Source organism: Arthrobacter sp. AIWTK1, from assembly GCF_056680535.1.
On record NZ_CM155287.1, the window covers coordinates 4031352 to 4089022 of the forward strand.

The following is a 57671-nucleotide window of genomic DNA, read 5'->3' on the forward strand; positions in this document are numbered from 1 at the left end:
GCTGTTCGGCGCGGCGCCGGGCGAGTTCCTCCGCAATCACGTCCAGGAAGAGTTCGGCCAGCAGCAGCCGGGCCGAATCGCGGAAGCGTCCGCGGCCGTCGACGTACAGCTGGACCGTGGGCGCGGCGGTGTTGATGATGACCTTGCGTTCGTCCTCGCTGTAGACAGCGCGGTCCGCGGTGTTGTGCAGGCTGCGGAATTCGTAGCCGGTGAAGAGGTCGACGCCGTGGTCCCGGGTCGGGCGGTGCGCCTCCCGGTGGGCTTCCCGCTGTGTTGACTGTGTTCCCGGCTGCGCCGCCGTCTCCGGTGCCGCTTCCGTGGCGATGGCGTGGTGCGGGGGCTGGTCGGCGCTGCGGCGGGAGGCGTGCTCGGCAATGACGATTTCACAGAGTGCCCAGTAGTCGCCGGCGCGGACGGTGATCTCGCCCCGGTCGCCCGGCTGATCCCCGGTCACGGTCCACTCCAACCGCTGCGTCTCCCCCAGCGCGCCGACGGCTATCGGGGCCGGTTCGGGGTCGATCCGCATCGAGCCGGGCAGGTCCACCTCGAAGGTGAGTATCCCGCCGTCAGGCAGCTGGGCCGGATCCAGTATCAACGCCACATGGAACGGATGCCCGGGCGGGCGGTAATAGAAAGGCGTGGTGAACCGCAGGGCAGCGGGCGCTGGCACAGATGCCGGCGAGCCGTCCCCGTTGCGGAGCGGCGGCGCCGTCTCCAGCCCCAGGTCGACGACGGCCGCCTCGCTCATGTGCTGCAACAGGTGCTCGATCATCTCGGCGGTGCGCCCGGAGGTGGTGGCGCGTTCCAGGTGCGTGAGTTTTTCCTTCTCTGCCTGCACGGCGTCGGCGATCATCCGGCTGACGGCGCGGGAGAACGCCGCGACGAAGGGGTCCTTGAGGTTCAGCCCCTCCCGCTCGTCGCTGATGATCGCCTTGCCCCGGCCCAGCATCTCGGTCAGCGCCGGACACCGCACCGTGCCGAAGAGGTATTCCGTGCCCACCTGGTTCTCGAACTCGAACAGCTGGCAGTCGAGCACGGCCATGCCGGATTCCACCACCAAGCCGGCGGTGCGTTCGTCGCCCTTGAGCGTCAGCTCCACGTCCCGGGCACGCTTCAGCGTGAGTGTGAACGGCCACTCCTCCCCGTCAAGGCTGAAACTGCCGGGCCGGTCCGGGCCCAGAAGCAGGGTGGCCGGGGGCTCCTGGAAGCGGATGCTTTCGATGCCAAAGTCCTCGGCGCCGGGGTGTCCGTGCACCAGCTCCACCTCGCGGCGGTCCAGCACGTCGCGCAGGTAGATGTTGTCCGAGAGCAACTGCAGCAACGTGGCGTGCTGGGTGATGGTGACGTGCGGATTGTCGACGACGATCGTCACCCGGGTGCCGTTGCCGGCGGTAGTTCCGGTGCTGGGAACGGGGGTGCCGTCCGCCGCGTCGCCAGCGGGGATCCCGAGCCGGGCGTAGTCGGCGGGGAAGGCGCGGCGGTCCGAGCCGTCATCGTCGTACAGGTAGCCGCCGTTCTCGCCGCGGAAGACGTCGATGCGGGTGAACCGGCCGTTCTGGATGGTCTCGATCCAGCCGTGGCCCAGGCCGAAGATGGCCTGCTTGAGCCCCCGGCCGAAGTACCCGCGGCCGGTGCCTTCGCCGCGGGAGAGCGGGCTGTGCGCGCCGCCGTAGCTGAGGATGCGCCCGGCCTGCTCGAAGGACATGCCTTCCGCCTGGTCGCTTACTGAGAGCACGGCTCCGGCGTGGTGGCGCTCGTAGCCGACGTGGATCCGGCCGGTGACCTGGGCGCCGGCTTTTTCGAGCCGGGCATAGCTGTCGTCGCTGTTGGTGATCAGCTCCACCAGCGCCTTCTCCACCGAGGCGAAGCGCCGCGAGTCGATCCCGATCACGCGCTGGTCCACTTGGATTTCGGCAACCGTCATGCTGATTCCCTCGCTCACAACTCCGGTGTCGCTGGCTATTTTTCCGACCCGTGCGTGACTCGACGGGGCGATACGTGGAGCGTAGCAGTGACAGGGCTAACGTCATACAACGCGACGGCCTCCGGATCCGGACAAGCAACGCCCTACCCTTGACATGTGACTTTGACTAAGATCCGCACCGCCGCCGCGAGCTCCCTCGCCGCCGCAGGTCTCCTGTTTGCCCTCGCCGCCTGTTCCACGCCGGCCGCCACCCAGCCAACCACCTCTGCACCGGCTTCCCCGGCAACGGCTTCATCCAGCGCCCCCGCCGGGGCCTGCGCCGGCGTGAAGGTCATCGTCGATTCGGGCGCCCTGAAGCAGGATGCCGCTGATACGTCCGTTTGCGTGCCCGCGGACGCACCGACCCTCGCTTCCAAGGTGCTCGAAGAGGCAAAGGTGAAGACCGAGGGCACCGCCCAATATCCCAAGGAACTGGCGTGCCGTGTTAACGGTGTGCCCGCGGCAGACTTCGATATCGCCCACAAGGGCGGCACGTACCGGGAAGACTGCAGCAAGATGCCCGCCGCTTTTGCGTACTGGGCTCTCTGGGTTAAGCCGGCTTCGGGTGACTGGGCCTACGCCCAGGAGGGACTCGCCACCCTGAAGGTGAGCCCCGGAGAGAGCCTGGAACTGCTCTTCACGGTCGACGGCGAACCGGCCGCCCCCGCGGCATGACCTTCCGACCCGCGCCGCTACGTGCAGGGGCGGCCCTCGCCGCCGTCTTCATCGCGGCGCGGGTCATCTACCGCGTCCTTTTCAACGGTGCGGCCATTGGGGGGCCGGTTCTGCTCGACCTGCCGGCGGTGCCGCTGCCTGCCCCGTACGCTCATGTGGTCCTCCTCGGTCCGGTAACGGCGCCCGGGCTGTGGGAGGCGGTCCTGTCCGCGCTGCCTATTGCCGGGATGATCCTCGGTTTCGGCCTGCTCAACGCCTGGGTGGACGTGGCCCGCGGCTTCGTGCTCCTGGCCCGCCGCGGCCCCGTCCAGGGTGTGGCCCGGACGCTTGTGGTGGCCTGGGCGGCGCTGCCGGCGCTTTCCGACGCCGTGACCTCCGTGCGCCTGGCGTTCCGGTTGCGGGGCGAACGCTTCGGCCCCCGCGCCCTGGTTCCCGTGCTCGAGCGCACCCTTGAGCACGCGGCCCGGGTTGCGGCGGCCCTGGAGCTGCGCGGCTTCGGGAGCAAGGCGGCACTCCAGCCCGGCCAGGGCAGCGAGGCACCGGTTCTGGTCCGGGACACCCGGTTCCGCATTGGTGACGCGCAGGTGCGCGCCGCGGAATTCACGCCGTCGAGCGGGTCCATAACGGTGATTACCGGGGCCACGGGCTCCGGCAAGTCCACCATCCTGCGAGGTATCGCCGGCCTCCTCTCACACGTTGACGCTGGAGAAATTGCCGGCACCGTGCGCGTCGCCGGAACGGACCGTGCCACCACGCCGCCGCGCGATACCGCCCGCCTCGTCGGCGTCGTACTGCAGAATCCCCGCGCAGCCTTCGCTACCACCCGGGTCCGGGACGAAATCTCCCTGGCACTTGAGCTGCGCGGCATGGCATCCGGTACCGCCAAGGCCCGGGTCCTGGAGGTCGCGGAGGGCATCGGGGTGTCGGCGCTACTGGACCGGAATGTCAGCACCCTCTCCGCGGGGGAGGCGACGCTCGTAGCCATCGCCGCCGCAGTGGTGGAGCAGCCGGACCTGCTCCTGATCGATGAGCCCCTGGCAGACCTTGACACCGCAGCACGCGCACACGTCATCGCCGTGCTTGACGCCCTCGCCCGCGACGCCGGCGTCTGCGTCATCGTGGCGGAGCACCGGGCGGAAGCGCTCGTCCCCGTTGCCGACTCGTGGTGGACCATCGACGACGGCTCATTGATCCCAACAGCAGGGGTGCCGGGTCCCGCGCCATCCGCGCCTTCGCACCCCATCGATGCCCGTCCAGCGCCGGCACCGCCGACGGAGCACGCACCCGTGCTGACGGCGACAAAGCTCGCGGTGCACCGCAAGGGCACGCCGCTGGTGCGCGACGCATCCCTGACCCTGCACCGCGGTGAAGTGGTGGCCCTGGTGGGGCCGAACGGTGCCGGAAAGTCGTCCCTCCTGGTAGCGCTCGCCCTCCGTGAAGGAACGGTCGACGGCGGCACGGTGGACGGCGGCCGGGTCGCCCTGGTGCCGGACGCCTCGGACGACCTCTTCACCAGGGATACCGTCGCCGGGGAGCTCCGCGCGGCCGAACGGCGCCTTACGCGCCGAAAGAACGGCGGACAGGCCACGCCGGGCACCGCTGCGTCGCGCCTTGCCCGTCTGCGGGGAGACGTCCGGATTCCCATTGGGCACGAGCATCCCCGGGACCTCTCCGCAGGAGAGCGCAGGGTCCTTGCCATCGCGCTCCAGACCATGGACGATCCCCAGGTGCTCCTGATCGATGAGCCGACGCGCGGACTCGATCCTGCGGCGCGCGCAGCAGTCTCGGCGGCGCTGCGGGCCGCAGCGGACTCAGGCGCGGCGGTCCTGATCGCCACGCACGACTTCGACTTTGCCCACGGCCTCGGCGCCCGGATCCTCCCGATGCGTGACGGCGTCGCGCCTTCCTCTGCGCCGGCCAATGCGCCGGAACCGCGCCTCCCGCTTCCCCGGCTAGCGAGGGCCGGACTGCAACCAAGGGTCGTCGACGAACAAGACTCGCAGGCCCCGGAACAACGGCGCCGCATCCGGATGCCGCGGGGCGTCGAGCTCGCAATCCTTGCAGCGGCGAACCTCCTGGCCCTCGCAGCATTCTGCTGGCCATTGCTGGCCGCGGCCCTCCCCCAGGACGCCACCGCGGCCCTCCCCTACGCGGCACTGGCGATCGCACCCGTGGCGGCAGTCGCCGTCGTGGTGTCCCTGGACGGTTCGGTCCGTTCGGCACATACCGTGGCGTTGCTCGGCGTCCTGGCCGCCGTAGGTTCGGCGGTGCGGGTAGCGAGCACCGGCGTCGGGGGCGTGGAGGCGGTCTTTATCCTGCTGATCCTAGCCGGACGGGCCTTCGGTGCCCGTTTCGGCATGCTCCTCGGCGCCGCCACCATCGGCCTTTCAAGCGCCTTGTGGGGCGGCATCGGGCCGTGGACACCGTTCCAGATCTTCGCCTGTGCGTGGGTGGGCGCGGGGGCCGGCCTGCTCCCCCGCCGGGTGCGGGGCAAAGCCGAGCTGTGGATGCTGTGCGGCTACGGCATCCTGGCGTCCTACCTGTTCGGCCTGCTGACCAACCTGTGGTTCTGGCCCTTCGCAGTCGGTGCCGGCACCGGCATCTCCTACGTGCCCGGCGCGCCGCTGGGCACCAACCTCAGCAGTTTCCTGCTGTACTCGCTGTTGACGTCGACGGCGGGCTGGGACACCCTGCGTGCCATCACCACGATCGTCGGAATCGCCGTGGTGGGGCGGGCCATTCTCGCCGCACTCCGGCGGGTGAAGCCCGTCTCCGGAGCGGGTGGAGGCGCCGGCGGGCACGCCGCGCGGGCTCAACCTGCCCAGGCTCAATCCGCCCGGGCCAAGGACCGGCTCCAGCTCAGGGTCTGAGGACACCGCTGGGAGGCCCAAGCCGCATCCAGCACTTCATCACCGCAGCCCAGCCCGACAAGACGACAGCCGGCACCCGCTGAGGGGTGCCGGCTGTCGTCTTGTTGGCCCGGGGATGCCGGGCCGCGGGGCTCCGAGAGTGCGGTGTAGCTTAGGCCGGATCCGCGGGGCACGCCACCTCGGGCTGGGGATCCGAGAGGGTCTTCGGGACCGTGTCCTCGAACTGGGGGAGGCGGTTCAGGTAATCCACCACCGAATCCGTGGACTCCACGTCACCGAACTTGTTGTCGATGTCGTAGAGGTTCCACTGCACGACGCCCGGGACGCGGTCGCCGATGGTCTCCCTGGGGATGATCGGGCGGAAGCCCTTCGCGATCGCGTCCTCGACGGTATGGCGCACGCACCCGGCCGCGGTCGCACCGGTCACGATCAGGGTGTCGATGCGGTTGGAGGTCAGGAAGAGCTCGAGGTTCGTCCCCGGGAACGCCGAGGCGCGATTCTTCTCGATTACGACCTCGCCTTCCGCGGGAGCAATGCGGCTGTCGATCTGCGCCCAGTAGGAATCCGCCGGAAGGGTCTCCGTGGGGATCTTCGAGTACCACAGACCCATGTCGTTCGTGCCGGAGGTGGCGTCGCGGTTACGGTACACGTTCGTGGTGTAAAAGACCGGGACGCCCTTGGCGCGCGCGGCCTCGTTGATCCGCTGGACGTTCGGGATGATGGTCTCCATGCCCGGGCAGCTGAACGGGTGGCCCGGACGGGTCCAGGCGTTCGCGAGGTCGATGTGGATGACGGCGGGGCGGTTGCCGAAGCCGATCCGACGCTTGAAACCGCGCTCGTTGTAGATGCTGGTTCCGGCTTCGAACGCCTCCTCCAGCACTGCTGCAAGACGGGCTTCGATGTCGTTGAACGTCTCTGTCTCTGTTGTCATGGTTCTCTCCACTCTTTCGCCTTTTGTGTTTCTAAGGTAGCAACGAGGTTGCTGTAGTGGATACTGTAGCGCACGAACCGGCACAGCACCAGAGGTACCCAGAGTCTGCATCTCCACCGGACCAACTGCCCGTTAGGGCGAGCATCGGCGAGTGCGTTGCTCCTTTTGTGACGATGTTGCCAATAATGCAGCCGATCCCTTCGGGACAAGGCAAAGGCAGGGAAGCCTGCCGTAGCTCGGATGTAGTCTGAGCGAAACACTTTGAAGGACCGCCAAGGCGGGCCTTCTGTTCGGTAATCTCTCGTCCGAAATATGGAAGGGACCCCCCTCAGTGAGGCGGGTACAGATTGCGGCATATGATGGCTCGAAAGAGTGGGAGGGATAGTCACGTAGCGCGAAAGGATGAAGGTGGCAGGCAGGCCGAGGCAGGATAACGGGCAGGTCCAAGGGGCTGCGGCGTCGCTGTTGAACGGCCTTGCTGTACTGGAAGCCTTCTCGGTGCAGAATCCGGTTCTTGGTGTGACTGAGGTTGCCCAGCGCGTTGGCCTCCACAAGAGCACGGTCTCCCGCATTCTTGGCGGCCTGGCAGAAGCTGGATATGTCCAGCGGGATGAGGAGTCGGGGCGGTATCGGCTCGGCCTGAGTCTCCTTGCGCTGTCCGGCCCTTTACTGGCGGACCTGGATGTCCGGCGTGCCGCGCTTCCCTATTTGGAGCAGTTAACCGAAAGCACTCAAGAGACCAGCGCAATCTCGGTCTGGAATGGTCACGAAGCCATTGTCGTGGAGCAGGTTGCCAGCCCGAATCAGGTTAAACACACTGCCACCATCGGAACCCGGTACAACAAATTCGAGAGCTCTTCGGTGCGGGTTTTCCTAGCGGAACTGGCGCCGGCTCTCGCGACGGAACTGATCGGATCCGGGCAGATCCTACGCACGGCAGAAGATGGTTTACCGTTGGACCACACCGCCCACCTGCAGGAAGTAGCCCGCCAGGCATACGCAGTTAACGACGGCTCGACTACGGAGGAGGAGTTTGGGGTCTCCGCTCCGGTTTGGGATTACCGGGGCAAGGTGGTGGGGTGCATCACTCTATCCGCCCCCCGTTCCCGTGTGCACAAGCACGACACCAAGGATGCTCTGGTTCAAGCCGTACAAAAGGCTGCCTCGGAAGTATCCACCCGTTTGGGCTGGTCAGCCTCGCTTCCGGGGTGATTCGTCCACGCAGCCAGGCGAACGTCAGCCAGCAGCCGCCAATTTCGAAGGCGTGGCCCTGCTTGAGGTTCCGGCGGTCCTCGCTCTGGCAAACCAACGAGGATTACGGTTCGCAGGCCCATCCACTCCTGCCCGGATCAGCCAAAAGCGCCGTCAGCGACCTGGGTCTGTTCCCCTCGGAAGGCTGCCCAACCGTGTGGACACCCGCGCCGCGGCCTCTAGCACGGCGTCGCGCAGGATCGACTGACTATGCAGGTGCTGCACTCGGGATCGGGGCGCGCTGGCTGTGATGCAGCCGACGACTTCGCCCCTGTAGTCCCGCACAGGAGCGGACACGCCGTATTCCTCGTAAGTGGTCTCGCCGTCGTTGACGGCGAAGCCGTCGTCACGTACGCCGACGAGCTCTTCGTGGGCCGGGTCTTCGAGACCGAGGTAGCCCTCCCGCAGGATCGTCCGGTCGGCAAGCAGACGGTCGGTCTCCTCGGACGGTAATTCGGCGAGGAACACGCGAACTGAGGAGCTGGCGAACTTGTTGTAGCGCGTGCCGATCGCCGCGCTGTGCTTGACCTGGTGGGTGGAGGCCGTCTGTTCCACGACAATCGCATTGCTGCCGTTCCAAACTGCGATCGCGGCCGTCTCACCGGTGGCCTGGGTGAGTTCTTCGAGGTGCGGCAAGGCGGCACGGCGGACGCTGAGCTCGGCCAACAGTGGTCCGGCCAGACCGATCATCCCCAGCCCGAGGCGGTATCGCCCTGTATCCTCATCGCGCTGCACGTAGCCTGCTTCGTCCAGGCCGCTCAGCATCCGGGAGACCGTGCTCTTGTGCAGGCCAACGAGCTCGGAGATCTCCGTGACGCCTAGGAGGGAACGCTTGGCGACGGAGAATGCTTCGAGAACCGTAAGACCGTTAAGCAGCGATGCTGCCGCCCCTTGCGGTTTGTCAGTGGTTGTTTGTGGGTCAAGCATGGGTTCTCCCTCTCCAGGCGCTACGCGCAGTCACCGTAGCAGCCATCGTACGGCGTACGGTGTGCCCATCCGACCTCTCGTCGGAAGACAAGACACACCTGCCCGGCACGCCGCAGCGCGGCCCAGGAAATCCGGAGCCACTCTGTGGCCTTGAGGGTCAGATCAGGCGACGACAGTCTCGGCAGTCCGAAATCGACTATGCACACTATCCACCTTGCTTGGCAGAGGCCTTGCCGGATCCTTGCGCAAGATGCGCTCCAGCACTTGGGGAGGCTGACGCAAAAGGGAAGTCCCAAGAAATGAACGCCAAAAGCATTGCGTGTTGTTCATAAGGGAACTAAATTGCTTTCTAAGCAACGATGTGAGCTACCGCACATCGGATTGCGGGACCGGACCCCCGGCCCAACGGACTAGCTCCAACCCCGGGTGAATCTGGCCCGGCCGAGAGGCCCCCGGTTTTTCCTTCAACCCAGTCCTGAACCAAACTTTCGAAAGGACCACCTTATGAAGCGCATCGGAGTAGACGTCGGCGGCACATTCACCGACCTGTATTTCTCGGACGACGATCAGCGCATCGCCGTTGTGGAGAAGGTTCCCTCCACCCCGCACGACCCGTCCGAAGCCGTTATCTCGGGCATCAAGAAGCTCTGTGAGAAGGCCGGGGTGTCGCTTTCGGAGATCGACCAGCTGGTGCACGGGACCACGGTCGCCACGAACACCGCGCTGACTCACACCGGTGCAGAGGTCGGGATGATCACTACCGAGGGCTTCCGGGACATCCTGCACATCGCCCGTCACAAGAAGCCGTACAACTTCTCCCTCCAGCAGGATCTGCCCTGGCAGACCAAACCCCTGATCAAGCGCCGCCACCGTCTCACCGTCAAGGAGCGCATCACCGCACCCAACGGAGACGTCCTGGTTCCCCTGGACGAGGACGAGGTCCGTGAGCGCGTACTCGAGCTGAAGGCGGCCGGAGTCCAAGCCATCGCCGTCTGCCTGCTGCACTCCTACCTGAACCCCGCCCACGAGCAGCGGATCGGGGAAATCGTCGCGGAGGAGTTCCCCGAGGCCTACCTGTCCCTTTCCAGCGAGATCGTGCCCCTGTACCGGGAATACGAACGGTTCTCCACCACCGCACTGAATGCCTATGTCGGGCCCCGGGTCTCGCGTTACCTCTACCGCCTGCAGGAGCAGGCCGAAGGATTGGGTTACAAGCGGGAGATCCTGCTGATGCAGTCCTCCGGCGGCATGGTCCCCATCAAGGAAGCCGCCAAGCGGCCCGTCACACTGATGATGTCCGGGCCGGTGGGCGGTCTGATCGGCGGCATGTGGGCCGGGCGCCAGTCCGGCTTCGAAAACGTGGTCACCCTGGACATCGGCGGTACCTCCGCGGACATAGGTGTTGCCTACCAGGGTGAACTGCGCATGCGTCACCTCCTGGACACCAAGATCGGCGACCACCAGGCAATGGTTCCGATGGTGGACATCGACACCATCGGCGCGGGCGGCGGCTCCATCGCCTACGTCGACGCCGGCGGGGTCTTCCGTGTCGGCCCCCAGTCTGCCGGCGCCGTCCCGGGCCCGGTCTGCTATGGCCGCGGCGGTACGGAGCCGACATCAACCGACGCCCAAGTGTTGCTGGGCCGGATGCGTCCTGATCGCGTCCTGGCAGGTTCAGGTATGGATATGGATCTCGAGGGCGCCCGAAAGGCCATGGAAGGTCTGGCGGAAAAACTCAACATGTCAGTGGACCAGGCTGCCCTCGGTGCCTTGCAGATCCAGAAGTTCGGCATGACCCAGGCAATCGAGCAGAACTCCGTACGCCGCGGCTACGACCCACGTGACTTCACCCTCGTGGCGGCAGGCGGTGCCGGCGCACTGTTCGCCTGCGAGATCGCCGCGGAGCTGGAGGTCCCGAAGGTACTGATCCCGGCCCACCCCGGCATCATGGCCGCAACCGGCCTGCTGGCCACCGACGAGAAGTACGAGTTCGTCGCCACCAGACGGTTCACGTTCTCCAGCGCGGACCCCGCCGCCATCCAGGACTCCTATGAACAGCTGGAGCGCGACGCCAACGCCCAACTCGATGCCGAGGACGTCCCAGCCGGCCGCCGCAAGCTCGAATGGCTCGCGGACGCGCGCTATGAGGGACAGGGCTACGAGATCCGCTTCACCGCCCCCGAAGGGCCGGTCAACCAGGCCTGGCTGGAAAAGGCCGAGGCAGCCTTCCACGACGCCCACTTCGAGGAGTACGGCCACCGCTTCAAGAACGGCACCGTGGAAGTTATCAACATCCGTGTCGAGGCCAGCGCCGTGATGGATGACCTGCCCACGCCGGAAGCGATCAAGTCCGGTTCCCTCGATGACGCCCTGGTGGAAACCCGCCCGGTGACCTTCGAACAGGATGGCAAGCCGGTCACCCTGGACACCCGCTTCTACGACCGCGACAGGATGGGCGTGGGAATCACCTTCACCGGCCCCGCCATCATCGAGCAGTACGATTCCACCACAGTTATTCCTCCGGGATTCTCCGGAGCGGTGGACGCAGCCGGCAACCTCGTCATCGACTGCCCGGCCGCTACCCAGAGCGCCGAGAAACTGGCCACCCCGATCCTGATGCGCGTGATCGGCGGCGCCCTGAACTCCGCAGCCAAGGAAATGGCCTCGGTGCTGTTCCGCATGGCCTACTCCTCGATCATCCGCGAGTCCGAGGACCTCGGGGCAGGGCTGTTCGATAAGGACGGCAACGTGCTGGCCGAGTCCGACTCCACGCCAATGTTCATGGGCTCCATGCCCAAGATCGTCAAGGGCGTGATCTCGGTCCTCGGCGACGACATCCACGACGGTGACATCATCCTGCACAACGATCCGTATCTGGGCGCCACCCACTCCCCCGACGTGGCGATCATCGAACCGATCTTCCACGACGGGCAACTCGTCGGCTTCGCCGGCGCCTCGGGCCAGCTGATCGACAACGGCGGTGCGTACTCCGGACTGATGGTGGACATCCAGGACATCCAGTCCGAAGGCACCATCTTCCGGGCGGTGAAGATCTCCGAGAAGGGCGTCCGCCAGGAATCGCTGATCCGGCACATCCTCAACAACACCCGGACACCCACCTCCAACGAGGGCGATTTCCAGGCGATGATCGCGGCCTGCGAGCTGGCCAAGTCCCGCTACATCGCCCTCATCGAGCGGTACGGCTTCGGCGCGGTCCGCGAAGCCGGCCAGAGCTGGATCGACTACTCGGAGCGGATGCTGCGCCAGGAGATCGCCAAGATCCCGGACGGCGTCTACGAGACCGAGGTCGGCTACCTGGACGATGACGGCCGCAACTACGGCAAGAAGCTGCCGATCGTCGTGAAGGTGATCGTCGAGGGTGACGAGATCACCTATGACCTCACCGGATCCTCCGAACAAGTGCCCACCGCATACAACTGCGCCTTCGAGGGCACCACGGTCTCGGCGTTCACGTTCATCACCCGGATGATATTCCTGGATGAGGTTGCCTTCCCAGTGTTCGTGCCCCAGAACGAGGGCATGCTCAAGCCGCTGAAGGTCATCGCCCCGGAGGGCACCATCTTCAACCCGACATACCCGGCCGCGACCTTCTCGCGGTTCTCCCAGGTGCAGCGGGCCGTCGACCTGGCCCTGCGGGCCCTCGCCCCGGTCATCCCCGAGCGCGTCACCGCCGGCAACTCCGCCCACATCCACTTCATCTCCTACTCAGGATGGGACGAGAAACAGGGCGAGTACTGGGTCTACCTCGAGGTCAACGAGGGCTCTTACGGCGCCCGCGCTACCAGCGACGGCCCGGATTCCGTGGACAACCTCATTGCCAACACCCGCAACAACCCGATCGAGGAGCTCGAGTGGCGGTTCCCGATGCGCACCGACCGCTACGAACTGCGTTCCGAGCCCGCAGCGGCCGGCGAGTTCCGCGGCGGGATCGGCATCGTCCGGGAAAACACGTTCCTGACGGACACCGCGATCACCTGCGAGGGTGAACGCCACGAATCGGACGTACCGTGGGGCGCATTCGAGGGCCATGACGGCCTCAACGGATCGCTCGTGAAAAACCCCGGTCGGGCGGGCGAGGAGTCCTGGCCGTCCAAGGTCACCGGTCGTCAGCTGCTGGCCGGCGACTCCCTCCAGATCACCGTGCCCAGCGGTGGCGGTTTCGGTGACCCGCACAAGCGGGACCCGCTGAAAGTTCTCGAAGATGTGCTGGACGGCTTCACGACCGCCGAGGCTGCCGCCCGTGACTACGGCGTGGTCCTCAAGGAAGTCAACGGCCAGCTCACGGTTGATCTGAAATCAACCGCCGAACGCCGCGGGGTTTTGGTCGCCGAGCTCAGTTCGGCAACCTGAGCCAAGCGCAGCAGTAAAAGGGGCGGTCTGGAGCCAGTTGGTGACGCTGGTCTCCAGACCGCCCCCTTCGTTCCGTACTGATCACATCCCCACCCATCCCCGTGAATTAGGAACCGTTATGACCACTGCCCCAACGTTTCAATTTGTCGAGTCTGATGTCACGCCCAAGGACGTCCGGCTGGCCACCTGGATTTGCTTCTTCGCCTGGACCTTCGCTGTCTATGACTTCGTCTTGTTCGGCAACCTCCTGCCGATGCTGGCCTCAGACCTCGGCTGGAGCGCGGCCCAGTCCACCGGGATCAATACCTGGGTGACTGCAGGAACTGCACTCGTGGCTTTCGGGATCGGCCCGATCGTTGACCGGATCGGCCGACGCAAGGGCATCCTGATCGCCGTCATCGGTGCCGCTGTCGCCTCACTGCTGACGGCCACTGTCGGCTGGGTTGTGGGCATCGCGGCCGGCCTTGGACTCGTCTTCCTCGTCCTCGTGCGTTCACTGGCCGGCCTCGGCTACGCCGAACAGGCCATTAACGCTGCGTACCTCAACGAGATGTTTGCCCACAACAGCGATCCCGCCAAGGCCCGCCGCCGCGGTCTCATCTACTCACTCGTCCAGTCCGGCTGGCCGGTCGGCTCCGTCCTGGCCGCCGGGTCCGTCTACCTGCTGTTCCCCATCGGCGGGTGGGCGCTCTGCTTTGCCGTGGCCGCCATCCCCGCAGTCTTCATCGTCATCGCCGGACGCTGGCTCAAGGAGAGCCCCCAATTCGGCCACCGTCACCAGATCGACAAGATGATCAAGGATGGCCGGGTGGAAGAGGCGCAGCAGCTCGGGGAGAAGTTCGGAATCGACGTCTCGGAGAAGGCCAGCCCACTCGTCTCGGTCTTCCGCGGGGAATCGCTGCGGTCCACCCTGACGATCGGCGGAGCCTTCCTCCTGAACTGGCTGGGCGTCCTTGCATTCGCGATCCTCGGCACGTCGCTGCTCACGGCACCGGACGGCAAAAACATCGAGTTCGACAACGCCCTGCTGGTCCTCATCATCTCGAATGCCACGGCCTTCGCCGGCTATCTGTTCCATGGCTGGCTCGGTGACCGGATCGGGCGCCGCAACGCGATCGGGATCGGCTGGATCCTGTGCGCCGTCTCCTTCTTCACCATGCTCCAGGCACCGAACGGGAACTTCCCGCTCATCATTGGGCTGTACAGCGCCGGGCTGTTCTTCCTCATCGGCCCCTTCTCCGCCCTGCTGTTCTTCACCGGCGAGAGCTTCCCCGTCCACACCCGGGCAACGGGCAGCTCCATCATCAACGCCTCCGGCCAGGTCGGAGCGATCATCGGCGGCCTGCTGATCACCGCCGCCCTCGCCGCCGGTGCCGGCTGGATCAACGCCACCCTCTGGTGGGGCGTCCTCCCCATCCTGGCCTCCGGCCTGCTCATCTTTGCCGCCCGGAACGTCGACCCCAGCACGGTCCGCACAGACTGACAGGGACGAACCCGCACCACAAACAACCATCGACACGGCGGGAACTCCCTGAACACCAGAGAGCTCCCGCCGTGCCGATGACTTTAACATGGCAGGTTCCTCTATCGAGTGGACCGCGACGGCAGGGTCCAATTGCTGCGGCACCGTTTCCCAGCCGGGGTGAGCAGAAGGTGCCATGCCGGGGTTGCCAAGAGGCTGCAGGGCCTGCCCGTCCCGCTAAGGCTCTTTGCGCAGCTGGGCCTGTTCCACCAGTTCGGTCATCCACGGCCGGTGCCCGCGGTGCAGCGCCATGCCCCTGGGCAGCCCTTGGACGGAGACTGTGGAACCTGAGATATCGATGGTAATCCGGCCGCCGGCCATGGGCGCATTGGCGATGTGCAGGTCGCCGTAGGACTCCGGCAGTACCGGGTCCAGCCACATACCACCCCGGGAGACATGTGCGTCGTAGCGCATCAGGCTTGTCACCAGCAGAATCGGCGCGGTCGCGGCCCAGGCCTGCGGGGAACACGCCGTCGGGTACGGCACGGGCTGGGTGAACCGTTCCCGGTCGAAGCCGCAGAAGAGCTCGGGCAACCGGCCGTCCGAGTACTGGGCGGCCTCAAGCAGCGCCGTAGCGATCTGCTGCGCTTCTTCCACGAAACCATAGCGAACCAGGCCAGCCGCAATAATGGCGTTGTCGTGCGGCCAGACCGAGCCGTTGTGGTAGCTCGCCGGATTGTAAGCCCCCATGTCGGAAGCCAGGGTGCGAACGCCCCAGCCGGAGAACATCTCCGGGGACATCAGTTTCTCGGCCACCAGCGGCGCCTTGTCCTCATCCACCAGACCGAACCAGAGGCAGTGGCCCATATTAGACGCGCAGGCATCCACCGGGCGCTTGTCCTTATCCAGCGCGATCGCGTAGTACCCGTGATCGGGCAACCAGAATTGTTCGTTGAACCGTTTTTTTAGCTGCGCCGCCCGGTCGGTGAGCTCGTCACCCATCGGCGCGTCGCCGACGTCGTAGGCCATCCAAGCACGCGCCATGTACGCCGAGTAGACGTAGGCTTGGACCTCGCACAGGGCGATCGGCGGTTCCGCCAAGGTGCCGTCCGCGAAGTTGATCCCGTCCCAGGAATCCTTCCAGCCCTGGTTGATCAACCCCCGATCATTCAGGCGTTCATATTCGACGAAGCCGTCACCGTCGCGGTCCCCGTAGTCCCGGATCCAGTCCATGGCCCGGTCCGCGTTGGGCAAGAGGGCGGCAATGGTCTCCTTGGCAAAGCCCCAGCGGCTGACGGCCCCGAGCACGCTCACAAACAGCGGGGTCGCATCGACGCTGCCATAATATTCCGGCTTACCGCCCAAGGACAGGCCGCTGGAGACACCGAGCCGGACCTCGTGGAGGATCTTGCCCGGTTCCTCCTCGCTCATCGGGTCCACCACCCGGCCCTGGCGGTCGGCCAGCGTCTGCAGCGTGCCCAGGGCCAGAGATGGGTCCACCGGCAGAGCCATCTCCGAGGCCCAGAGCGAGTCGCGGCCGAACAGGGTCATGAACCAGGGCGCCCCGGCGGCGACCACCACCCGGTCCGTATGGTCGGGGTCTTCGATCCTTAGCGCGCCCAGATCGTCGTAGCTGCGCTGCAAGGTGCGTTCGATGGAACGGTTGCCCATCTGCAGCACCGGAATCCTCGCCACCCACTCCATCCGGCGCCGGTCCCGTGGAGAAATATCGCCCGGTGCGGGGTGAACAAACGGTGCTATGCCGGTTCCGTCCACGGCAGGCACCACGCTCAGCACGGTGCTCCAGTGGCCGTGCGGCGGGATAACTGTGCGATATGTCAAGGCTTCCGCACCAACGTGGTCGGCGCCGTCGGCGTTGATGACGATCCCCTTGCGGGCATCCTGCCAAGTGCCCCTGATCGTCAGCGAACCTGCATCCGGCTGCCGGGTTTGGTCCCAGTGCCGCTGGATGCGCGCCTCCTTGACCTCGAACAGATCGGCGAAGTCCGCTTCGACGGTGAGGGAGACCACGCATTCGACCGGATCCAGCGAGTAGTTCCGTACCGTAAGCTCCTCCGTGATGCCGGCACCCACCTCGCGCAGACGCTCCACAAGCAGCGGGCTGTCCGCATACCCGTCCGAGCGGGCAACACGTCCAGCAAACAGCGCCCGGTACGGTTCCTTGGTTTCCGCCGCCAACGGCTCCAGCACCTGGCCGTTGACGGCCAGGCTCCAGCGGGACAGGATTCGCGTGTCCTGGAAGAAGACCCCGTGCGGGAGTTCGGGTTGGATGTCCCCGTTCGGCAGGGAGATGCAGAAGGATGAGCCTTCCACCAATGTGATGGTCCCGGCGCCCAGTGGTCCGGCCGCCGTATCGGCATTCCATCCAGCCATTTCCGGCTCCTCGAACGGATTGGCACCATACGGCCAGCGCGCCGGTCCTTAGTCAGGCTGCGGCCACCGCCGTCGTTCAATTCGAACGCTACGCCCGTCGGTTCACGGTTGCCAGAGCAGGGCCTCTAATGGTCACGAAGGAGTTTGAATATGGCGGCAATGAGTAGGCCAGGTTTACGCAAACCGTCCCTTCGTCCACCAGCGGACTGTGTCGTCGGGATCGGCCCCGGCAAGGCCAGCCGCTGCCTGGACCTACCAGGTCCGGACAGCGGCTGGCCTTTTACGTGCCATGGGACGTTAGGCGCGGGGCAACAATTGCGAGGCTGCGGTGCTCGCATGTCCTGCCGGCGCGGGGTCGTCGTGGTACCGGCGCAGAGGCCGTCCTGCCGTCTCAGGTATGAGGAAGGTGGCGACGAGGAATGATGCGACGGCAATCACTGCGACGTAGATGGCGGGGGCGAGCGAGTATCCCGTTCCCGCGACAAGCCACGTTGCCAGGAAGGGTGCGGTACCGCCGAACACCGCGTACGTGATGTTGTAGCAGGTGCCCGATGCCGCGAAGCGCACATCGGTGGAGAACATTTCCGACATCAGGACCGAGGTCACCACGTTAGCGGTCACGGCACCGAGTCCTATGAGCAGTTGGCTGACAACGGCGGTTGCGAACGTTCCCTGCTCGGCGATCATGTACGCCGGAATGGTGAGAATGGCCAACAGACCGGCGGCGGTCTGCATGGTGCGGCGGCGCCCTATGCGATCCGAGACACGGCCCATGACGGGGGCCAGCGCCGTCGCGAGGGTCAGCGAGATCAAGCTCGAGAACAGCGCGAGGTCCTGGGGCAGGCCGACCACCTTGATCAGGAAGGTCGACATGTAGGTGGAGTAGATGTAGAAGGAGAGGGCCGTGAGCATCACAAACCCGCCCAGGCGCAGCATCGCTGGCCACTGGGTGCGGAAGACAGCTCCCAGGGATGGGGCGGGCCGGGAGGCAGAATCATCGATCATCGCTTGGAACTCAGGGGACTCGTGGAGTTTGGCGCGAATGTAGAAGGCGATCAGTCCCATCGGCACAGAGAGGAGGAAGAGGATGCGCCAGCCCCAATCACCCATGGCCTCGGCGGGCAGGAGGAAGCTAAGCAGCGCTCCGAGTCCGGCAGCGAAGGCGAACGAGGAGAACGTCGCCGCGGACATGGCGGACGAGTAGCGCGCCCGGTGGTTGTCGGGGCTGTGCTCGACGACATAGATGGTGGCACCCGCATATTCGCCGCCGGCAGAAAAGCCCTGCATACAGCGGGCCAAGACCAGGAGGACAGCGGCCCAGATGCCGATCGTCTCGTGGCTTGGGATGAGCCCGATTGCGGCCGTAGATCCGGACATGAGCAGGACGGTCAGCACCAGGATCTTTTTACGTCCAAGACGGTCGCCCAGGCGTCCGAAGAAGATCCCGCCCAAGGGCCGCAGCGCGAAGGCTACCGCGAACACGGCGAACGTCTCCAGCAGACCCGTGACCGGATCCTTGGATGCGAAGAAGGTCGCGGCAATGTGGGTGGCCATGTAGCCGTAGATGGCGAAGTCAAACCACTCCACCACGGTCCCCGCAAAAGAGGCCCGCACTACCTTACGTAGGCGCTCCGGGCTCACCTTCTCCAGTGAATTGTCTGCAAGATCGCGTTCCATGTTGTCTCCATTCAGGGGATGGCGCCAAGACCGCGAGGTATTTCACTTTCAGCCCAGCCACCGGGGCAATGCGGCGCACATATGATCCAGATCACCGTTGGTCATACAACAACTTATTTCCTTGGTTAGCAACAAGTCAAGGATGAGGCCATGACTCTTCCTGTCACACGAGGAGACCTACGGGTCGGCATTTAGGTCAGCAATGCCGCCAGTGTGTCTGCCGCATAGTCGTCTTCCGCGCCTTGCGAGGCCCAGCCCACCCCGGCCGGGACCGGCTCCAACTCACACCTTGAAGTACTTCGCCTCCGGGTGGTGGAACACGAACGCGTCGGTGGACTGTTCGGGATGCAGCATCAGCTCATCGCTCAGGACCACGCCCATCCGCTCGGGACGCAGCAGCTCCGTCACCTTGCGGCGGTCCTCCATGTCGGGGCACGCAGGGTACCCGAGCGAGAACCGCGCACCGCGGTAATCGAGCTTGAAGTACCCGGCCTTGTCCTTGGGCTCCTCGGCCGCGAAGCCCAGCTCGGAGCGGATGCGCGCGTGCCAGAATTCCGCGAGTGCCTCGGTGAGCTGCATGACCAGGCCGTTGAGCTCGTAGTAGTCGCGGTAGTGGTTCCCCCTGAACAGCTCGGACGTGACCTCGTCGATCTTGGACCCGGCGGTGACCAGCTGCAGGGGCAGGACGTCCACCTGCCCCGATTCGCGCGAACGTACGAAGTCGGCGAGGCACAGGTGCCGGTCCCGGCGCTGGCGCGGGAAGTCGAAACGCAGCCGCTCGGTGCCGATCGGACCGCCTGAGCCGCCGTCGGGGGCGAGCAGGCCCGGGGTGCCGAGCACGCCGTCGTGATCCTCCCCGTGGTGCAGCACCACCACCTGTTCCCCCTCGGAGACCACCGGGAAATAGCCGTACGCGACGGACGCGTCGAGCATTCCCTCGGCGAGGATGCGGTCCAGCCAGTATCGCAGGCGCGGCCGGCCCTCGAGTTCCACCAGTTCCTCGTAGGAGGCGCCGTCATCGCCGCGGCCGGGCTTGAGCCCCCACTGCCCCATGAATGTGGCGCGCTCGTCGAGCAACGCCGCGTAGTCGTGGAGTGCCACGCCGCGCACAATGCGGGTGCCCCAGAACGGCGGCGCAGGCACGGGGTTGTCGGCGGCGACGTCGGAACGGCCGGGCATGGCCTCCGGCTCGGTCACCGTGAACTTCGGGCCACCCTTATGGATCCGCTTCTTCAGCGGCGGAAGGCCGACGGCGTCCGGGTCGGCGCCGCGGGCCACCTGGACCAGGGGTTCCATGAGTGCCAAGCCCTCGAAGGCGTCCTTGGCGTACCTGACGGTTCCCTCAAACTGCTCGGCAAGGTCCTGCTCCACGTAGGCGCGGGTCAGGGCTGCGCCGCCGAGGATGATGGGCCACTTCTTCGCGAGGCCCCGGGACTGCAGTTCCGCGAGGTTCTCCTTCATCACCACGGTGGACTTCACCAGCAGCCCGGACATGCCGATCACGTCGGCGTTGTGCTCCTCAGCTGCGGCCATGATCTCGGCGATTCCCTGTTTGATGCCGATGTTGATGACTTTGTAGCCGTTGTTGGTGAGGATGATGTCCACCAGGTTCTTGCCGATGTCGTGCACGTCGCCGCGCACAGTGGCGATCACCATGGTGCCCTTGCCCGAGGAATCGGACTTCTCCATGTGCGGCTCGAGCAGGGCCACCGCGTTCTTCATGACCTCGGCGGACTGCAGCACGAACGGCAGCTGCATCTCGCCGGCGCCGAAGCGCTCACCCACAACCTTCATGCCCTCGAGCAGCTGGTCGTTGATGATGCCGAGCGGGGTCATGCCCTCGGAGCGGGCGAGGTCCAGGTCCGCTTCCAGGCCCTTGCCTTCGCCGTCGATGATGCGCCGCTGCAGGCGTTCGCCCGTGGGAAGGGCGGCGAGTTCGGCGGCACGCTGGTCCTTGAGCGCTGCGGTGTCGACGCCGGCGAAGAGGTCCAGCATGATGGCCAGGGGATCGTACGTGACGTTGCCGTCGGCGTCGTATTCGCGGCGGTCATAGACGAGGTCCAGGGCCACTTTGCGCTGGTCCTCCGGCAATGAGGCGAGCGGCACGATCTTGGCGGCGTCGATGATGCCGCTGGACAGGCCGGCCTGGACGGCTTCGTGCAGGAACACGGAGTTCAGCACCACGCGCGCTGCCGGGTTGAGGCCGAAGGAGACGTTGGAGACGCCGAGGGTGGTGTTGATGCCGGGGTACTTGGTGGTGATCTGGCGGATGGCCTCGATGGTTTCGATGCCGTCGCGGCGGGTTTCTTCCTGGCCGGTGGCGACGGGGAAGGTCAGGGCGTCGACGATGATGTCCTCGACGCGCATGCCCCATTCGCCCACCAGGGCGTCGACGAGGCGGGAGGCGATGGCCACTTTGCCCTCGGTGGTGCGGGCCTGGCCCTGTTCGTCGATGGTCAGGGCGATCACGGCGGTACCGTGTTCCTTCACCAGCGGCATGATGCGCGCGAAGCGGCTGGTCGGGCCGTCGCCGTCCTCATAGTTGACGGAGTTGACCACGGGGCGGCCGCCGATGAGTTCGAGCCCGGCCTGCAGCACGGGCGGTTCAGTGGAGTCGATGACCAGAGGGAGGGTGGAGGCCGACGCGAAACGCGACACGATCTCCTTGATGTCGGCCACGCCGTCGCGCCCTACATAGTCGATGCAGACATCGAGCAGGTGCGCACCGACGCGGACCTGTTCGCGGGCGATATCGACGCAGTCGTCCCAGCGCTCTTCCAGCATCGCCTGGCGGAACGCCTTCGAACCGTTCGCGTTGGTGCGCTCACCGATGGCGAGGTAGGCGGATTCCTGGTCAAACGGCACGTGGTGGTAGAGGGACGCGATTCCGGCTTCACGCTCGGTGGGGACCCGGCCGCCGTCGGCTCCCCTCCCGCCGCCGGTGACGGCGGCGCTCGTGCGGAAGGGTGCAAGGCGTTCGACGACGGCGGCCATGTGTTCCGGCGTCGTACCGCAACAGCCGCCCACCAGGCCCAGGCCGAATTCCCGCACGAACTGTTCGTGCGCGGTGGCGAGTTCGCTGGGTGACAGCGGGTAGTGCGCACCGTTGGGGCCAAGCACCGGGAGGCCGGCGTTGGGCATGCAGGCGATGGCCACGGAGGACTGCTTGGAGAGGTGGCGGAGGTGTTCGCTCATCTCGTCCGGGCCGGTGGCGCAGTTGAGGCCGATGGCGTCGACGCCGAGCGGCTCGAGCGCGGTGAGCGCCGCGCCGATCTCGGATCCCATCAGCATGGTTCCGGTGGTTTCGACGGTCACCTCGACGAAGATGGGAAGCCGGACGCCGCGGGTGACGATGGCCTGCTTGCAGCCGTTGACCGCGGCTTTAGTCTGCAGGAGGTCCTGGCTGGTTTCGATGAGGAAGGCATCCGCGCCGCCGTCGATGAGGCCCTCGGCCTGCAGGGCGAAGGTCTGCTTGAGGTAGTCGTAGCTGGTGTGGCCCAGGCTGGGGAGCTTGGTGCCCGGCCCCATCGAGCCCAGGACCCAGCGCATCCGTCCGTCTGTTTTCTCGGCCGCTTCGGCGCGTTCGCGGGCGATCGCTGCGCCCTTGCGTGCGAGCTCTTCGATCCGGTCGTCGATGCCGTAGTCGGAGAGGTTGGACCAGTTGGCGCCGAAGGTGTTGGTTTCGACGGCGTCGATGCCTGTGGCGAAGTAGGCGTCATGGATGTCCGCGAGGACGTCCGGGCGGGTGTCGTTGAGGATCTCGTTGCAGCCCTCGAGCCCCAGGAAGTCGGCCTCGAGCGACAGTTCCCGCCCCTGCAGCATGGTGCCCATGGCCCCATCGGCAATGACGACCCGGTGGTTCACCGCGTCCAGCAGCGCCTGGGCGCGGGCGGGACGGGGCACGGACTCAATATCAAGCGCAAAACGAGGCATCTAAACAGATTACGTGCGGGGGCTGGAACGTTGCGCTGTGTGTCCGTGTGCTACGACGGGGGGGTGGGGGCCGTCGTGGTGCGTTCGGACGGTCCACCGGCGGATGATTGCCGCCGGAATTCCGGGCTGAAATTTGGTAACGGCGCGCCCTGCAGGCAAGGGTGCAAATAATTGGCGCTATTGCAGCGGCAAGCTGCGCGAGTTCGGGGATGATGCCCTGCATGAGCGGGCGAGCTCTTCCGCTGTTAACTGGGATCCTGAGTTGAGCACGACAGTCATGGCGGCGCGTAGGCTCACCGCGTTGACGCGAAGACCCCTGCGCCCATAGTCACGGCCGCGGTCTGGGTGCCTGGTTTGAGTCGCCATGACCCAACTCCAGGAAACATTGACAACCGTCGTACCCACTGCCGCGTAGCAGCGACGACTTCCAGTACGATTCGAAGCGGTACCACTACAGTGCGAGTTTAAGGGGAAGATTTGTCGACCAGCGTAAGCGAGGAACTTGAAAGCATTGCTCGCAGAGCAGAAGCAGTTGACTGGCAGGTGGAATGGTCGGAGATAGAGAACCCAAGCACCGGGAAGCCTGTTAAACGACTCTCTGTCGGCATTCCGAATGGACACAAACCACGCACCACGAGCGTCAGCGGCATTCGAGCCGAAAGACTCGCCAAAATTGCGTTTGAGAAGTTTCGCTTCTTGGGTGACTTCTTAGCCATCAATGACAGCGGTGCTGATTATATAGAGGTTTTGGTCCGCAGTGACCGTTGGACCGGTCGCTCAATTCACGACCTTCCAGGTGTCGAAGTGATCGGAAAGTCAGACGAGAATGAAGATCTTTTTGCTGACCTCGATCTTGACATGGCAGCACCAAACGATACCCCTCGGGAGAGGCAGAGAGTCGGACCCGACGATGATTGGCGTCTCATTATCAATGATGACCGCAGATCGTGGAGCGTGGAGTTCTCACCAGCAAGTGATGAATTTATAGCACTGGTTCAGGACCCCCTGCTCCAGAGGCACCTGAACCCGCCGTCGTCAAGTAACTCCATGCGCCCAACATCGCTAAAGGTTAGAGGCCTGAAGGCTCCTAGGCATGATGATGCGCTTCGCCTGATGGTGACCCACTGCAGGGCTCTTCTCTACGAGCTGGAGGTGAAATATGCAGTTCCTCTTGAGCTTATGAACCGCCGTCCGGAACGCGCCGCCTTGGAAGGTGCTGTAATAAAGAGGCAAGCTTCACCGCCCACGCTCCCTCGCGTTCAGTACGCCAGCGAAGCGCTTGCCCTCTATAACTACGCTAGGTCCGCGATCGGACTTCCCCTGCTCCAGTTCTTGGCTTATTACCAAGTGCTGGAATTCTTCTTCCCACAATATTCGCGGCAAAGTGCCATCAAAAAACTCCGGCAAGAATTATTGGATCCCCAATTCGACGCCACAAGCGAAGGCGACCTTGCCAGATTACTTTCCATTGGATCTGCTGCAGGCGGTTCTTTCGGCAAGGAAAGCGAGCAACTGCAGGCCACCTTGGAAGGCATAACAGATAGTGAAAAGATCAGAGATTTTATGATTGAAGATGAAGCTATTGAATCTTCACTCAAGGATAAGAAATCTGTCAAGGATGTTCCTACAGTAAACATCGAAAATAAAGGGCAAAGCCTTGTCGATCAAGTGGCCGCGCGTGTCTACGCCGTGCGATGCAGAATTGTGCATACAAAATCAGAACATCAAAGTTCCCGTTTATTGTTGCCTGGCTCTCAAGAGGCGAATGCATTAGGGCCAGATGTTCGGCTGGTGCGCTTTCTGGCTCAAAAGGCTATTGTCGCAGGAGCAACCAAGCTGTGAGCAGCACGTGCGGGATCAAAGCCAGCGGCCGCTGAGGGCTCCGTACCTAAATACTTGAACTATGAGCCTTCTTCGTTCTTCCCTCGTCAAGTTGGGCGTCTAAATTTAGGGAGAGCATTCGCGACACGGTCCGAGGACAGAAATTAGCTGTTCCATGATCGTGGCGGACAAAACTTTCTGATAGCTGACGCAACCCTGTCCGCACTTCGCTGGCTGACTTCCGCTGCACAAACTTCGGTGCGACGGAGGCTTAGGTGACCTACAGGGCGAACCTTGGGCCCGGCGCCACGCCACCGGGCTACTGGATAGCGAATTCCGCTTTGTTTTCCCATGCCATAAAGGCACAAGCACAGCAACAGCTGGTGCCGCATGCAGCCCAAACCGCGCTGGCGAAGGGCGCGTAGGGTACGCGGCTATAACAGCCGTGCCCTAAAATCAGTGGATGCATAAGTTTATTTGGCTGGGGAGCCCGGAGAGGTTTGTCCGCCCCAGCCGGCCAAGCATTTGAACCGGGTTCGCCTCCGAACAAGCGCCCACGAGTTCATCGACCAATTGGCTCAGCTGGGTTGGTGGCTACACTTCACTCGCTGGTGCATTGGTGCTGCCATTACACTCGCTGCCGGCGCGGCACTAGGGCAGTGGGTCGATGACAAGAACTGGGGCTTCCTAAATGATGCTGCCATCAGCCCTTGGTTCGTTGCCACTGTTGTGGCGGCCGTTGCCTGGGCGCTGCTATCCGTGACTAAACCGTCGTGGCACCCTGAGGCCGTCGTCAGCTCGAAGGACGAACAGATGCTCCTGACTCAACTAGCCAGCTCATCGCGCTCGATTGCTGACTCGCATGGCAGGCCTATGAACACAAAACGGCAATTCGTTCGCGGTGAGTTGGCACTGCACATGGTCAACGCTCTGACGCGTGTGTACTCACGAATCCCCGACGTCAGAACCATCGTGTATGAGCTGAACCATGCTCAGAACGAGATGGAACCCATACAGCATGCCGGGGAACGAAAGCCCTCCGGGAGCTTCACACTCGACGACGAAAGAGGCCAGCAAGCAATTCAGTTTGTTTTGAACGATGGCGGGGCTCATCTGGAGCCAGACGTAAAAAAGAAGGGCAACCCGGCTTGGAAGGGGCAGGGCAACGGATATCGGACATACATCGCTGCGCCTGTGGTCAGCAGGAATGGTTTTCATGGAATGATTACGATTGATGCTCCAAAACCTGGAGACCTAACGCAGCACGATAAGCGCGTCATCGACCTCGCGGCCAACATATTGAGTGTGGGCTTCGCCCACATAAAGAAATGACAGCCCCGAAGGGTATGCTAACCATCACGGCGGAAGGTGGAGGAATGACGAAACAGTCTTCGACCCAAGTAACCCCAGCGACTCGACGAAAGCAACCTCAGGCCAAGAAGTTGCCAGATCTACGCAACGAGAGAACGTACCAAAGGCTTCTGAAGATTGCGGATCACGAAGTTCGCGAGTCCCGTAGGCTGCGTCTTGCCCGCGTACTCAGACTTCTGAGTAGCTAAGCAACTCATGCTCCCAGAAGTTTGCCTCACTCGTCACGGCCGCCTCGACGCCCCTAGACCTCCGCCACAGGAGCCGCGAACTGCGCCTCGTACAGCCGCGCATAAGCCCCACCCGCAGCCAACAGCGAAGCGTGCGTGCCCTGCTCCACGATCTGCCCGGCCTCCATCACCAGGATGAGGTCGGCGTCGCGGATAGTGGATAACCGGTGGGCAATGACAAAAGAAGTACGGTCAGAACGCAAAGCACTCATCGCCTTCTGCACCAGCACCTCGGTCCGCGTATCGACGGAAGAGGTCGCCTCATCCAAAATCAAAACAGAAGGCCGCGCCAGGAACGCCCGCGCAATCGTCAGCAGCTGCTTCTCGCCGGCGGACACGTTGCCGCCCTCGTCCTCCAGCACGGTGTCGTAGCCCTCCGGCAGGGAGTGCACGAACCGGTCCACGTACGTCGCCGTCGCCGCCTCCAGGATCTCCTCCTCGGTGGCGTCGGGCCGTCCATACGCAATGTTGTCCCGGATCGTCCCGCCGAACAGCCACGTATCCTGCAGCACCATGCCCATCCGCGAGCGCAGCTCGCGCCGGGAGACAGAGGTGATGTCCACGCCGTCGAGCGTTATCCGCCCCGCGTCAATCTCGTAGAACCGCATCATCAGGTTCACCAGCGTCGTCTTCCCGGCCCCGGTGGGGCCGACGATCGCCACGGTCTGCCCGGGTTCGGCAACGAGACTAAGAGAAGAGATCAGCGGCTTGTCCGGTGAATAGGAGAACGAGACGTTCTCGAACACCAGCCGCCCCCGCCCGCCGTCGGGAGCAGAACCAGCAGCCTCAGGCGACTGCTCCTCCTCATCCAGCAGCTCGAACACCCGCTCCGCCGAAGCCACCCCGGACTGCAGCAGGTTGGCCATGGACCCCAGCTGGGCCAGCGGCTGGGTGAACTGACGCGAGTACTGGATGAACGCCTGCACATCGCCCAGCTGCATCGCACCGGACGCCACCTGCAGGCCCCCCACCACGGCGATCCCCACGTACACCAGGTTCCCGATGAACGTCATGGCCGGCATAATCAGGCCGGAGATGAACTGCGCGCCGAAGCTCGCCTCATACAGCTCCGCGTTCTTCTGCCGGAACCGCTCCCCCACCTCCTGCTGCCGGCCGAACACCTTCACCAGCGCATGCCCGGTGTACGTCTCCTCGATCTGCCCGTTCAGCTCGCCCGTATGCTTCCACTGCGCCACGAACAGCTTCTGCGAGCGCTTGGCGATCATCGCCGTCGTCACCAGCGTCAGCGGAATGGTCACCAGCGCAATCAGCGCCAGCGTGGGCGAGAGCAGGAACATCATCACCAGCACACCCAGCACGGTCAGCAGCGACGTGACCGCCTGGCTGATGGACTGCTGCAGGCTCTGGGAAATGTTGTCGACGTCGTTCGTCACCCGGCTGAGCAGCTCACCGCGCTGGATCGAATCGAAATACCGCAGCGGCAGCCGGTTGATCTTCGCCTCGATCCGCTCGCGCAGCCGGTACACCGTCCGCTGCACCACGCCGTTGAGCACGTAGGCCTGGATCCACATGAACGCGGACGCCAGCACATACAGCACCAGGGCCCACAGCAGCACGCTCGCCAGCGCCGTGAAATCAATCCCCTGCCCCGGCGTCAGCGCCATGGCACCGAGCATGTCCGCCTTCTGGTTTTCCCCCGCGGCCCGCAGCTGGGCGATCAGCTGCGCCTTGCTCATCCCCGGCGGGAGCTGCTTGGACACGACGCCGGCGAAGATGAGGTTGGTGCCCTCGCCCAGCAGCCGCGGCCCGATCACGGACAACGCCACCGCGGCCACGCTCAGCACAATCACCAGCACCAGCCACAGCCGTTCCGGCCGCAGCGTGCCCAGCAGCCGCTTGGCGGACGGCCAGAAGTTCATCGCCTTCTCCGCCGGAACATTCATCCCGGCGAACGGTCCGCCGTGCCCGGGGCCGCCGCGCGGCCTGGGGATGCGTTCGACGGCGGCAGTCCCGCCGGGTGCCCCGCCTGCCGGCCTGCCCGTGGTGCTCATACCGCCTCCTCCGCTGCCAGCTGCGAGGACACGATCTCGCGGTACGTATCCGACGTCTCCAGCAGCTCATCGTGCGTTCCGTGGCCGACTATCCTGCCGTCGTCGAGCACCAGGATCTGGTCCGCGTCGGCGATGCTGGACACCCGCTGGGCGATGATCACCAGGGTGGCGCCGGAGGTGTCGTGTTTCAGCGCCTGCCGCAGCCGGGCGTCCGTGGCGGTGTCCAGCGAGGAGAACGAGTCGTCAAAAATGTAGAGCTCGGGCCGTTTCACCAGCGCCCGGGCTATGGCGATCCGCTGCCGCTGCCCGCCGGAGACGTTGGTGCCGCCCTGCGAGATGGGCGCATCCAGCCCGCCCTCCATCTCCCGGACGAACTCCTGCGCCTGCGCGGTGGACAGCGCCCGCCAGAGTTCATCCTCGGTGGCATCGGGCTTGCCGTAGAGCAGGTTGCTGCGCACCGTGCCGGAGAACAGGTACGGCCGCTGCGGCACCAGCCCGATGTGCCCCCACAGCTGGTCCGGGTTCAGCTCACGGACGTCCACGCCGTCGAACTTCACCGAACCGCTGGTGGCATCGAAAAGCCGCGGCAGCAGGTTCACCAGCGTGGTCTTGCCGGACCCGGTGCTGCCGATGATCGCCGTCGTCTGCCCCGACAGGGCAGTGAAACTGATGCCGGAGAGAACCGGCTGCTCGGCACCCGGGTAGGCGAACCCGACGTCGTGCATTTCCAGCTCGCCGCTGCCCACGCCGCCCCGGCCGGCGGCAGCGGTGACCGGATGCTCCGGCGGCCGCACGCTGGACTCGGTGGTCAGCACCTCGCCGATCCGGTCCGCCGAGACCGCGGCACGCGGGATCATCACGGCCATGAAGGTGGCCATCATGACGGACATCAGGATCTGCAGCAGGTAGCTGAGGAAGGCGATGAGCGTGCCCACCTGCATGGAGCCGTCCTCGATCCGGAACGAGCCGAACCAGATCACCGCCACGCTGGAGACGTTCAGGACCAGCATCACGGTGGGAAAGGCGAGCGCCATCAGCCGGCCGGCCCGGAGCGCGGTGTCCGTGACGTCCTCGTTGGCCTGCGCGAACCGGGCCGTTTCGATGTCCTCGCGCACGAACGCCCGCACCACCCGGATGCCGGTGAGCTGCTCCCGGAGCACCCGGTTCACGGTGTCGATCCGCACCTGCATCTTGCGGAACAGCGGCACCATCCGGGTGATGATCAGACCGACGGCGATCAGCAGCACCGGGACGCTGACGGCGATCAGCCAGGACAGCTGCGCATCCTGCCGGACCGCCATGATCACCCCGCCGATGCTGAGCATGGGCGCGGCCACCATCAGGGTGGCGGACATCAGCACCAGCTGCTGGACCTGCTGGACGTCGTTGGTGGAGCGGGTGATGAGGCTCGGCGCCCCGAACCGGGTGACCTCCTGCTCGGAGAACTCCCCCACCCGGGTGAAGATGGCCCCGCGCAGGTCCCGGCCCAGGGCCATGGCCGCCTTCGCCCCGAAGTACACGGCCACCACCGCGCACGCGATTTGCAGCATGGTGATGAACAGCATGAGCGCGCCCACCCGCATGATGTAGCTGGTGTCCCCCTTGGCCACGCCCTCGTCGATGATGTCCGCGTTGAGCGTGGGCAGGTACAGCGAGGCGATGGACTGCGCCAGCTGGAAAATCACGACGGCGAGCAGCAGCCGCCGCTGCGGCCGCAGGTATTCAACGAGCAGTTTCCAGAGCATCCGGACTCCACTTCACGCCGCGGGGGCTCCGGTGAGCCCGCGCAATCAGATTCGAAGGCCAGTTTACGACCGGAACCTGCGAGCGGAACGGGTTCCTCTCAGGGCTTAGGGGTGCGGCTTCGGGGTGCGGCATAGATGCCTGGGGCTGCGGCCGCGGGTGTGGCGCCGGGTGCGGCCGGTCCCGTATGACAAGACGGCGCGCCCGCCCGTGGCTAGGCTGGGCCATTCAGCGCGCCCGCGGGCGCGGAATGCATGGTGACGATGGGGGAACCCCTTGGGGGAACAGCGTTTGATTTTTGGCGGACCGGCCACGGTTCCGCCTGCGGTGAGGGCGTCGACGGCGTTCTGGCTGGCCAGTGCGCTGGTGGCCGGCGTGCTGCCGGTGATCCTGGAGCTTGCCGGAGCCGGCGCCGGTTCGTCCACACCCGTATGGGCCATGATTGCCCTTGCGGTCCCGTTGGTGGCCTTGCAGGTGTGGGGTGCCTTCCGCCTTCTGGCAGGCACCAGATGGGTCCGCACCGTGCTGACGGTCATCGCCGTGCTCTCCGCTTTGGGAGCGCCGTTTGATCTGTCGCCCGTTGTGGTGACCGGGCTGGCACTGACGCTGGCCGGCGCCGTGCTGATGTGGCTGCCCCCGGCGAACGCGTTCTTCCGGGGGCAATACGAGGCCGCCCGGGCCGCCCGGGCGCCGGCCTAGCGGCGCATTAAGATCACGCTAATTTCCTGCCCTGCGGCGTATGGAAAGCGTTAGGGCTCATTCGGTGAGACTCTGAGGGTGGTGTCATGAAGGAAGAGGACCCCGCCGCTACCGTGGCCGCAGTCCGGTCCTCGGCAGGAGCCAACCACAATGAACACCACCCCACGCCTGCAACCGGATATGCCAGGCCATCCGGCCGGCGCCGGTGACGCCAGGGATTTCATCGCCGTCGATGACTGCGGGGACTTTTCGTATCACCGGACCGAACGGGATCTGATGACGGCGTTTGAGTACGTCGCGGAAGCTGCGTGCATCATCGACCGCAGCGGCCGAGCCTACCGCCTGGCCCTGGATCCGAACCGTCACCTGGTTCTTGGGCCCTCGCGCGGCCCGGTGGAATTCCATTGGCTCCGCCAAGCTTGGCTGGACGCCCAAAATGTTCACCCTGAAGGACACCGGCTACGGCGCTTCTACCCCGTAACCAGGGAAGAAGTGCTGTCGGGCCTGTTCGAAACCCTCACCTTGGAACACGGGCCGGAGCCGGCCCAGGGTTCGTGGTCTCTTGAGATCAACGGCGATACATCACACCACCCAACCAAGCTGGAGGACATCGACCGCCTGCTCGCACACCAGGACCTGACGAAGCATGTCCGCGTGAAAGACCCCTTCGGACACACCTACCGGCCGTTGCGGCTCCACAGGCATTGGTACCTGCGGGCAAGCGCAGAACCGAACCTCTACATTGAAATCCCGGCCACCGCCGCGTCCCGCTGAACCGGTCACCAACACCTAACGCCCGTCGGGGCGGCCGCGTGGATCCGGCGTTAAGGATCCGTCAAGATCGGCGCCTGGCCGGCATCAACGCCCGGAGCCGGTGTTAAGGTCGGCAGTAAACACGATGGATGGCATCGCGCGGAGAGGCACAGATGACCACGATGAGCAGGCCGCCTGCGGATCCATCGGCGGTGCGACCGGGAGCCGTTGAGAACTTTAGGAGCTGGCTGCTGTTCGGCCTGCAGGACGCCAAGGGGGTCCATCAGGGCCCCGGCGCTGTGAGCGATACGCATCTGAAGAAGCATTCGTGGTGGCAGGTGATGTGCCTGACCGGCGTAGACTACTTCTCCACTTTGGGCTATCAGCCGGCCATCGCGGCCTTGGCGGCGGGCGTGATCTCGCCGCTGGCCACCTTGGTCCTGGTAGCAGTGACCCTGCTGGGCGCCCTGCCGGTCTACCGCCGCGTGGCCGGCGAAAGCCACCGGGGCGAGGGCTCCATCGCCATGCTGGAGCGGCTGATGCCGCGCTGGGGCGGGAAACTCCTAGTGCTGGTCCTCCTGGGGTTCGCGGCGACGGACTTCATGATCACCATGACGCTTTCCGCGGCCGACGCCACGGCACACGCAATCCAGAACCCTTTCGTTCCGGGCTGGATGCAGGGCCAAAACGTGCCGGTCACACTCTTCCTGCTGGCCCTGCTGGGCGCGGTCTTCCTGCGAGGGTTCAAGGAGGCCATCGGCGTTGCGGTCGTCCTCGTCGGCCTCTATCTGAGCCTGAACGTGGTGGTAGTGATCACCACCGTCTTTGAAGTGTTTGCCCACCCTGTTGCCGTGGGTGATTGGTGGCTTGCCCTGACGTCCTCGCACGGGAACCCGTTCATGGTGGTCGGGATCGCCCTGCTGGTCTTCCCCAAACTGGCCCTGGGCCTGTCCGGTTTCGAAACCGGCGTGGCCGTTATGCCGCAGATCCAAGGACGCCCCGGTGACACCGACGAGAAGCCGACCGGCCGGATCGAGGGTGCCCGGCGGCTCCTGACAACCGCCGCCGTCATGATGAGTTGCTTCCTGATCACCACCAGCTTCACCACAGTGATCCTGATTCCGGAACAGGAGTTCCAGCCGGGCGGCCAGGCCAACGGCCGCGCCCTGGCATTCCTGGCCCACGAATACCTGGGCGCAGGCTTCGGCACCGTCTACGACATCTCGACCATCGCCATTCTCTGGTTCGCCGGCGCCTCCGCCATGGCAGGGCTGCTGAACCTCGTGCCCCGGTACCTGCCCCGCTATGGCATGGCCCCCGGGTGGGCCAGGGCCGTGCGGCCGCTGGTGTTGGTGTTCACGCTGGTCGGGTTCCTGATCACCTGGCTCTTCGACGCCGACGTCGACGCCCAGGGCGGTGCGTACGCCACCGGCGTCCTGGTCCTGATGACCTCCGCCGCGGTTGCCGTGACGCTTTCTGCCCGGCGCGGGAAACAGCGCAAACGCACCATCGGGTTCGGCATCATCGCCGTCGTGTTCATCTACACCACCGTGGCCAACATCATCGAACGCCCGGAAGGCATCCGCATCGCCACCGTCTTCATCGTGGGCATCGTCGTGATCTCCCTGCTTTCACGGGTCCGGCGCTCCTTCGAACTCCACGCCACCCATGTCCACATGGACCGGCAGGCACTGGAGTTCATGTCCTCCAACATCGACGGTCCGATAGCGCTCATTGCCCACGAACCCCTGCGCCTGAACGCCGAAGCGTACCGGGACAAGCTCACCTCCGCGATCGAGGTCAGCCATCTTCCGCTGGAGCACCAGGCGCTGTTCCTGGAGGTGATCGTGGACGACTCCTCCGATTTCGAAACAGAACTGGAGGTCCGCGGCGTGACCCGGCACGGCTACCACGTCCTTGAAGTGCACGGCCCCGTGGTCCCGAACACCATCGCGTCGGTGCTGTTGCACATCCGGGACGTGACCGGACTGATGCCGCACATATACTTCCGCTGGACCGAGGGGAACCCGGTCACCAACCTGTTGCGCTTCCTGGTGCTCGGTGAGGGCGAAATCGCCCCCGTCACCCGCGAGGTGCTCCGCGAAGCCGAACCCGATGTGACCAAACGGCCCTGGGTCCACGTCGGCTGAGTACCGCCGGCATCCCTGGCCTCAGCCGGGCGTTAAGGCGGCGTCAAGATCCGCCATCCGGGCATTAAGAAACCGTCAGGAACCGGCTCGACTCCCGCTGGGCAGGAGTTGACTGTCAGTAGCCCCGCGGACGGGGCGCGGATGAAAGGAACCTGCAATGGCCGATCTGGCTGTTCTTGGAATTCTCATGGTCTCCATGGGGTTCGTCATGTGGATCGGCCACGTCCTGGCCGGGATGGTCGGCGGACCCGGGGACCGGCCGGGAGGTGAACGATGAGTGCCGACGCGATCATGTGGCTTGTCCTGCTGATCGCCGGGCTGAGCCTCCTCGGGTACCTGCTGGCCGTTCTGATCCACCCGGAAAAGTGGTGAGCAGGACGTGACGTTCAATACCGCATCCTTTGTGGTCCAAGTCGCCGCGCTGGTGGTGGTTCTCGCCGCCCTGCACAAGCCCCTGGGCATCTACCTGGCCCACGTATTCGAAGGACAAACGTCAACCCGGCCCGAGCTGCTGTTCTACAGGCTCGCCGGGATCGACGCCGGCACCGAGCAGACCTGGTCCGTGTACCTGCGCAGTGTCCTGGCTTTCTCGGCCGTCTCCATCCTGGCCGTGTTCGGCCTCCAACGGATGCAGGGCGTCCTGCCGGGCAGCGGCTCCCTGCCCGGCGTGGATCCATGGGTGGCCATGAACACCGCCATTTCCTTTGTGACCAACACGAACTGGCAGACCTACGTGCCGGAGACCACGGTGGGCATTTTTGTGCAGATGAGCCTGCTTGCGGTGCAGAACTTCCTCTCCGCCGCCGTCGGCATCGTCGTTGTCGTCGCCCTCATCCGCGGCAACGCGCGGACCAGGACGCAGCGGCTGGGCAACTTCTGGGCGGACCTGGCCCGTACTTCGTTTCGGGTGCTGCTGCCGCTCGCGTTTGTCGCAGCCCTGGTGATGGTGCTCGGCGGCGTGGTGCAGAGCTTCTGGCCCACCGATGTCACCAACCAGGCGGCCGGGATCAGCCAGAGCATTCCCGGCGGCCCGGTGGCGTCCCAGGAGGCCATCAAGGAGCTCGGAACCAACGGCGGCGGCTACTTCAACGCGAACTCGGCCCACCCGTTCGAGAACCCCAACGCCTTCATCAGCCTCTTCGAGGTGTTCCTGCTCCTGCTGATCCCCTCGGCCCTGCCGTACACGTTCGGCAGGATGGTCGGGGACCAGAAGCAGGGATACACGGTGGCCGCCGTTATGGGAACCCTGTGGCTGGTATCGGTTTCGCTGATGGGCTGGGCCGTGGCTGCAGGCCAGGGCACGGCGACGGCGGCGGCCGGCGGACTGGGCGAAGGCTTTGAACAGCGCTTCGGTCCGGTACCAGGAACGATCTTCGCCACCTCCACCACGCTGACCTCCACCGGCGCCGTCAACACCGCCCATGATTCCCTGCCTCCGCTGGCCGGGGGCATGGCCATGGTGAACATGATGCTCGGCGAAGTCGCACCGGGCGGAACGGGCTCCGGCCTCTACGGCATGCTCATCCTGTCCATCATCTCCGTCTTCATCGCCGGTCTCATGGTGGGGCGCACCCCGGAATACCTGGGCAAGAAGATCGGCCCGACTGAAATGAAGCTGGCCGCGCTGTACATCCTGGTCACCCCCGTCCTTGTCCTGGCCTTGGCCGGCATCACAGTCCTGCTGCCGGACATCGTGGCCAACGCGCCGGCAACCGGGCCGCACCAGTTCAGCGAAGTGCTCTACGCCTTCACCTCCGGGGCGAACAACAACGGCTCCGCGTTCGGCGGCATCACCACCTCGGGCCCGTTCCTCTCGGTCATGATGGGCCTGGCCATGCTGCTGGGCCGCTTCCTCCCGATCGTCCTGGTGCTGGCCTTGGCCGGGTCCCTCGCCCGGCAGGGCAAGATTCCCGCTTCCGCCGGCACCGTCCCCACCCACGGCCCCCTCTTCGGCGCCCTGCTCCTGGGCGTGACGGTGGTCCTGACCGCCCTGAGCTATTTTCCGGCCCTTGCCTTGGGCCCCCTCGCAGAAGGACTCCTCAAATGACCCGGTCCAGCTCGGCTTCTGCCTCGGATACCGCCGCCCAGACTTACGCCGACGGCAATCCCCTCGGCACCCCCGGCGAACACAAGCACCACACCAAGGCACCGGCCAAACTGACGCTCACGTCCGTCGCCGCCGCATTGCCGCTCGCCGTCCGGAAACTCTCCCCGCGGCAGATGATCCATTCCCCGGTCATGTTCACCGTGCTGGTGGGGGCCGCCCTGTGCACGGCGATCTCCCTGTACAAGCCCTCCGTGTTCGGCATCGCGGTCACGGCCTGGCTCTGGCTCACCGTCCTCTTCGGGACCCTGTCTGAATCCATCGCCGAGGGCCGCGGAAAAGCCCAGGCCGACAGCCTCCGCGCCAGCCGCCAAGGTGTCCGGGCCCGGCTCCGCCAGCCCGATGGCAGCACCAAGGACATCCCCGGAACCGAGCTTCGGCTCAACGACGTCGTTATCTGCGAAGCCGGGGACGTGATCCCCTCAGACGGCGAAATCATCGAAGGACTGGCCAGCGTCGACGAGTCCACCATTACCGGCGAATCGGCCCCGGTCATCCGGGAATCCGGCGGTGACAGGTCCTCCGTGACCGGCGGAACGAGGGTCCTTTCGGACCGGATTGTCATCCGCATCACCGCCGAGCCTGGCGAGACGTTCATCGACAGGATGATCAAGCTGGTCGAGGGCGCCGTGCGGCAGAAGACCCCCAACGAGATCGCACTGCACGTGCTGTTGGTGTCCCTGACCATTGTGTTCATCGCCGTGACCATGTCGCTGGCGCCGTTCGCGTCCCTCGCCGGCGCCACGCCATCGCCGATCGTGCTGGTGGCCCTGCTGGTCTGCCTGATCCCCACCACCATCGGTGCCCTGGTCCCGGCCATTGGCATCGCCGGCATGGACCGCCTGGTCCAGCACAATGTGCTGGCCACCTCGGGACGTGCCGTGGAGACCGCCGGGGATATCACCACCCTCCTGCTGGACAAGACCGGGACCATCACCTACGGCAACCGCCGCGCCGTCAACTTCTACCCCGCAAACCACGTGGAACGAACAGACCTGATCGAGACCGCCCGGATCTGCAGCCTCGCCGACGAAACGCCCGAGGGCCGCTCCATCGTGGACCTCGCGGCGGAAAAGGGCGTCACCGGAGCTGATCTGGCCACGCTCGAAAGCAGCTCCGGCCTCTTTGCGGTGGTTCCCTTCAGCGCCAGCACCCGGATGAGCGGACTGGACGTGGACGGCCGGCAAATCCGCAAAGGCGCCGCTTCCACGGTGGGGGCCTTTGTTACCGAATTCGGCGGCCACACCCCGGCCGAAGTTGACCACCGGGTCAAGGAAATCTCAGCCCAGGGCGGCACGCCCCTCCTGGTTGCCCAGGTCGGCACGGACGGCCGCGCCGAGGTCCTGGGAACCGTCCAATTGGCGGACGTCGTCAAGCCCGGCATGCACGCCCGCTTCGCTGAACTGCGGAAGATGGGCATCCGGACCGTGATGATCACCGGCGACAACCCCATCACCGCCAAGGCCATCGCCGCCGAGGCGGGGGTCGATGATTTCCTGGCCGAGGCTACCCCCGAGGACAAGCTTGCCGTCATCAAGAAAGAGCAGGCTGCCGGCCGGCTGGTGGCCATGACCGGGGACGGCACCAACGACGCCCCGGCCCTGGCTGCCGCGGACGTCGGCGTCGCCATGAATTCCGGAACCCCGGCCGCCAAGGACGCAGCCAACATGGTGGACCTTGACTCCGATCCCACCAAGCTCATCAACATTGTCGGCATCGGCAAGCAGCTGCTCATCACCCGGGGCGCGCTCACCACCTTCTCCGTCGCGAATGATGTGGCCAAGTACTTCGCGATCGTCCCGGCCCTGTTCACCGCCGCCTTCCCGGGGCTCGGGCTGTTGAACATCATGGGCCTGGCCACCCCGTCCTCGGCCATCCTGTCCGCGGTGATCTTCAACGCCCTGATCATCATCGCGCTGGTGCCGCTCGCGCTTCGCGGCGTCAGATACCGTGCCGTCTCCGCCAACCAGGCACTGGGCCGGAACCTGTTGATCTACGGGCTGGGCGGGCTGATCGCGCCGTTCATCGGCATCAAGATCATCGACCTGATGATCTCCCTCATCCCCGGAATCGGCTAGGAACATCCCTATGAACACTCTCACCGGCTATCTTCGCCAGGCAGGAACCGCCCTGCGGTTCCTGTTCTTCGCCACCCTGGTCCTCGGCGTGGCCTACCCCCTGGCCGTCTTCGGCATCGGACAGCTCATCGCCCCCTACCAGGCCAACGGCTCCATCATCAAAGACAGCTCCGGCGCCCCGGCCGCGTCCGCCCTGATCGCCCAGGCCGCCGCCGACAGCTCCGGCGCCCAGGACCCCCGCTGGTTCCATGCCCGCCCGTCGGCCGTTAACTGGGACCCGGCGTCGTCGTCGGCCAGCAACCTTGGCCCCAACGATCCCAAACTCCTCGACGCTGTCGCCGCAAACCGGTCCGCCGTCGCCGCCGCCGAAGGGATAGGCGAGGAACAGGTGCCCGCTGATGCCGTCACGGCCAGCGGATCCGGGCTGGACCCGCATATCTCCCCTGAGTACGCACGGCTTCAGGTTCCCCGCGTGGCTGCGGCCCACGGGCTCAGCGCCGACACCGTGATGTCCTTGGTCACTAAGCACACCACGGACGGGCTCCAAGCCTTCCTCGGCCAGGCTTCCGTTAACGTGACAGCCCTTAACGTTGATCTTGCCGCCGCGGTACCGTCCAAATGAGAGTTAAAGCGGAGGGATGAGACCGATGGCACGTGGAACGTTGCGGATTTTCCTTGGGGCCGCCCCCGGGGTCGGCAAGACCTACGAAATGCTCGAAGAAGCACACCGCCTGCTCAAGCGCGGCGAGGACGTGGTCGTCGCCTTCGCCCTGGACCACGGCCGGGCGGAGACCCGTGCGCTCATGGAAGGTCTCGAGGTCATTCCGCCCCGGCGCCTCCCCTACCGGGGGACAGAGTTCGAGGAAATGGACCTCGACGCCGTCCTGGCCCGCGCCCCCGGTATCGCGGTCGTGGACGAATATGCCCACTCCAACATCCCCGGAAGCCGGCACGCTAAGCGCTGGGAAGACGTCGATGAACTTCTCGATGCCGGCATCAACGTCCTGTCCACGGTGAACATCCAGCACCTGGCATCCCTTGGGGACGTCGTCGCCTCCATCACGGACGTGCGCCAGGCCGAAACCGTGCCGGACGACATCGTCCGCCGCGCGGACCAGATCCATCTGGTCGACATCTCCCCCGAACTGCTCCGGCAGCGCCTGGGCGACGGAAAGATCTACGCGCCGGACAAGATCGACGCCGCCCTTTCGAACTACTTCCGGCTGGGCAACCTCACAGCCCTTCGTGAGCTGGCGCTGCTGTGGCTCGCCGACCGGGTCGACGAGGGCCTGGCCAGGTACCGGGCAGAAAACGACATCCAAGCCACGTGGCCAGCGCGCGAACGCATCGTCATAGGGCTGACCGGCGGCCCCGAAGGAGAGATCCTGATTCGCCGCGGCGCCCGGATCCTCAACCGGGTCAACGGCGGGGACCTGCTCGCCCTCCACGTCCGCGCCGCTGACGGGGTCGCCGATGAATCACCGCAGGCCCTCGAGGTCCAGCGCCGTCTCATCCAGGACCTGGGCGGCAGCTACCACATTGTCGCCGGCGAAGACCCGGCCAGCGCCCTGCTCGACTTCGCCCGGAGCGTCAACGCCACCCAGATCGTCGTCGGCACCTCCCGATACGGGAAGCTCGCTTCACTCCTCGGCGGCCTGCTGGGCGGCGGCATCGGCACCAGGGTGGTCCGGGACTCCGGAGACATCGACGTTCACATGGTCTCCCACCCGCTAAGCGGGAGCGGCACCGGCCCACGGCGCCAACGCGACCTCGGCCGCACCCGTGTCACCGCCGGTTTCATACTGGCGATCCTCCTGCCCGTACTGATCCAGTTGCTGCTCGGCCTGAACCCGGACCCCAACGTCGCCACCGCCGTGCTCCTCCAGCTCACCGGATCGATCGCCGTGGCCCTTATTGGAGGTTTCTGGCCCGCCATACTCGCCGCACTCTGGAGCAGCCTGCTGGTCAACTACTTCTCCACCGCTCCGTTCCGAACCCTGACCATCCAGGACCCCCAGAACGTCCTCGCCCTGCTGGTCTTCGTCGGAGTCTCCGCGGCCGTCGCCGTCGTGGTGGACCTCTCCGCCCGCCGCTCCAAGGAAGCAGCCCGGGCCCGCGCGGAAGCCACAACCCTCTCGGACATCACCCGCGGCACGGCAGCCTCAGACGACGCCGTGACAGACCTGCTGCAACAGGCACTGGACGTCTTCAACATGCGCGGGGCAGCCCTCTACGACATCACCGGCTCCACTGCCAGTCACCCGGGAAAAACCTGGAACATCATCGCTAGCGCCGGCGAACTACCCGCCCCACCAGCTAAAGGCCCCGCCTCTGCCGTTCAGGACATCCGGACGGAAAACTCCCAACAAATCGATCCGGCCACGCGGCTGGTGCTCTACGGGCGGCCCCTGCCGGCGAGCGAACGGCGGCTGCTCGCCGTGTTCGGTGTGCATCTCGCCGCCCAACTCGAACTCCGGCAGCTGGCCGCCAGCCGCCGGGAAGTCCTCCGCCTCGCCGAGAGCAACACCATGCGCACCTCGATCCTGCGCGCCGTGTCCCATGACCTCCGCACGCCGCTGGCCGGGATCAAACTCGCGGTAGGCAGCCTCCTGCAAAAAGGTGTTCGCTACACCCCGGAACAGGAACAGGAACTGCTGCAAACCATCGACGAATGCTCCGACCGGCTGGACCTGCTCGTGGGAAACCTGCTCGATATGTCCCGGATCACCTCCGACGCAACCAAGCCCCTGCTGCGGCCCGTGCGCTGGAATGACGTGATCCCTGCCGCCCTGCATGGCACTCCCGCGGGCCGCGTCCGCGTCGATCTGCCCGCCAACATGCCTGAAATCGACGCCGACCCGGGCATGCTCGAACGAGTCATCGCGAACGTCGTCGAAAACGCCATCAAATACGCACCCGGCTCCGACATCGTCGTCGTCGGGACCGCCGGTGGACTCAGCAACGAAACCCTGGCCGGCCACCCCGCCGGTGAACTCCGTATCATCGACCACGGCCGGGGAGTGCCGGCAGAAAGCGTCCTGGAAATGTTCCGGCCCTTCCAACGACTCGATGACATCCCTCAAACGACCGGCGTTGGCCTCGGCCTGGCCGTAGCAAAAGGATTCACAGAAGCCATGGGCGGCACCCTCACAGCAGAACAGACACCAGGCGGAGGGCTCACGATGGCAATCCGGCTCAGGCTCTCCACAGGAACGGCCACAGACGACGAACACGGGCAGGCGCCCGTTGTGCCCCAGTCGTTCCTCGCCGGCCGAACGCACGCACTGCCTCTGCGCCCGTCCCGGACAGAGACGCCATGACCGCCGTCCTTGTCGTCGACGACGACCCGCACCTGCTCAAGGTCCTGAGAATCTCACTCGAAGCCAACGGCTACGCGGTTACCACAGCTGCTGACGGCGAATCAGCCTTGCTCGCAGCCACCCGGCACCCGCTGGCAATGATCATCCTGGACCTCGGCCTTCCGGATATCGACGGCACAACCGTCATCGAACGGCTACGGAGCTGGAACCCGGTCCCCATCCTGGTGCTCTCAGCCCGCCACACCTCCGATGACAAGGTCGAGGCGCTCGACGCCGGCGCCGACGACTACATCACCAAACCGTTTGGCCCGGACGAACTCCTGGCCCGCATGCGCGCACTGTTACGAAGGACCACCGACCAGAAAGCCGACCCTGTCGTCATCACTGACGCCTTCACCGTGGACCTGGCCAAACACCGAGTCACCCGGGACGGGATCGACGTCCGCCTGACCCCGATCGAATGGAACATCCTCGAACTCCTGGTCAGGAACCCGGAAAAACTCATCACGCAACAGCAGATGCTCACCGAAGTCTGGGGACCCGCCTACGCAAAAGAAGCCAACTATCTGCGCGTCTACATGGCCCAACTCCGCCGCAAACTCGAACCGGACACCGCCAACCCCCGCCACTTCCTGACCGAAGCCGGCATCGGCTACAGGTTCCAGCCCTGATCTGTGACCACGCCAGTGCGACTGCTTAGGACACGGTCGCCGGTTCATTGCCCCGGAGTGCCCTCCGGCGGAACGGCAGGCGATGTTACCGGCCGTACGGCAAGGCCACTTTCGGGAATTGGCTATGGTTTCCCTGCCTGACCGCCGCCTACCGTGGTGGAAGACGGCTCCCGCCGACGTTTTCCCGAGATCCAGAGAGACCAGCATGCCCACCGTTGTGAACGAATATCCCTTCTCCCAGGTAGACGTCTTTGCCCCGGGACCGAAAGCCGGGAACCCCGTCGCCGTCGTACATGACGCGGACGGACTGACCACAGAACAGATGCAGAGCTTCGCGAACTGGACCAATCTGTCGGAGACCACGTTCCTGCTGAAGCCGTCGCACCCGGAAGCGGACTACAAGCTGAGGATCTTTACGCCGGCGTCCGAACTGCCTTTTGCCGGGCATCCCACGCTGGGCTCGGCCCACGCTTGGCTGGAAGAGGGCGGACAGCCGTTCCGTGACGGAGAGCTGCTGCAGGAATGCGAGGCGGGGCTGGTGAAGATCCGCCGCGCCGGTACGGAACTGGCCTTCGCGGCACCGCCGCTGGTCCGCTCGGGCGCGGTGGAACCTGAAGCGCTGGCGCAGGCCATCGCCAGCCTGGGCATCGACGCCGGCCAGGTCCTGGGCAGCAACTGGGTGGACAACGGCCCGGGCTGGCTGGGAATCCGGCTCGAATCGGCGGAGCAGGTGCTGGAGCTGCAGCCCGACTTCGCCCTGATGGATCAGCTCTGTGTCGGCGTGATCGGCAGCTACGCGGCGGGAGGACCGGCGGACTTCGAAGTCCGTGCGTTCGTTCCCGGGCTCAGCGTGCCCGAAGACCCGGTAACCGGCAGCCTCAATGCCGGGCTGGCACAGTGGCTTCTCGGCGAAGGGGTGGTGCGCGGCGATTACACCGTCCAGCAAGGCACCGTCCTGGGACGCGGCGGCGTGGTTTCGGTCAGCGTCGAAGATGAGGACATCTGGATCGGCGGAACCAGCCGGGCCGTGGTGAGCGGCCGCGTGTCGATTTAGCGGCGGGCGGGTCAGTGGCAGGCGGGTTAGCGGCGGGCGGGGGGTGCTACGGCGCGGTCAGCTGGTAGCCCACTCCCCTGACTGTCTGCACCCACCGCGGCGAACGGGAGCTGTCGCCCAGGCGCTTGCGAAGGTTGCCCATATGAACCTCCAGCACACGCTCGTCCCGGGCTGCCGCGGCGACCCCGGCGACTGGGGGCTCATTGCGCAACTGGCGGGCGAGGTCCGCCTTCGTCAGCACCGCCCCTTTGTTGCGGAGCAGTGCGCGGAGTAACTCGAACTGGGTCCGGGTGAGGTCAATGGCTTGTCCGTCCACTGACACGGCGCGTGTGCTGTCCATCAGGGCAAGGCCCCGGTGTTCAAAGTCCCATCCGGTCCTGGCGGCCGGACCCCCAGCTGCCGGGGCGGCCAGGTGACGGCGGGCGCCGGAGGCGGGTGCGGGCAGCTCCGCGTCATCCGGTTTGGCGGCGAAGTGGCCGGCCTCGCACTGCGCCGCTTCCACCAGCGCGTGGCGCCTGGGCCGGCGGAGCATGGCGGCGATCCTGGCCCGCAGCTCGCGGGGACGGAAGGGCTTGGCCAGGTAGTCGTCAGCGCCGGCCTCGAGGCCCAGCAGTGCATCCGCTTCGCTCGCCAGTGCGCTGACCATGATCACGTAGGCGTGGCTGAAGGTACGGATCCGGCGGGAGGCCTCGATGCCGTCGAAGTCGGGGAGCCCCACCTCCAAAGTGACCAGGACGGGGTCGTGCTTCCGGACGGCAGCCACCCCCTCGGCGCCGGTTGCCGTGGCAACAACGTCGAATCCCGATTGGACCAGCAGCTCCTCCAGAGATGCCCTGTTGCGACCGTCGCCGTCAACCACCACAGCCATGCCGCGCGTAACCATCAAAACCCCTCAGAAATTCTCGTGCTTATTCAGCTTTAGTAAGTACCACTAATTCCTCAACTAGGAATTGCGTAAAAATTGTCCATTTATTGAGGAAAGTCAAAATGCAGATATCAGCATTTATCTATTGCCAAGCCCACCCCGCTGAATGATGATCATCATGTGCTCACTGGGGGCGCGGCGCTGCTGTCATCAGCGCAAAAGTAGGGGGCGTTAAATGGTTTCCTTGAGGTCTCGCGTCGCAAAAGCGGTTTGGCTGAACAGACCGCTTGCAATGCTGGCAGCCGCCAGCCTGGTCATGTTGTCCGCAACAACGTCGGCTCAGGCCGCCGACACCACTCCCATGGACCCGAACCCGGGGCCCGCGGGCAGCTTCGCCTGGAAGGGATTCAACTGGGAAAAGCGGTTCTGGGGCGGTGCGCCACAGTTCAACAAGGCCTTCGACGCGGCCAACGTCAGCAATCCCGACAGCAACGGATACGTCAAGCTTTCACTCACCAACCCGACCGGAACCGCCCCCGTCGGGGCCGAGTTCCAGTCCACCCGGCAGGGATTCGGCTACGGCACATACAGCACCACGGTGGAGAAGGATGTGAGCGCCCTCCAGAAGGAAGTGGTGTGGGGATGCCTGTTCACCTACGACCCCCTGGCCGCTCCCGGCTACAACGAGATCGACCTGTGCGAGGCGTCCGCCTGGGGCGGCGGTGCAAGCTACGGGGAATCCTGGCCCGTAACCCAGGCACACGGCTACTGGTTTGACGCCACCAAACCGCCGGGGCAGGGCAACAACACCATCGTCTTTGATACGACGAACGACGCAATCCTCACCCACAAAATGGTCTGGGAGCCCGGAAAGATCACGTTCGAAACCTTTGCCGGCGAAGGGTACGGCGGCGCCCTGCTCAAACGCACGGTCCTGCAGGGAAGCACCGTTCCGGTGCCGGCCAAGGAAGCCATCCACTTCAACCTGTGGGTCACAGGCGGGGGTGGCGGCGATCCCGAACATGTGAAGCCGGAGTCCGTGGTGATCCGGGACTTCTCGTTCACACCGGCCGCCAGCACAACGCCGGTGGCCGAGTCCCCCATCAAGCTGACGGCGGCCAACAGCAAGGTCAAAGGCGTCAATTCCACCACCCTGACGTGGACCGGGGCCACCGGATCCAACGTCACGCTCTGGATCAACGGCACCCCTAAGACCGTCCCCAACACGGGCAGCTACGTGAACAAGTTCAAGGGCGGAGCAACCACTAACTACAAGGTCTGCGATGTTGCTGCATGCTCCAGCACCGTCAGCGTGGTCACCTGAGCCGAACGAAAACGGGTGGCCCGGATTCGTAGCGAATCCGGGCCACCCGCCCGATCAGGCCGGAGTTACTTGGCGGCCTTGACCGGCACAATGCGCTTGACGGCAAGGCCGAGTGCCAGGAGGGCGAAGGCCGCCAGGGCGAACCAAAAGAGGTCACCGGCCCCGGTTACGGCGAGGGTTCCGGCCCCGACGCCGGCCGCTGCGGGAGCTGCTGGATTGCTGTACATAGTGTTACCAAGCTTTCTTTTTGTTGAGCGCTGCATCCACGTAAGCCTTCGCGTGGACCACCTGAAGGAACAGGTCGATCAGAAGTTCGTACATCGTTGCGGCCGCCAGCATGTACCTCCAGCCGCGCAGCCGCACAGTCACTACCCGTTCGATCACGAAGACACCGGTCACGGCGATCCAGAAAGGATGCATGTGCAGCCCTTCTCCCGTGCCCAGTGCAAAAGCCACCGTTCCGAAGTAGGCCATCGACACCAGAATTCCCGTCACGGAGAGGGCCTGCCTCCCCCAATAGGGCCGGGTGACCCTGGTCCAGCCGTACTGGACGCAGTTCTCCACCGCTCCCCGCTTCCACCTCAGCCGCTGCGCCCAGAGTTCGCGCCAGGTGGGCATGATTTCCGTGACGAGCGTGCAGTCGGACGGCGATTTGATGCGGTAGTTCAAGGTCAGCAGGGCGAAGGACAACTCGTTGTCCTCGGTCAGCACGGAGGTGTCGTAGACGCCTCCCCTGCCGTTGCCGGGCGGAAGCGTGCCGTTCAGCCGGGCTTCGATGACGTCCGCCAGGGTCCGGACACGGAACAGCGCGGCCGTTCCCGTCACCACCAGGCATTTGCCGTGAAGCCGCTTAACGTCCCGCGCGTACCGGGCGTACTCGTTCCGCTGCAGGTGGCCGACGAAACCGCCGCCCGATGCGCCCCGGAAGACGCCGCCCACGGCACCAAGCCGCCTGTCCGCGGTCAGGTGGGCGGTTGCCCGCTCGATGAAGTCACGACTCAGCTGCGAATCAGCGTCCTGGATGAGGATCATGTCCGCCGGATTTGCGCCCGGCAGCAGTCCCTCCAGCGCGAAGTTCAAGGCTCCCGCCTTTTTGTCCGTGTTTCCAACAGTGCGGATGACCTCGGCGCCAAGTGCCAAGGCGATTTCCTCGGTGGCGTCAGTGCAGTTGTCCGCAACAACCACCACCCGGTCCGGCGGAAGGGTCTGGGATGTGAGGGATTCAAGCGTGTCAGAGATACCTGCAGCCTCATTGTGCGCAGGGATAAGGACCGTAATCACAGAAGTCCGGCACCCGCAGTTCCGGGAACATCATTCGAATAGTCACGCACTGGTTCCGCAGCTCCCCACCGGAATTAGTCAATTTGATTGTTGACTCCGATTTTTTCAACGGAAACGCAAGCGGTCAGAAAGTATTCGAAAAGGAATCCGCAATCTTTCGTCAGGAGAAATTGCAGCTCAATAGGACCTCAATTTTCCATTTGGAACAGGCCGGCAATAATCAACTCCGGAACGGGCGGGCGCCGCCCACGCCACAGCTTTTCGCCCACGGCGCACACGCCTAAGCCGGCGGCGCCGCATCCCGTAGACTTGTCCGCACTATGGATGACCCTCCTTCACATATGCCCGAGCCCCTCCACCTTCTGACCGGTTCACCGGCCACCGCGGGAGAGGGGCGCCCGAATGTATGAATGGATCATGCTCGGTATCGGCCTCGTCCTCACGGTGGGTACCGGCTTCTTCGTTGCGTCCGAGTTCGCGCTGGTCAACCTTGACCGGAACGACCTTGAGGCCCGCCAGGCCCGCGGCGAGAAACGCCTTGCGCCCACCATCAAGGCCCTCAAGATCACCTCGACGCACCTCTCCGGAGCGCAGCTCGGAATTACGCTGACCACGCTCCTCACCGGCTACACCTTTGAACCGGCCATCAGCAAGATGCTCAGCGGACCGTTGCTGGCCGCAGGCCTGCCTGAGTCCGTGGTGCCCGGGATCGGCGCCGTGGCGGGCATCTTCCTGGCCACCATCTTCTCCATGGTGATCGGCGAACTCGTCCCGAAGAACTTCGCCCTGGCCCTGCCGCTGGCCACCGCCAAGATCGTGGTTCCGTTCCAGGCCCTGTTCACCGCCGTCTTCAAGCCGGTGATCCTGCTGTTCAACAACACCGCCAACGGCATCATCCGCTCGTTCGGCATCGAGCCGAAAGAAGAGCTTTCCGGCGCGCGCAGCGCCGAGGAACTCAGCTCCCTGGTGCGGCGCTCCGCGCTGGAGGGCGTGCTCGACGTCGACCATGCGGTCCTGCTGCACCGCACCCTCCGCTTTTCTGAGCACTCCGCTGCCGACGTCATGACGCCCCGCGTCCGGATGACGGCGGTGAACGCCGACGATACGGCGGAACAGATCGTCACCCTGGCCACGTCCACCGGCTACTCGCGCTTCCCGGTGATCGGACGGGACCGCGACGACGTCCTGGGCGTCCTGCACGTCAAGCAGGCGTTCGCTGTGGCACTGGAGGAACGTGGCAGCGTGACCGCCGCCAGCCTCATGATCGAGCCGCTGCGCGTCCCCGAGTCCATGGGCGTGGACACGCTGCTGGTCCTGCTCCGCAAACAGGGCCTCCAGGTGGCCATCGTGTCCGACGAGCACGGCGGAACGGCCGGCATCGTCACCCTTGAAGACCTGGTGGAAGAGATCGTGGGCGAGCTCGAGGACGAACACGACCGCGCACGCGTGGGCGTGGTCCGGACCGGGCGCTCCATCACGTTCGATGCTTCACTGCGCCCGGACGAACTGCTGGACCGGACAGGGATTGCAGTCCCCGACGGCGAGGAGTACGACACCCTCGCGGGCTTCGTCACCGACCAGCTGGACCGGATCCCCGAGCTCGGGGACGAAGTCACCGTCAACGGCGGGACGCTGCGCGTGGAACGCGTGGTGGGCACCCACGTGGAGCGCCTCCGCTTCACGCCGGACGAATCTCAGGAAGCACCCCAGAGCCCGCACGACCGCATCATCGACACCCTCACCTCGGAGCTGACCCATGAGTGAATACCTTCCCGGCATCATCTGGCTGGTGGTGCTCCTGGTGGTCAACGCCTTCTTCGTGGGAGCCGAGTTCGCGGTCATCTCCGCCCGCCGCTCGCAGATCGAGCCCAAAGCGGAGGCCGGCAGCAAGGCCGCCAAGACCACGCTGTGGGCCATGGAGCACGCCACGCTGATGCTGGCCACCAGCCAGCTGGGCATCACCGTGTGCTCGCTGGTGATCCTGAACGTTTCCGAACCCGCCATCCACCACCTGCTGGAAATCCCGCTGGGCCTGACGTCCCTCTCCGGCGAAGCGATCGGCATCATCGCCTTCGTGGCCGCGCTGCTGCTGGTGACGTTCCTGCACGTGGTCATTGGCGAGATGGTCCCCAAGAACATTTCCTTCTCCGTCCCCACCCGGGCCGCGCTCATCCTGGCCCCGCCGCTGGTGATGGTGGCGCGGGTGTTCAAGCCGGTGATCTGGACCCTCAACGGGATCGCCAACTCCATCCTGCGGCTCTTCAAGGTCCAGCCCAAGGATGAGGCCACCAGCGCCTACACCCTGGATGAGGTGGCGAACATCGTGGAGCAGTCCACCCGGGACGGCATGCTCACGGACACCACCGGCACGCTGAATGCAGCCTTCGAGTTCACCGCCAAGACCGTGGCGGACGTGGAAGTGCCCATCAGCGGGATGGTGCTCCTGCCGGCATCTGCGACGCCGGCGGACATCCAGAGCGCGGTGGCCCGGCACGGGTTCTCCCGCTACATCCTCACGGACGACGACGGCGTGCCCTCCGGTTACCTGCACCTCAAGGACGTCATGGACCTGACGACGCCGGAAAAGTTCGCCAGGCCCGTGCCCGCCAAGCGGATCCGCCGGCTCGCGTCCGCGTTCAGCGGTAGCGACCTCGAGGACGCGCTGGCCACCATGCGCCGCACCGGCGCCCACGTGGCCCGGGTCTTCGACGAACACGGGAACACCACCGGCGTCCTCTTCCTGGAGGACATCATCGAAGAGCTCGTGGGCGAAGTGCAGGACGCCACCAGCGCCTAGCACGGAGGCGGACGGCCCGGCGGCGAATTAGGATGCTGGAATGGGGGAGCATCAGAGCGATAAATCGCCGGGGACGCGCGGGCAGATCTACGTCGAAATCGGTATTCGCACATCAATGGACCGGCTCTGGACGCTGAGCCAGGATCCGGATCTGCATCCCCGGTGGGACCTGCGGTTTTCCCGCATCGTCCCGACTGGCGGTGACGACGGCGGGCCCGTCAGTTTTCGTTATGAGTTCCGGCTGCCGTTCCACACCATCAAAGGCACCGGGACGTCCCTGGGCCACCGGTTCCGCGGCGACGGGCAGGCCACCTCCGTGCTGAAATTCGCCACCGCCGATGCACTCTCCCCCATAGGGCCGGGATCCGGCTATTGGCGATATATCCCCACGGCCGGCGGGGTGCGCTTCATCACCGGTTACAACTACCGGCCGGGAATGGGCGTCCTCGGAAAGATGATGGACGGCCGTGTCATCCGGCCGGCGTTGGGCTGGGCGACGGCCATAAGCTTCGACCGCCTGCGTTTGTGGGCGGAGTCGGACATTGACCCGCGGGACTCACGGAACCGGTGGATCATCGACGCCGCAGCCCGGTCCGGCGGCTTCATCGCTTCCGCCCTGCTACTCCGGCGTGCACTCACGGGACAGCACGCGGCCGCGGCCACTGCCCTGGCCGTCACCGCGGCGCTGGCCTCATGGATCCTCCCGCCGCACCGGACAGTTCCGCGGGCCGGGCGGTGCCTGCGGCAAGCTCCGGATCCGCGGTCCGGGCGGGCCCCGTCCGCCCTTGCGGCGCTTCCGTCGCTTCCGTCGCCTCCGTCGCTTCCGTCGCCGGGCAGCGAAAGCCAGCCGGCAGGCGGGAAGTAACCGTGGCGTCGATCTTTGAGCTGGCGCTCGGCCCGGACTTCAACCGGCTCCACCCCATGCTGCAGAAACGGTTCGGTGTTGACGCCGGGGCAGGCTACGCGTGCGTAGGACGCGGGGTTTTCTCGGAGGTCCGCCGCGGGGCATGGTGGACGGTCCCTTTCCTGCGGCTCGGGGCATACCGCAACATCCTCTTTCCCGACCAGGGAGAGGACGTCCCGTTCACCATCGAGAACTATCCCTATATCGATAGTTTCGGCCGGCCCACTGTCACCTTCGTCCGCACCTTGGAACTCCCCCGGGCAAGATACCGCCGGTTCGACGCCACCATGGTTTACAGTCCGGACACCGGGCGAATCATCGACTACCTCGGCACCCACCAGCACCTGGCCACCGGCCTCGTCCTGGAGGTCATGCCGGACGGGTCTCTTCATCTCCAGTCCACGGACCAGCGGTTCTACGAAGGCCTCATCGGGTTTACCCTCCCGCCGGCCTTCACGGGCACCGCGGAGCTGTATGAGAATTTTGACGACGCCCGCGGAGTCTTCACCATTCAAATGCAGGTGCGGAATCCCGCTCTGGGGTTCCTTTTTGGCTACCGGGGCGAGTTCACGTGCACGTTCCCCGTCGCACCCGCAGACGGGGCGCCGCACCGGCTCAGACCAGTCCGCGAAGAAAGGCGGCAGTAGCAGCTGCCGGATTTAGTTGCCCGGACCCAGCCGCGGGGTACGGTGCCGGCCGCTCGGCCGGGGGTGTCCGGGCCCTTGAGCTAGCGGCCGTGTTCCGAGATCAGGTTCCTGCTGAGTGTGCGAACCTCGCCCAGTTCGGCGGAGAGGCCCGCCAGCACGACGGCGGCATCAGCAGTCTGCGCGGCTGAGTCATTGTCCGCGAGCCCGTCGGCGCGGAGGTTGATCAATGACTCAACCATGCGGAACGCCAGCTCACCGAGGGGCGCGCTGCCGGCACCGCCGGGTGCCGGAACCAGATCCACGACCCCCTGGCCCAGGTCCCGGTACAGCTGCCGCAACTCGCGCCTGTCCGCCATGAACGGTTCAAAACGCTCCGCCCGCGCCTCCGGCAGGTGATAGAGGATGCCAAGGTTCCAACGGGCATTGCACAGCAAGCTCCCGTCATAAAGCGCGACTGAGTGGAGCGCTGCGGCCGCCGCCACTGCGCCGGCCGGCCGGGGAGCCGCGCAGACAGCCCTCGCGAACTCCAGGCCGCCGGCCACAGTGCCCTTAAGCAGCTCGCCGAGGATGTCATCCTTCGTGCCGAAGTGATGGTAGAGCGACGACTGGCGCATGCCCACGGCATCGGCGACCGCCCGCGTGGAGGTGTTCGCGAAACCCTGGCCCGTGAAGAGTTCGGCGGCGGCATCGAGGATTTCGTCCCGGGCGGTGGCCCCCGGGCGCACTGGCTGCTGCTTGCGGGGTCGACCCGGTCCGGCTGAAGTCACCCCACATTCTTACACCGCCTGACAGTGCCGAATGCGCCGGGCCGGCGGGGCCGGGCACCGGTGAGTTTTTGTTCACAGAACTGAAACACCTGGAAATCCAGCTTTTACACGGGTGAAACGGAACCGGGACACGGCGCTGGAAAACTATCAAGTGACCGGTATTTCGGGAGGGGCCATATAGCGGCTACCCAGATGTGGTCACCAGCCCCCGTTCCAGACACGGAGAAACCGATGACTTCCACCATTTCGACGGCGTCCGCCCACGCAGACGATGCAGACCTGACCTCGCTCGGCTACCAGCCGTCACTGCACCGCAAACTTGGCCGCTACGCCTCCTTTGCCGCAGGATTCTCGTTCGTTTCCATCCTGACCACCATCTTCCAGCTTTTTGCCTTCGGCTACTCCTTCGCCGGACCCGCGTTCTTCTGGACTTGGCCGGTGGTACTGATCGGCCAGTTGCTCGTTGCCCTGAACTTCGCCGAGCTCGCCGCCCGCTACCCGCTCTCCGGCGCCGTCTACCAGTGGTCCCGCAGGATGGGCGGCGAAGTGGTGGGCTGGTTCGCCGGCTGGTTCATGTCCATCGCCCAGGTTGTCACGGCGGCAGCCGCAGCCATCGCACTCCAGGTGGTCCTCCCGCAGCTGTGGGACGGCTTCCAGGTGGTGGGCGGGGATCCCGCGCTGGCCACCGTCACCGGCGCCGCCAACGCAGTAGTCCTCGGCGCGGCACTCCTGGTGGTCACCACGGTGATCAACTGCCTGGGCGTCAAGCTGATGTCCCACGTCAACTCCATCGGCGTGACCTGCGAAATCGTGGGTGTGGCCGCCGTCATCCTGGCCCTGATTTCCGCTGCCCAGCGCGGACCCGAGGTAGTGGCGGACGTCAGCGTGGTGGCCGGCTCGGACCTCGGAGCCGTGGGTGCGTTCCTCGTCTCCGGACTCATGGCCGCCTACGTCATGGTCGGTTTCAACTCCGCCGGGGAACTCTCGGAGGAGACAAAGAACCCGCGGAAGACGGCGCCCCGCACCATCCTGTCGGCCCTGATCATTTCCGGCATCGGCGGCGGGCTCATGATCATCACCGCGCTCATGGCCGCACCCAGCCTCGACGACGGGCGCCTCGCCGCCGAGGGCCTGCCCTACGTGCTGACCGCCGTCCTGGGAACCTTCTGGGGCAAGGTCCTCCTGGTGGACGTCGCCGTCGCGATCTTCGTCTGCACCCTGGCCATCCAGACCGCGGGATCCCGCCTGGTGTTCTCGATGGCCCGCGACGGTAAACTCCCCGCCTCCGCCCTTCTCTCCTCGGTCCACCCGGAGCGCGGCACGCCGATGTGGCCGTCCATCGCCATCGGCGGCCTCGCCGTCGGAGTTCTTGCCATCAACATCGGCAACGCCGCCCTGTTCACCACGCTCTGCAGCGTCTGCATCGTCATGGTGTACCTGGCCTACCTCCTGGTCACTGTTCCGCAGCTGCTCAGCCGCCTGCGCGGAGACTGGGACCGGGTGGGCCAGACCATGCCGGGCGGGCTGTTCTCGCTGGGCCGCTGGGGGCTTCCCGTCAACGTCCTGGCCGTCCTCTACGGCGCCGTGATGGTGGTAAATCTCGCCTGGCCGCGCCCCGAGGTCTACGACCCCAGCGGCGAAAACGGACTCCTGCTGTTCTCCGCACCGCTCATCGTGGGGGCCGTGCTGCTCCTGGGCATCTGGGTGCGCAGCCGCAAGACCTCCGACGCTCCCGCAGCGTAGCCGCCCGACGACCTGCACAACAGCCAAACACAGCTATAACAGCCAACACAGCTAAGAGATGACTGACATGACACAGACCCTCGAATCCGCACTGCCCGCCGCCGGAACCGACACTGCCGGAACCGCCACCACGGCGGGTGCGCGCGCCCATGCCCGCGCCCAGCACGGACGGACGGCGGACACCATGATCCACGTGCCCGCGGCAACGGCCCCCGACCGCCTCACGGCGGGGCTGCCGGCGGAGGCCGCCGCCTCGCTCACCTGGGCAGAATCCCTCGCGTTCGGCCGGTACACCCACCTGGAACTGGCCCGCGGAACCAGGATCCGGCTGACCGATACCGACGGCGACGCCTGCGTCCACGCCGTGCTGTTCCGGGCCGGTGCGAGCTACGAGCGGATCAACGTCGCGGACACCGTCAAGGTCCCGTGGCAGGCCTACCTCGGTCCGGGGCATCCGCTGCTCTCCGATGCCGGCCGGCTGATGGCCACCCTCGTGGCCGACTCCTCCGGCAGGCACGACGCCCTCACCGGAACCACCAGCATTGCAGGCAACCAGGCCAAATACGGTGCAGGCTCCGCGCACAGCGCGTCACCCGCCGGCCGTGAACTGCTCACACTCGGCGCCCTCAAGCACGGCATCAGCCAGCGGGAAGTGCCGCCGTCGATCTCCTTCTTCAAGGGCACCGCCGTGGACGCGGACGGCACCATCCGGTTCACCGGCAGCGCCGGTGCCGGCACCGCCGTCGAACTTCTCCTCCAGATGGACGCCGTGCTGGTGCTGGCCAACACGGCCCACCCGCTGGACCCGCGGCCGGACTTCACCGGAAGCACCGTGGACATCGTCGCCTGGCAGGCACCCGAAGACCTCGCAGCCCTTGCCGCCGGAAACCTGGGATTCACGCCCGGCCCCGAGCACCTGCTCGCCCTCCAGAACACCGAACACGACTTCACCGCAAGGACTTCCGCATGAACACCAGCACACTGACCGTCCAGCCGCAGGCAACCCAGCCGGACGCCGCTACTGCCGCCCTGGTCCCGGGGCGCGTCGTCCTGGACGAATACGTCGAAGCCCGCGGCCCGTGGTCCGCCGTGGTGGAAGCCGGGGACGTCCTCACCATCGTGGACCTTGAGGGAAACCAGGCCGTGGACTGCCTGCTCTACGCAGACGGAGACACCGCTGCCCGGTACTCCGCCGCCGCAACCATCGCCGCGCAGGGCTCCATCTTCCTCACCACCGGATCCGTCCTCAGGGCTGACAGCGGCGAACCGCTCATGACCGTCGTGGCCGATGAAGTGGGTGTCCACGACACCATCGGCGGCGCCTGCTCGCAGGAATCCAACACCCTGCGCTACGGCCAGCACACCCACGAACAGCACGCCTGCGTGGAGAACTTCCTCATCGAAGGCTCCAAATGGGGCCTCGGCAAGCCGGACCTCGTCTCCAACATCAACTGGTTCATGAACGTCCCCGTGGACCCGGACGGCGCCCTCGGCATCGTGGACGGGCTCTCCGCTCCCGGGAAACGGGTGGCCCTCCGCGCCGAGGCCGACACCCTGGTCCTGGTTTCCAACTGCCCCCAGATCAACAACCCCTGCAACGGCTTCAACCCCACGCCCGTGCGCATGATCGTCACCCGCCCGGAGGCCTCCCGATGAACCGCTTCGACACCCTGCTCGTCGCCAACCGCGGCGAAATCGCCTGCCGCATCATCGAGTCCGCCAGGAAGATCGGGCTGCGCACCGTGGCCGTCTTCTCCGAGGCGGATCGCGGCGCCAAGCACGTGCGCCTCGCCGACGAAGCCGTCCTGCTGGGGCCGGCACCCGCCAAGGAGTCCTACCTCCGGGTCGACGCCATCCTGGCCGCCGCGGCAGCCACCGGCGCCGGCGCCATCCACCCCGGCTACGGCTTCCTGTCCGAGGACGCCGGGTTCGCCGAGGCCGTGGAAGCCGCCGGGCTCGTCTTCGTCGGCCCCACCCCGGACCAGCTGCGGATCTTCGGCACCAAGCACACCGCCCGGGACGCCGCCCAGCGCGCCGGAGTGCCCATGATCGCCGGCTCCGGACTGCTTGAGGACCTCGACGCAGCCATCACGGCCTCCGCCACGATCGGCTTTCCGCTGATGCTCAAGGCAACCGGCGGAGGCGGCGGCATCGGCATGGCCGTCTGCCGCACCGAAGCCGAACTGGCCGAGAACTACGCCCGGGTGGCCCGGCTCGCCAGCTCGAGCTTCGGCACCGCCGGGGTCTTCGCCGAGCGCTACATCGAACATGCCCGCCACGTCGAGGTGCAGATTTTCGGCGACGGCGAAGGCCGCGTGGTCAGCCTCGGGGACCGTGACTGCTCCCTGCAGCGCCGGCACCAGAAAGTCCTCGAAGAAGCGCCCGCGCCGGACCTTCCGGCCGGACTGCGCGAGGAACTGCACCGCAGCTCCCGTGCGCTCTGCGCCTCCGTGGGCTACCGCTCCGCCGGCACCGTGGAGTTCGTCTACGACCCCGTCCGGCAGGAAGCGTCCTTCCTCGAAGTGAACGCCCGCCTGCAGGTGGAGCACCCGGTCACGGAAGCCGTGACCGGGGTGGACCTGGTGGAATGGATGCTCAACCTGGCCCAGCAGCAGCCCGTGCTGGACGGCCTGCCGGACAGCCTTCCGGTGACAGGCCACGCCGTCGAAGCCCGCATCTACGCCGAAGACCCCGCCCGCAACTTCCAGCCCAGCGCCGGAACCGTCACCAACGCCCAATACCCGGGCGCCGACGTCGTCCGCGTTGACGCCTGGGTGGAAACCGGCAGCGAGGTGTCCACCAACTACGACCCCCTCCTGGGCAAGCTCATCTCCTTCGGCGCCAGCCGGGACGAGGCCCTCGACTCCCTGTCCGACGCCCTGTTGCACACCCGCATGGACGGCATCGAAACCAACCTCGGCATGCTGCGCTCCGTCACCGGGCTGGATGTGGTCCGGGCCGCCGCGCACTCCACCAGCACCCTGGACAGCGTGGGCGACCCCGAACCCCGCATCACCGTGGAGCGCCCCGGCCTGCAAACCAGCGTGCAGGACTGGCCCGGACGGACCGGCCTCTGGCAGGTGGGCGTGCCGCCGAGCGGCCCCATGGACGACCTCTCCTTCCGGTTGGGCAACGTGGCGCTGGGCAACCCCGAAGGTGCGCCCGGACTCGAATTCACCATGGCCGGCCCGGCGCTGCGCGTCACCCACGACACCACCGTCTGCGTCACCGGCGCGGAGGTGGCCGTCACCGTCAACGGGCATGCCGTTCCGCCCTGGGAACCCGTCACGGTTCCCGCCGGCGGCGTGCTCGACGTCGGATCGGCCGAGGGTGCCGGGCTGCGCGGCTACATTCTCTTCGAGGGCGGCCTGGACATCCCGACCTACCTCGGCAGCGCCTCCACCTTCACCCTCGGCCAGTTCGGCGGCCACGGCGGCCGCGTGCTGCGCGCCGGCGATGTGCTCCGCTCCGTGGCCGGAACGGCGCCCGACACGGTGCCCGCCCCGGTTCCGGCCGAAAGCCGCCCGGCGTTGACCAGGCAGTGGGAGCTCATGGTGGTGGAAGGACCGCACGGCGCCCCGGAGTTCTTCCAGCGCGAGGACATCAACGAACTTTTCGCTGCGTCCTACGAGGTGCACTTCAACTCGGCCAGGACCGGCGTCCGCCTGATCGGCCCGAAGCCGCGCTGGGCACGGAACGACGGCGGCGAGGCGGGCCTGCACCCCTCCAACATCCACGACACCGCCTACTCGGTGGGCGCCCTGGACTTCACCGGGGACACCCCCATCCTGCTCGGCCCCGACGGCCCGAGCCTGGGCGGCTTCGTCTGCCCGGTCACCGTGGTGACCGGCGAGCGCTGGAAGCTCGGCCAGCTCCGCCCCGGCGACACGGTCCGCTTCGTTCCGGTGAAGACCGTCCAGGCGCCGTCCGCCAAAGAGCTCGGCCCGGCCCGGCAGCAGGTTCTGCTCCCTGCTTCCAGCAGCAGCCGCGCGCAGGGCGACGGCGACGACGGCGTGCTGGGCCGCGTGCCCGAAGGTGACGGCCGCCCGGCGGTCACGTACCGCCGCTCCGGCGACGACAACCTGCTCGTGGAATACGGCGACATGGTGCTGGACCTCGGCCTCCGCGCCCGGGTCCACGCCCTGCACCAGGAGCTCGAGCGGCTGCGGCTTCCCGGCATCGTGGACCTGACGCCCGGCATCCGCTCGCTGCAGGTCAAGGCCGATCCGTCCGTCCTCCCCACCTCGCGCCTGCTGGGCATCGTGCGGGAAATCGACGCCGCCCTCCCCGCCAGCTCGGAGCTCGTTGTTCCGAGCCGCACCGTCAGGCTTCCGCTGTCCTGGGACGACCCCGCAACGCGTGAGGCAATCGAGCGGTACATGGCGGGGGTGCGGGACGACGCACCGTGGTGCCCGTGGAACATCGAGTTCATCCGCCGGATCAACGGACTGGATTCGGTGAACGACGTCTTCGACACCGTCTTCAACGCGGACTACCTGGTGCTCGGCCTGGGCGACGTCTACCTCGGCGCTCCCGTGGCCACGCCGCTGGACCCGCGGCACCGCCTGGTCACCACGAAATACAACCCCGCCAGGACCTGGACCCCGGAAAACGCCGTGGGCATCGGCGGCGCGTACATGTGCATCTACGGCATGGAAGGTCCGGGCGGCTACCAGTTCGTCGGCCGCACCACGCAGGTCTGGTCCCGCCACGCCACGGCCGCTCCGTTCGAGCCCGGCTCGCCGTGGCTGCTGAGGTTCTTCGACCGGATCTCCTGGTACCCGGTCAGCCCGGAGGAACTCCTGGACCTGCGGGCGGACATGGCTGCCGGCCGCGGCCGGGGCGTGGAGATCGAGGACGGCACCTTCTCCCTGGCCGAGCACGAG

The 57671-nt window shown here is 65.8% G+C and carries 38 protein-coding genes (2 of these 38 cut by a window edge); 26 read left to right on the forward strand and 12 right to left on the reverse strand.

From position 1 onward, the window contains the following. Window positions 1–1924, reverse strand: the 5' portion of a protein-coding gene (locus AC1MDG_RS18580; RefSeq protein WP_479805896.1) for an ATP-binding protein. It extends 95 nt beyond the left edge of the window; only the first 1924 of its 2019 coding nucleotides appear in the window; the start codon lies at window positions 1922–1924; its stop codon lies off the left edge, out of view. A 156-nt stretch (window positions 1925–2080) separates the two neighbouring features. Here AC1MDG_RS18580 and AC1MDG_RS18585 point away from each other — a divergent pair, with 156 nt between their 5' ends. Both AC1MDG_RS18585 and AC1MDG_RS18590 read left to right on the forward strand, forming a co-directional pair. Further along, window positions 2081–2638, forward strand: a complete 558-nt coding sequence (locus tag AC1MDG_RS18585; RefSeq protein ID WP_479805898.1) for a hypothetical protein — start codon at window positions 2081–2083, stop codon at window positions 2636–2638. Continuing rightward, the gene (locus tag AC1MDG_RS18590) at window positions 2635–5508 is read left to right on the forward strand and encodes an ATP-binding cassette domain-containing protein (RefSeq protein ID WP_479805900.1); all 2874 of its coding nucleotides are present in this window, start codon (window positions 2635–2637) and stop codon (window positions 5506–5508) included. The genes AC1MDG_RS18585 and AC1MDG_RS18590 overlap by 4 nt, the downstream gene beginning before the upstream one ends. A 151-nt stretch (window positions 5509–5659) precedes the next feature. On the opposite strand, the gene AC1MDG_RS18595 is transcribed toward AC1MDG_RS18590, so the two are convergent. After that, window positions 5660–6439: an N-carbamoylsarcosine amidohydrolase gene (locus AC1MDG_RS18595; RefSeq protein WP_043484359.1), complete on the reverse strand. Its 780-nt coding sequence runs from the start codon at window positions 6437–6439 to the stop codon at window positions 5660–5662. Between the two features lie 402 nt (window positions 6440–6841). On the opposite strand from AC1MDG_RS18595, the gene AC1MDG_RS18600 reads away from it, so the two are divergent. Then, window positions 6842–7651: an IclR family transcriptional regulator gene (locus tag AC1MDG_RS18600; protein WP_043484361.1), complete on the forward strand. Its 810-nt coding sequence runs from the start codon at window positions 6842–6844 to the stop codon at window positions 7649–7651. A gap of 153 nt (window positions 7652–7804) precedes the next feature. On the opposite strand, the gene AC1MDG_RS18605 is transcribed toward AC1MDG_RS18600, so the two are convergent. Next, the gene (locus AC1MDG_RS18605; RefSeq protein WP_479805902.1) at window positions 7805–8617 is read right to left on the reverse strand and encodes an IclR family transcriptional regulator; all 813 of its coding nucleotides are present in this window, start codon (window positions 8615–8617) and stop codon (window positions 7805–7807) included. A gap of 504 nt (window positions 8618–9121) precedes the next feature. On the opposite strand from AC1MDG_RS18605, the gene AC1MDG_RS18610 reads away from it, so the two are divergent. Both AC1MDG_RS18610 and AC1MDG_RS18615 read left to right on the forward strand, forming a co-directional pair. After that, complete coding sequence (locus AC1MDG_RS18610; protein WP_479805904.1) at window positions 9122–12988, forward strand: hydantoinase B/oxoprolinase family protein; 3867 nt, start codon at window positions 9122–9124, stop codon at window positions 12986–12988. 118 nt (window positions 12989–13106) lie between these two features. Continuing rightward, window positions 13107–14471, forward strand: coding sequence for an MFS transporter (locus AC1MDG_RS18615; RefSeq protein WP_043484366.1), 1365 nt, complete (start codon window positions 13107–13109; stop codon window positions 14469–14471). Window positions 14472–14687: 216 nt separating this feature from the next. On the opposite strand, the gene AC1MDG_RS18620 is transcribed toward AC1MDG_RS18615, so the two are convergent. The 3 genes from AC1MDG_RS18620 to metH all read right to left on the reverse strand — a co-directional run bounded on the left by AC1MDG_RS18620 (window position 14688) and on the right by metH (window position 22454). Beyond that, the gene (locus AC1MDG_RS18620) at window positions 14688–16844 is read right to left on the reverse strand and encodes an amylo-alpha-1,6-glucosidase (RefSeq protein WP_479805906.1); all 2157 of its coding nucleotides are present in this window, start codon (window positions 16842–16844) and stop codon (window positions 14688–14690) included. A gap of 297 nt (window positions 16845–17141) precedes the next feature. Beyond that, window positions 17142–18521 carry an MFS transporter gene (locus AC1MDG_RS18625; protein WP_479805908.1) on the reverse strand — a complete coding sequence of 460 codons (1380 nt, stop codon included), beginning with the start codon at window positions 18519–18521 and terminating at the stop codon, window positions 17142–17144. Window positions 18522–18803: 282 nt separating this feature from the next. Then, window positions 18804–22454, reverse strand: a complete 3651-nt coding sequence (gene metH, locus AC1MDG_RS18630) for a methionine synthase (RefSeq protein WP_479805910.1) — start codon at window positions 22452–22454, stop codon at window positions 18804–18806. A gap of 477 nt (window positions 22455–22931) precedes the next feature. On the opposite strand from metH, the gene AC1MDG_RS18635 reads away from it, so the two are divergent. Together AC1MDG_RS18635 and AC1MDG_RS18640 are read left to right on the forward strand one after the other, a co-directional pair. Further along, the gene (locus tag AC1MDG_RS18635) at window positions 22932–24296 is read left to right on the forward strand and encodes a hypothetical protein (RefSeq protein ID WP_479805912.1); all 1365 of its coding nucleotides are present in this window, start codon (window positions 22932–22934) and stop codon (window positions 24294–24296) included. A gap of 552 nt (window positions 24297–24848) precedes the next feature. Then, window positions 24849–25607: a GAF domain-containing protein gene (locus tag AC1MDG_RS18640; RefSeq protein ID WP_479805914.1), complete on the forward strand. Its 759-nt coding sequence runs from the start codon at window positions 24849–24851 to the stop codon at window positions 25605–25607. A 280-nt stretch (window positions 25608–25887) separates the two neighbouring features. Here AC1MDG_RS18640 and AC1MDG_RS18645 read toward each other — a convergent pair whose 3' ends face one another. Both AC1MDG_RS18645 and AC1MDG_RS18650 read right to left on the reverse strand, forming a co-directional pair. Next, window positions 25888–27885: an ABC transporter ATP-binding protein gene (locus AC1MDG_RS18645; RefSeq protein WP_479805916.1), complete on the reverse strand. Its 1998-nt coding sequence runs from the start codon at window positions 27883–27885 to the stop codon at window positions 25888–25890. Then, the gene (locus tag AC1MDG_RS18650) at window positions 27882–29630 is read right to left on the reverse strand and encodes an ABC transporter ATP-binding protein (RefSeq protein ID WP_479805918.1); all 1749 of its coding nucleotides are present in this window, start codon (window positions 29628–29630) and stop codon (window positions 27882–27884) included. The genes AC1MDG_RS18645 and AC1MDG_RS18650 overlap by 4 nt, the downstream gene beginning before the upstream one ends. A 289-nt stretch (window positions 29631–29919) precedes the next feature. On the opposite strand from AC1MDG_RS18650, the gene AC1MDG_RS18655 reads away from it, so the two are divergent. The 10 genes from AC1MDG_RS18655 to AC1MDG_RS18700 all read left to right on the forward strand — a co-directional run bounded on the left by AC1MDG_RS18655 (window position 29920) and on the right by AC1MDG_RS18700 (window position 42457). Beyond that, window positions 29920–30327 carry a hypothetical protein gene (locus tag AC1MDG_RS18655; protein ID WP_479805920.1) on the forward strand — a complete coding sequence of 136 codons (408 nt, stop codon included), beginning with the start codon at window positions 29920–29922 and terminating at the stop codon, window positions 30325–30327. 150 nt (window positions 30328–30477) lie between these two features. Then, window positions 30478–31101 carry a hypothetical protein gene (locus tag AC1MDG_RS18660; RefSeq protein ID WP_479805922.1) on the forward strand — a complete coding sequence of 208 codons (624 nt, stop codon included), beginning with the start codon at window positions 30478–30480 and terminating at the stop codon, window positions 31099–31101. Between the two features lie 152 nt (window positions 31102–31253). After that, the gene (locus AC1MDG_RS18665; RefSeq protein ID WP_479809137.1) at window positions 31254–33230 is read left to right on the forward strand and encodes an APC family permease; all 1977 of its coding nucleotides are present in this window, start codon (window positions 31254–31256) and stop codon (window positions 33228–33230) included. Between the two features lie 273 nt (window positions 33231–33503). Beyond that, entirely contained in the window at window positions 33504–33602 is a 99-nt protein-coding gene (locus AC1MDG_RS18670; RefSeq protein ID WP_479805924.1) for a potassium-transporting ATPase subunit F, read from the forward strand. 7 nt (window positions 33603–33609) lie between these two features. Further along, window positions 33610–35277, forward strand: coding sequence for a potassium-transporting ATPase subunit KdpA (gene kdpA, locus AC1MDG_RS18675; protein WP_479805926.1), 1668 nt, complete (start codon window positions 33610–33612; stop codon window positions 35275–35277). Further along, on the forward strand, window positions 35274–37412 hold the full coding sequence (gene kdpB / locus AC1MDG_RS18680) for a potassium-transporting ATPase subunit KdpB (RefSeq protein ID WP_479805928.1): 2139 nt from the start codon (window positions 35274–35276) through the stop codon (window positions 37410–37412). The genes kdpA and kdpB overlap by 4 nt, the downstream gene beginning before the upstream one ends. Window positions 37413–37422: 10 nt before the next feature. Continuing rightward, window positions 37423–38034 carry a potassium-transporting ATPase subunit KdpC gene (gene kdpC / locus AC1MDG_RS18685; protein WP_479805930.1) on the forward strand — a complete coding sequence of 204 codons (612 nt, stop codon included), beginning with the start codon at window positions 37423–37425 and terminating at the stop codon, window positions 38032–38034. A 25-nt stretch (window positions 38035–38059) separates the two neighbouring features. Then, window positions 38060–40732, forward strand: a complete 2673-nt coding sequence (locus AC1MDG_RS18690; protein ID WP_479805932.1) for a DUF4118 domain-containing protein — start codon at window positions 38060–38062, stop codon at window positions 40730–40732. Beyond that, on the forward strand, window positions 40729–41403 hold the full coding sequence (locus AC1MDG_RS18695; protein WP_479805934.1) for a response regulator: 675 nt from the start codon (window positions 40729–40731) through the stop codon (window positions 41401–41403). Before AC1MDG_RS18690 ends, AC1MDG_RS18695 begins: the two co-directional genes overlap by 4 nt. A gap of 205 nt (window positions 41404–41608) precedes the next feature. Then, the gene (locus AC1MDG_RS18700; protein ID WP_479805935.1) at window positions 41609–42457 is read left to right on the forward strand and encodes a PhzF family phenazine biosynthesis protein; all 849 of its coding nucleotides are present in this window, start codon (window positions 41609–41611) and stop codon (window positions 42455–42457) included. Between the two features lie 46 nt (window positions 42458–42503). Here AC1MDG_RS18700 and AC1MDG_RS18705 read toward each other — a convergent pair whose 3' ends face one another. Continuing rightward, window positions 42504–43340, reverse strand: coding sequence for a response regulator transcription factor (locus tag AC1MDG_RS18705; RefSeq protein ID WP_479805937.1), 837 nt, complete (start codon window positions 43338–43340; stop codon window positions 42504–42506). A gap of 274 nt (window positions 43341–43614) precedes the next feature. Here AC1MDG_RS18705 and AC1MDG_RS18710 point away from each other — a divergent pair, with 274 nt between their 5' ends. Then, window positions 43615–44646, forward strand: coding sequence for a LamG domain-containing protein (locus AC1MDG_RS18710; protein WP_479805939.1), 1032 nt, complete (start codon window positions 43615–43617; stop codon window positions 44644–44646). 65 nt (window positions 44647–44711) lie between these two features. On the opposite strand, the gene AC1MDG_RS18715 is transcribed toward AC1MDG_RS18710, so the two are convergent. After that, a complete protein-coding gene (locus AC1MDG_RS18715; protein ID WP_479805941.1) occupies window positions 44712–44873 on the reverse strand; it encodes a hypothetical protein in 162 nt (53 codons plus the stop codon). A 4-nt stretch (window positions 44874–44877) separates the two neighbouring features. Then, window positions 44878–45927, reverse strand: a complete 1050-nt coding sequence (locus tag AC1MDG_RS18720) for a glycosyltransferase family 2 protein (RefSeq protein WP_479805943.1) — start codon at window positions 45925–45927, stop codon at window positions 44878–44880. A gap of 402 nt (window positions 45928–46329) precedes the next feature. On the opposite strand from AC1MDG_RS18720, the gene AC1MDG_RS18725 reads away from it, so the two are divergent. The 4 genes from AC1MDG_RS18725 to AC1MDG_RS18740 are packed head-to-tail and all read left to right on the forward strand — an operon-like array spanning window position 46330 to window position 50275. Next, the gene (locus AC1MDG_RS18725) at window positions 46330–47691 is read left to right on the forward strand and encodes a hemolysin family protein (protein WP_479805945.1); all 1362 of its coding nucleotides are present in this window, start codon (window positions 46330–46332) and stop codon (window positions 47689–47691) included. After that, window positions 47684–48724, forward strand: a complete 1041-nt coding sequence (locus AC1MDG_RS18730; RefSeq protein ID WP_479805947.1) for a hemolysin family protein — start codon at window positions 47684–47686, stop codon at window positions 48722–48724. Before AC1MDG_RS18725 ends, AC1MDG_RS18730 begins: the two co-directional genes overlap by 8 nt. A gap of 40 nt (window positions 48725–48764) precedes the next feature. Beyond that, window positions 48765–49589 (forward strand): hypothetical protein, encoded by an 825-nt coding sequence (locus AC1MDG_RS18735; RefSeq protein ID WP_479805948.1) that lies wholly within the window; start codon window positions 48765–48767, stop codon window positions 49587–49589. A gap of 2 nt (window positions 49590–49591) precedes the next feature. Further along, a complete protein-coding gene (locus tag AC1MDG_RS18740) occupies window positions 49592–50275 on the forward strand; it encodes a DUF4166 domain-containing protein (RefSeq protein WP_479805950.1) in 684 nt (227 codons plus the stop codon). An 80-nt stretch (window positions 50276–50355) separates the two neighbouring features. On the opposite strand, the gene AC1MDG_RS18745 is transcribed toward AC1MDG_RS18740, so the two are convergent. Further along, complete coding sequence (locus AC1MDG_RS18745; protein WP_479805951.1) at window positions 50356–51042, reverse strand: TetR/AcrR family transcriptional regulator; 687 nt, start codon at window positions 51040–51042, stop codon at window positions 50356–50358. 231 nt (window positions 51043–51273) lie between these two features. Here AC1MDG_RS18745 and AC1MDG_RS18750 point away from each other — a divergent pair, with 231 nt between their 5' ends. From AC1MDG_RS18750 to uca, 4 genes are all read left to right on the forward strand, one after another. Continuing rightward, window positions 51274–52785: an amino acid permease gene (locus tag AC1MDG_RS18750; RefSeq protein ID WP_479805952.1), complete on the forward strand. Its 1512-nt coding sequence runs from the start codon at window positions 51274–51276 to the stop codon at window positions 52783–52785. Window positions 52786–52852: 67 nt separating this feature from the next. Continuing rightward, window positions 52853–53755 (forward strand): urea amidolyase associated protein UAAP1, encoded by a 903-nt coding sequence (locus tag AC1MDG_RS18755; protein ID WP_479809138.1) that lies wholly within the window; start codon window positions 52853–52855, stop codon window positions 53753–53755. After that, window positions 53752–54441 carry an urea amidolyase associated protein UAAP2 gene (locus AC1MDG_RS18760; RefSeq protein WP_043484422.1) on the forward strand — a complete coding sequence of 230 codons (690 nt, stop codon included), beginning with the start codon at window positions 53752–53754 and terminating at the stop codon, window positions 54439–54441. The genes AC1MDG_RS18755 and AC1MDG_RS18760 overlap by 4 nt, the downstream gene beginning before the upstream one ends. After that, window positions 54438–57671, forward strand: partial view of an urea carboxylase gene (gene uca / locus AC1MDG_RS18765; RefSeq protein WP_479805954.1) — the 5' portion only. 426 nt of this gene lie beyond the right edge of the window; 3234 of the gene's 3660 nt are visible here — the first part of the coding sequence; its start codon is at window positions 54438–54440; its stop codon lies beyond the right edge, outside the window. The genes AC1MDG_RS18760 and uca overlap by 4 nt, the downstream gene beginning before the upstream one ends.

Coding starts and splice junctions, on each gene's coding strand:
- AC1MDG_RS18755 (WP_479809138.1), top strand. CDS start 52,853: ATGACACAGACCCTCGAATCCGCACTGCCCGCCGCCGGAACCGACACT.
- AC1MDG_RS18610 (WP_479805904.1), top strand. CDS start 9,122: ATGAAGCGCATCGGAGTAGACGTCGGCGGCACATTCACCGACCTGTAT.
- AC1MDG_RS18700 (WP_479805935.1), top strand. CDS start 41,609: ATGCCCACCGTTGTGAACGAATATCCCTTCTCCCAGGTAGACGTCTTT.
- AC1MDG_RS18625 (WP_479805908.1), bottom strand. CDS start 18,521: ATGGAACGCGATCTTGCAGACAATTCACTGGAGAAGGTGAGCCCGGAG.
- AC1MDG_RS18750 (WP_479805952.1), top strand. CDS start 51,274: ATGACTTCCACCATTTCGACGGCGTCCGCCCACGCAGACGATGCAGAC.
- AC1MDG_RS18615 (WP_043484366.1), top strand. CDS start 13,107: ATGACCACTGCCCCAACGTTTCAATTTGTCGAGTCTGATGTCACGCCC.
- kdpC (WP_479805930.1), top strand. CDS start 37,423: ATGAACACTCTCACCGGCTATCTTCGCCAGGCAGGAACCGCCCTGCGG.
- AC1MDG_RS18735 (WP_479805948.1), top strand. CDS start 48,765: ATGGGGGAGCATCAGAGCGATAAATCGCCGGGGACGCGCGGGCAGATC.
- AC1MDG_RS18695 (WP_479805934.1), top strand. CDS start 40,729: ATGACCGCCGTCCTTGTCGTCGACGACGACCCGCACCTGCTCAAGGTC.
- AC1MDG_RS18605 (WP_479805902.1), bottom strand. CDS start 8,617: ATGCTTGACCCACAAACAACCACTGACAAACCGCAAGGGGCGGCAGCA.
- AC1MDG_RS18670 (WP_479805924.1), top strand. CDS start 33,504: ATGAGTGCCGACGCGATCATGTGGCTTGTCCTGCTGATCGCCGGGCTG.
- AC1MDG_RS18645 (WP_479805916.1), bottom strand. CDS start 27,885: ATGAGCACCACGGGCAGGCCGGCAGGCGGGGCACCCGGCGGGACTGCC.
- AC1MDG_RS18725 (WP_479805945.1), top strand. CDS start 46,330: ATGTATGAATGGATCATGCTCGGTATCGGCCTCGTCCTCACGGTGGGT.
- AC1MDG_RS18705 (WP_479805937.1), bottom strand. CDS start 43,340: ATGGTTACGCGCGGCATGGCTGTGGTGGTTGACGGCGACGGTCGCAAC.
- metH (WP_479805910.1), bottom strand. CDS start 22,454: ATGCCTCGTTTTGCGCTTGATATTGAGTCCGTGCCCCGTCCCGCCCGC.
- kdpB (WP_479805928.1), top strand. CDS start 35,274: ATGACCCGGTCCAGCTCGGCTTCTGCCTCGGATACCGCCGCCCAGACT.
- AC1MDG_RS18620 (WP_479805906.1), bottom strand. CDS start 16,844: ATGGCTGGATGGAATGCCGATACGGCGGCCGGACCACTGGGCGCCGGG.
- AC1MDG_RS18715 (WP_479805941.1), bottom strand. CDS start 44,873: ATGTACAGCAATCCAGCAGCTCCCGCAGCGGCCGGCGTCGGGGCCGGA.
- AC1MDG_RS18760 (WP_043484422.1), top strand. CDS start 53,752: ATGAACACCAGCACACTGACCGTCCAGCCGCAGGCAACCCAGCCGGAC.
- AC1MDG_RS18710 (WP_479805939.1), top strand. CDS start 43,615: ATGCTGGCAGCCGCCAGCCTGGTCATGTTGTCCGCAACAACGTCGGCT.
- AC1MDG_RS18600 (WP_043484361.1), top strand. CDS start 6,842: ATGAAGGTGGCAGGCAGGCCGAGGCAGGATAACGGGCAGGTCCAAGGG.
- AC1MDG_RS18595 (WP_043484359.1), bottom strand. CDS start 6,439: ATGACAACAGAGACAGAGACGTTCAACGACATCGAAGCCCGTCTTGCA.
- AC1MDG_RS18590 (WP_479805900.1), top strand. CDS start 2,635: ATGACCTTCCGACCCGCGCCGCTACGTGCAGGGGCGGCCCTCGCCGCC.
- AC1MDG_RS18690 (WP_479805932.1), top strand. CDS start 38,060: ATGGCACGTGGAACGTTGCGGATTTTCCTTGGGGCCGCCCCCGGGGTC.
- AC1MDG_RS18730 (WP_479805947.1), top strand. CDS start 47,684: ATGAGTGAATACCTTCCCGGCATCATCTGGCTGGTGGTGCTCCTGGTG.
- AC1MDG_RS18665 (WP_479809137.1), top strand. CDS start 31,254: ATGACCACGATGAGCAGGCCGCCTGCGGATCCATCGGCGGTGCGACCG.
- AC1MDG_RS18660 (WP_479805922.1), top strand. CDS start 30,478: ATGAACACCACCCCACGCCTGCAACCGGATATGCCAGGCCATCCGGCC.
- AC1MDG_RS18650 (WP_479805918.1), bottom strand. CDS start 29,630: ATGCTCTGGAAACTGCTCGTTGAATACCTGCGGCCGCAGCGGCGGCTG.